Source organism: Fictibacillus sp. NPDC058756 (assembly GCF_042746035.1).
GTDB lineage: Bacteria > Bacillota > Bacilli > Bacillales > Fictibacillaceae > Fictibacillus.
The window spans coordinates 922745-980415 of sequence record NZ_JBHYPU010000001.1 but is presented as its reverse complement, the minus strand read 5'-3'; the positions used below and the strand labels follow the sequence as shown (position 1 = coordinate 980415).

General features: G+C 37.1%; 58 protein-coding genes, 2 pseudogenes and 3 riboswitches (1 of these 63 cut by a window edge). Of the genes and pseudogenes, 11 read left to right on the top strand and 49 right to left on the bottom strand.

All coding sequences use genetic code 11. The features are described from left to right. Positions 1–493: 493 nt before the first annotated feature. The 16 genes and pseudogenes from ACFW35_RS04855 to ACFW35_RS04780 form a co-directional block, all read right to left on the bottom strand. Entirely contained in the window at positions 494–1705 is a 1212-nt protein-coding gene (locus tag ACFW35_RS04855) for an alpha/beta hydrolase-fold protein (protein ID WP_379844169.1), read from the bottom strand. A 144-nt stretch (positions 1706–1849) separates the two neighbouring features. Beyond that, positions 1850–2302 (bottom strand): NUDIX hydrolase, encoded by a 453-nt coding sequence (locus ACFW35_RS04850; RefSeq protein WP_379844168.1) that lies wholly within the window; start codon positions 2300–2302, stop codon positions 1850–1852. Between the two features lie 105 nt (positions 2303–2407). Beyond that, a pseudogene (locus ACFW35_RS04845) lies at positions 2408–2551 on the bottom strand (NUDIX domain-containing protein); the annotation flags it as partial. Positions 2552–2674: 123 nt separating this feature from the next. Continuing rightward, positions 2675–3178: a GNAT family N-acetyltransferase gene (locus tag ACFW35_RS04840; RefSeq protein WP_379844166.1), complete on the bottom strand. Its 504-nt coding sequence runs from the start codon at positions 3176–3178 to the stop codon at positions 2675–2677. Between the two features lie 637 nt (positions 3179–3815). After that, positions 3816–4820: a serine hydrolase domain-containing protein gene (locus tag ACFW35_RS04835; protein WP_379844164.1), complete on the bottom strand. Its 1005-nt coding sequence runs from the start codon at positions 4818–4820 to the stop codon at positions 3816–3818. Between the two features lie 455 nt (positions 4821–5275). After that, positions 5276–5722, bottom strand: coding sequence for a hypothetical protein (locus ACFW35_RS04830; protein WP_379844163.1), 447 nt, complete (start codon positions 5720–5722; stop codon positions 5276–5278). A gap of 74 nt (positions 5723–5796) precedes the next feature. Next, the gene (locus ACFW35_RS04825) at positions 5797–6144 is read right to left on the bottom strand and encodes a hypothetical protein (protein WP_379844161.1); all 348 of its coding nucleotides are present in this window, start codon (positions 6142–6144) and stop codon (positions 5797–5799) included. A 203-nt stretch (positions 6145–6347) separates the two neighbouring features. Beyond that, a complete protein-coding gene (locus ACFW35_RS04820) occupies positions 6348–7190 on the bottom strand; it encodes a tyrosine-type recombinase/integrase (protein ID WP_379844160.1) in 843 nt (280 codons plus the stop codon). Between the two features lie 258 nt (positions 7191–7448). Beyond that, positions 7449–7619 carry a hypothetical protein gene (locus ACFW35_RS04815; protein ID WP_379844158.1) on the bottom strand — a complete coding sequence of 57 codons (171 nt, stop codon included), beginning with the start codon at positions 7617–7619 and terminating at the stop codon, positions 7449–7451. A gap of 19 nt (positions 7620–7638) precedes the next feature. Next, entirely contained in the window at positions 7639–8370 is a 732-nt protein-coding gene (locus ACFW35_RS04810; protein ID WP_379844157.1) for a geobacillin-26 family protein, read from the bottom strand. A 597-nt stretch (positions 8371–8967) separates the two neighbouring features. Beyond that, on the bottom strand, positions 8968–9618 hold the full coding sequence (locus ACFW35_RS04805) for a DUF4937 domain-containing protein (RefSeq protein ID WP_379844155.1): 651 nt from the start codon (positions 9616–9618) through the stop codon (positions 8968–8970). After that, positions 9615–10136, bottom strand: coding sequence for a GNAT family N-acetyltransferase (locus ACFW35_RS04800; protein WP_379844154.1), 522 nt, complete (start codon positions 10134–10136; stop codon positions 9615–9617). The genes ACFW35_RS04805 and ACFW35_RS04800 overlap by 4 nt, the downstream gene beginning before the upstream one ends. Before the next feature lie 111 nt (positions 10137–10247). Next, positions 10248–10853 (bottom strand): histidine phosphatase family protein, encoded by a 606-nt coding sequence (locus tag ACFW35_RS04795; RefSeq protein WP_379844152.1) that lies wholly within the window; start codon positions 10851–10853, stop codon positions 10248–10250. A 228-nt stretch (positions 10854–11081) separates the two neighbouring features. Continuing rightward, positions 11082–11606, bottom strand: coding sequence for a DUF3267 domain-containing protein (locus ACFW35_RS04790; protein WP_379847386.1), 525 nt, complete (start codon positions 11604–11606; stop codon positions 11082–11084). Positions 11607–11911: 305 nt separating this feature from the next. Beyond that, complete coding sequence (locus tag ACFW35_RS04785) at positions 11912–12364, bottom strand: NUDIX hydrolase (RefSeq protein WP_379844151.1); 453 nt, start codon at positions 12362–12364, stop codon at positions 11912–11914. A gap of 91 nt (positions 12365–12455) precedes the next feature. Next, the gene (locus ACFW35_RS04780; protein ID WP_379844149.1) at positions 12456–13073 is read right to left on the bottom strand and encodes a zinc dependent phospholipase C family protein; all 618 of its coding nucleotides are present in this window, start codon (positions 13071–13073) and stop codon (positions 12456–12458) included. A gap of 281 nt (positions 13074–13354) precedes the next feature. On the opposite strand from ACFW35_RS04780, the gene ACFW35_RS04775 reads away from it, so the two are divergent. Next, positions 13355–13588, top strand: coding sequence for a hypothetical protein (locus tag ACFW35_RS04775; protein ID WP_379844148.1), 234 nt, complete (start codon positions 13355–13357; stop codon positions 13586–13588). Positions 13589–14465: 877 nt separating this feature from the next. Here the strand turns inward: ACFW35_RS04775 and ACFW35_RS04770 are convergent. The 18 genes and pseudogenes from ACFW35_RS04770 to ACFW35_RS04685 form a co-directional block, all read right to left on the bottom strand. Beyond that, complete coding sequence (locus tag ACFW35_RS04770) at positions 14466–15827, bottom strand: aspartate aminotransferase family protein (RefSeq protein WP_379844146.1); 1362 nt, start codon at positions 15825–15827, stop codon at positions 14466–14468. Positions 15828–15841: 14 nt separating this feature from the next. Then, a complete protein-coding gene (locus ACFW35_RS04765; protein WP_379844144.1) occupies positions 15842–17308 on the bottom strand; it encodes a CoA-acylating methylmalonate-semialdehyde dehydrogenase in 1467 nt (488 codons plus the stop codon). Between the two features lie 44 nt (positions 17309–17352). Beyond that, complete coding sequence (locus tag ACFW35_RS04760; RefSeq protein ID WP_379844143.1) at positions 17353–18567, bottom strand: M20 family metallopeptidase; 1215 nt, start codon at positions 18565–18567, stop codon at positions 17353–17355. 18 nt (positions 18568–18585) lie between these two features. Continuing rightward, on the bottom strand, positions 18586–19557 hold the full coding sequence (locus ACFW35_RS04755) for a P1 family peptidase (protein ID WP_379847384.1): 972 nt from the start codon (positions 19555–19557) through the stop codon (positions 18586–18588). After that, positions 19554–20111: an ECF transporter S component gene (locus ACFW35_RS04750; protein WP_379844141.1), complete on the bottom strand. Its 558-nt coding sequence runs from the start codon at positions 20109–20111 to the stop codon at positions 19554–19556. The genes ACFW35_RS04755 and ACFW35_RS04750 overlap by 4 nt, the downstream gene beginning before the upstream one ends. A gap of 73 nt (positions 20112–20184) precedes the next feature. Next, entirely contained in the window at positions 20185–21030 is an 846-nt protein-coding gene (locus tag ACFW35_RS04745) for an energy-coupling factor transporter transmembrane component T family protein (RefSeq protein ID WP_379844139.1), read from the bottom strand. Positions 21031–21035: 5 nt separating this feature from the next. Beyond that, entirely contained in the window at positions 21036–21908 is an 873-nt protein-coding gene (locus ACFW35_RS04740; protein WP_379844137.1) for an energy-coupling factor transporter ATPase, read from the bottom strand. After that, the gene (locus ACFW35_RS04735; protein ID WP_379844135.1) at positions 21905–22768 is read right to left on the bottom strand and encodes an energy-coupling factor transporter ATPase; all 864 of its coding nucleotides are present in this window, start codon (positions 22766–22768) and stop codon (positions 21905–21907) included. Before ACFW35_RS04735 ends, ACFW35_RS04740 begins: the two co-directional genes overlap by 4 nt. Before the next feature lie 31 nt (positions 22769–22799). Then, positions 22800–24125, bottom strand: a complete 1326-nt coding sequence (locus ACFW35_RS04730) for an MFS transporter (protein ID WP_379844133.1) — start codon at positions 24123–24125, stop codon at positions 22800–22802. A 45-nt stretch (positions 24126–24170) separates the two neighbouring features. Continuing rightward, the gene (locus ACFW35_RS04725) at positions 24171–24944 is read right to left on the bottom strand and encodes an SDR family oxidoreductase (protein ID WP_379844131.1); all 774 of its coding nucleotides are present in this window, start codon (positions 24942–24944) and stop codon (positions 24171–24173) included. Continuing rightward, the gene (locus ACFW35_RS04720; RefSeq protein ID WP_379844129.1) at positions 24941–26389 is read right to left on the bottom strand and encodes an aldehyde dehydrogenase family protein; all 1449 of its coding nucleotides are present in this window, start codon (positions 26387–26389) and stop codon (positions 24941–24943) included. The genes ACFW35_RS04725 and ACFW35_RS04720 overlap by 4 nt, the downstream gene beginning before the upstream one ends. Before the next feature lie 16 nt (positions 26390–26405). Further along, on the bottom strand, positions 26406–27491 hold the full coding sequence (locus ACFW35_RS04715; RefSeq protein ID WP_379844127.1) for a tartrate dehydrogenase: 1086 nt from the start codon (positions 27489–27491) through the stop codon (positions 26406–26408). Between the two features lie 160 nt (positions 27492–27651). Continuing rightward, positions 27652–29490 (bottom strand): sigma-54 interaction domain-containing protein, encoded by a 1839-nt coding sequence (locus ACFW35_RS04710; protein ID WP_379844125.1) that lies wholly within the window; start codon positions 29488–29490, stop codon positions 27652–27654. Positions 29491–29896: 406 nt separating this feature from the next. Continuing rightward, positions 29897–30070: a hypothetical protein gene (locus tag ACFW35_RS04705; RefSeq protein WP_379844123.1), complete on the bottom strand. Its 174-nt coding sequence runs from the start codon at positions 30068–30070 to the stop codon at positions 29897–29899. Positions 30071–30109: 39 nt separating this feature from the next. Beyond that, positions 30110–30931 (bottom strand): MetQ/NlpA family ABC transporter substrate-binding protein, encoded by an 822-nt coding sequence (locus ACFW35_RS04700; RefSeq protein WP_379844121.1) that lies wholly within the window; start codon positions 30929–30931, stop codon positions 30110–30112. Between the two features lie 126 nt (positions 30932–31057). Then, positions 31058–31174, bottom strand: a riboswitch (SAM riboswitch). Between the two features lie 58 nt (positions 31175–31232). Next, entirely contained in the window at positions 31233–32042 is an 810-nt protein-coding gene (locus ACFW35_RS04695) for an alpha/beta hydrolase (RefSeq protein WP_379844120.1), read from the bottom strand. A gap of 80 nt (positions 32043–32122) precedes the next feature. Then, a riboswitch (SAM riboswitch) is annotated at positions 32123–32237 on the bottom strand. Positions 32238–32428: 191 nt separating this feature from the next. Next, positions 32429–32545, top strand: a riboswitch (SAM riboswitch). A 7-nt stretch (positions 32546–32552) separates the two neighbouring features. Further along, positions 32553–32812: pseudogene (locus ACFW35_RS04690) on the bottom strand (ArdC-like ssDNA-binding domain-containing protein). A 234-nt stretch (positions 32813–33046) separates the two neighbouring features. Beyond that, positions 33047–33634: a LysE family transporter gene (locus tag ACFW35_RS04685; protein WP_379844118.1), complete on the bottom strand. Its 588-nt coding sequence runs from the start codon at positions 33632–33634 to the stop codon at positions 33047–33049. 111 nt (positions 33635–33745) lie between these two features. Here ACFW35_RS04685 and ACFW35_RS04680 point away from each other — a divergent pair, with 111 nt between their 5' ends. Next, positions 33746–34300, top strand: a complete 555-nt coding sequence (locus ACFW35_RS04680; RefSeq protein WP_379844117.1) for a helix-turn-helix domain-containing protein — start codon at positions 33746–33748, stop codon at positions 34298–34300. A 62-nt stretch (positions 34301–34362) separates the two neighbouring features. Here the strand turns inward: ACFW35_RS04680 and ACFW35_RS04675 are convergent, their stop codons facing one another. Both ACFW35_RS04675 and ACFW35_RS04670 read right to left on the bottom strand, forming a co-directional pair. Beyond that, entirely contained in the window at positions 34363–35721 is a 1359-nt protein-coding gene (locus tag ACFW35_RS04675; protein ID WP_379844115.1) for a glycosyltransferase family 2 protein, read from the bottom strand. A 162-nt stretch (positions 35722–35883) separates the two neighbouring features. Beyond that, positions 35884–36327: a YndM family protein gene (locus ACFW35_RS04670; RefSeq protein ID WP_379844114.1), complete on the bottom strand. Its 444-nt coding sequence runs from the start codon at positions 36325–36327 to the stop codon at positions 35884–35886. A 409-nt stretch (positions 36328–36736) separates the two neighbouring features. On the opposite strand from ACFW35_RS04670, the gene ACFW35_RS04665 reads away from it, so the two are divergent. Continuing rightward, complete coding sequence (locus ACFW35_RS04665) at positions 36737–37453, top strand: hypothetical protein (protein ID WP_379844112.1); 717 nt, start codon at positions 36737–36739, stop codon at positions 37451–37453. Between the two features lie 24 nt (positions 37454–37477). Here ACFW35_RS04665 and ACFW35_RS04660 read toward each other — a convergent pair whose 3' ends face one another. After that, positions 37478–37906 carry a hypothetical protein gene (locus ACFW35_RS04660; RefSeq protein ID WP_379844111.1) on the bottom strand — a complete coding sequence of 143 codons (429 nt, stop codon included), beginning with the start codon at positions 37904–37906 and terminating at the stop codon, positions 37478–37480. A gap of 164 nt (positions 37907–38070) precedes the next feature. On the opposite strand from ACFW35_RS04660, the gene ACFW35_RS04655 reads away from it, so the two are divergent. Together ACFW35_RS04655 and ACFW35_RS04650 are read left to right on the top strand one after the other, a co-directional pair. Beyond that, positions 38071–39381, top strand: coding sequence for an ectonucleotide pyrophosphatase/phosphodiesterase (locus ACFW35_RS04655; RefSeq protein ID WP_379844109.1), 1311 nt, complete (start codon positions 38071–38073; stop codon positions 39379–39381). Positions 39382–39685: 304 nt separating this feature from the next. Continuing rightward, on the top strand, positions 39686–40957 hold the full coding sequence (locus ACFW35_RS04650) for an MFS transporter (RefSeq protein ID WP_379844107.1): 1272 nt from the start codon (positions 39686–39688) through the stop codon (positions 40955–40957). 67 nt (positions 40958–41024) lie between these two features. Here the strand turns inward: ACFW35_RS04650 and ACFW35_RS04645 are convergent, their stop codons facing one another. The 5 genes from ACFW35_RS04645 to ACFW35_RS04625 all read right to left on the bottom strand — a co-directional run bounded on the left by ACFW35_RS04645 (position 41025) and on the right by ACFW35_RS04625 (position 46234). Continuing rightward, positions 41025–43145, bottom strand: a complete 2121-nt coding sequence (locus ACFW35_RS04645; RefSeq protein ID WP_379844106.1) for a YhgE/Pip family protein — start codon at positions 43143–43145, stop codon at positions 41025–41027. 224 nt (positions 43146–43369) lie between these two features. Further along, on the bottom strand, positions 43370–43705 hold the full coding sequence (locus tag ACFW35_RS04640; protein ID WP_379844104.1) for a spore coat protein: 336 nt from the start codon (positions 43703–43705) through the stop codon (positions 43370–43372). A gap of 16 nt (positions 43706–43721) precedes the next feature. Continuing rightward, on the bottom strand, positions 43722–44012 hold the full coding sequence (locus tag ACFW35_RS04635; protein WP_379835422.1) for a hypothetical protein: 291 nt from the start codon (positions 44010–44012) through the stop codon (positions 43722–43724). Positions 44013–44435: 423 nt separating this feature from the next. After that, complete coding sequence (locus tag ACFW35_RS04630) at positions 44436–45632, bottom strand: M14 family zinc carboxypeptidase (RefSeq protein ID WP_379844103.1); 1197 nt, start codon at positions 45630–45632, stop codon at positions 44436–44438. A gap of 416 nt (positions 45633–46048) precedes the next feature. Continuing rightward, a complete protein-coding gene (locus ACFW35_RS04625; RefSeq protein ID WP_077359505.1) occupies positions 46049–46234 on the bottom strand; it encodes a hypothetical protein in 186 nt (61 codons plus the stop codon). A gap of 148 nt (positions 46235–46382) precedes the next feature. On the opposite strand from ACFW35_RS04625, the gene ACFW35_RS04620 reads away from it, so the two are divergent. Next, positions 46383–47267 (top strand): formate/nitrite transporter family protein, encoded by an 885-nt coding sequence (locus ACFW35_RS04620; protein ID WP_379844101.1) that lies wholly within the window; start codon positions 46383–46385, stop codon positions 47265–47267. A gap of 99 nt (positions 47268–47366) precedes the next feature. Next, entirely contained in the window at positions 47367–48272 is a 906-nt protein-coding gene (locus ACFW35_RS04615; protein WP_379844100.1) for a DMT family transporter, read from the top strand. 384 nt (positions 48273–48656) lie between these two features. On the opposite strand, the gene ACFW35_RS04610 is transcribed toward ACFW35_RS04615, so the two are convergent. The 4 genes from ACFW35_RS04610 to ACFW35_RS04595 form a co-directional block, all read right to left on the bottom strand. Beyond that, complete coding sequence (locus ACFW35_RS04610; protein WP_379844098.1) at positions 48657–49391, bottom strand: amino acid ABC transporter ATP-binding protein; 735 nt, start codon at positions 49389–49391, stop codon at positions 48657–48659. A gap of 11 nt (positions 49392–49402) precedes the next feature. Next, a complete protein-coding gene (locus tag ACFW35_RS04605; RefSeq protein WP_066292088.1) occupies positions 49403–50062 on the bottom strand; it encodes an amino acid ABC transporter permease in 660 nt (219 codons plus the stop codon). 83 nt (positions 50063–50145) lie between these two features. Further along, positions 50146–50931, bottom strand: coding sequence for a transporter substrate-binding domain-containing protein (locus tag ACFW35_RS04600; RefSeq protein ID WP_379844096.1), 786 nt, complete (start codon positions 50929–50931; stop codon positions 50146–50148). 225 nt (positions 50932–51156) lie between these two features. Next, positions 51157–52989 carry a PAS domain S-box protein gene (locus ACFW35_RS04595; protein ID WP_379844095.1) on the bottom strand — a complete coding sequence of 611 codons (1833 nt, stop codon included), beginning with the start codon at positions 52987–52989 and terminating at the stop codon, positions 51157–51159. Positions 52990–53210: 221 nt separating this feature from the next. Here ACFW35_RS04595 and ACFW35_RS04590 point away from each other — a divergent pair, with 221 nt between their 5' ends. Continuing rightward, positions 53211–53561: a hypothetical protein gene (locus ACFW35_RS04590; protein WP_379844093.1), complete on the top strand. Its 351-nt coding sequence runs from the start codon at positions 53211–53213 to the stop codon at positions 53559–53561. Between the two features lie 123 nt (positions 53562–53684). On the opposite strand, the gene ACFW35_RS04585 is transcribed toward ACFW35_RS04590, so the two are convergent. Continuing rightward, positions 53685–53996, bottom strand: a complete 312-nt coding sequence (locus ACFW35_RS04585; RefSeq protein WP_379844092.1) for a protein mistic — start codon at positions 53994–53996, stop codon at positions 53685–53687. Between the two features lie 139 nt (positions 53997–54135). Between ACFW35_RS04585 and ACFW35_RS04580 the strand changes: the two genes are divergently transcribed. From ACFW35_RS04580 to ACFW35_RS04570, 3 genes are all read left to right on the top strand, one after another. Next, entirely contained in the window at positions 54136–54564 is a 429-nt protein-coding gene (locus tag ACFW35_RS04580) for a hypothetical protein (protein WP_379844090.1), read from the top strand. Beyond that, positions 54564–56096: an anti-sigma factor domain-containing protein gene (locus ACFW35_RS04575; protein WP_379844088.1), complete on the top strand. Its 1533-nt coding sequence runs from the start codon at positions 54564–54566 to the stop codon at positions 56094–56096. Before ACFW35_RS04580 ends, ACFW35_RS04575 begins: the two co-directional genes overlap by 1 nt. Positions 56097–56202: 106 nt before the next feature. Then, positions 56203–56976 (top strand): potassium channel family protein, encoded by a 774-nt coding sequence (locus ACFW35_RS04570; protein WP_379844087.1) that lies wholly within the window; start codon positions 56203–56205, stop codon positions 56974–56976. Between the two features lie 26 nt (positions 56977–57002). Here ACFW35_RS04570 and ACFW35_RS04565 read toward each other — a convergent pair whose 3' ends face one another. Together ACFW35_RS04565 and ACFW35_RS04560 are read right to left on the bottom strand one after the other, a co-directional pair. After that, complete coding sequence (locus ACFW35_RS04565) at positions 57003–57407, bottom strand: YugN-like family protein (protein WP_379844085.1); 405 nt, start codon at positions 57405–57407, stop codon at positions 57003–57005. A gap of 125 nt (positions 57408–57532) precedes the next feature. After that, positions 57533–57671, bottom strand: the final stretch of a protein-coding gene (locus ACFW35_RS04560) for a glucose-6-phosphate isomerase (RefSeq protein WP_379844084.1). The gene runs 1211 nt beyond the window's last position; 139 of the gene's 1350 nt are visible here — the last part of the coding sequence; the start codon falls outside the window, past its right edge — the gene reads right to left on this strand; it ends in the stop codon at positions 57533–57535.

Sequence of the window (57671 nt, the reverse complement as noted above, 5' to 3'; positions counted from 1 at the left end):
TTATCAAAAACCCATTATTTCACAAACTTAGTATTTCTACTTAATGATTGATCTAAGTACTGCTTCGATTTACCAACAATACCTTCACAAACAAAAAAAGGGTGAAATATCACACCAATATCGCACCGGATCGTAATAAAAGATTAAACAGAATTTCTGGTTGACCTTTCTGTTTAATAGTGGTTAAAAATGCTTTTTATTAAGCGGAACATCATTCTTGGAATTAAAGTTAAGATGTTCCATAGTAATTCAAATAATAATTCACTTCTGAATTCCCTGAATATACTTCTTATAGATCTCCTGCATCTCCTTCTTTTGCTCATTTTCATACTTTCTCCTACTCCATATGTTACTTTTCTCACCTTTATCCACTCTTGCTTATTCAACCATCCTGCACGTTTGTTCAATACGTTCAATAAAAAGTGCAGATCTCCTTCTTAGAGAAATGCACCCGATTGCGGAGTAAACGAAGAATTTTAATTATGGAGTTAAATTAATTATTGAGCAAATACTTTAAACCCTGTGGTAATTCATTTTGCCACCATATATCATCATGACCACCAAGAAACTCATTATACTGAACATCATACCCCTTAGATTTAAGTATCTTATGCAGATTTTTGTTACTATCCAAAAGTGGTTTATTCTCGAGAATTCCAGCTTCCATAAATACTTTTATTGGTAAAGTCTTGTTATCCTTAAAACTCTGTAGCATCCAAGGGATTTCTCCTTCATATCCTTCTTTTTTCCAATGTACAGAACCTGATAGTGACAATACATTTCCAAATATTTCAGGGTGATTGAAAGCTGCAAAAAATGAAGCTAATCCACCAAGACTGAACCCGGATATTATATTATCTTTTGGATCTTTAGAAACATTATATTTGTTACGAACCCAGGGTACTAATTCATTAGATAGAAATTTGATGAAGTCATGATTAAAAGTGAGTTCCTGGAATCGATTTACACTATTAATACCTATCATAACAACAGGAGGGATCTCTTTGTTATGAATTAATTTATCCAAAATCGTAGGTGCTTTAAGAGTGGTCATTGTAGGTCGCCCATCATAACTGATGAGTAATTTACATGGAGTTTCTTTATCAAGATAATTGCTAGGGGTATATATCCAAATTCGCCTCTCGTTGTTAAGAATGGCACTAGTGAAATCATGAATCTCAAGATTACCTTTGGAGTAGTCTTGAGTCTGAGTATCATTATTATCTAAAGTCATTCCTAGTTCTAAAATAGATGTTAGAGAGTCTTTGCTTTCAGGGTCTACAGAATTTTTAACGTATAAAAAGGTATTCTTATTAAAAGGATCATTTTGATAGTTCTTACTTCTTTTAACCCAATCTTCTTTAAACTGATCATTTATTGAAAACCGGTAAGTGGAGACAAATGTTTCATTGGTACGATAAGTTTTATACCATATTTCAGTTCCTTTAATGTTAGTTAAGCGAGAATTAGAAATATCCCATCCCGGAAAGCTACCAAATACATGTACATTAGTTGTTGCGCTGTCACCAATCCAAATAAATGTGACTAATTTAAATACTTGATTATTCGGACAAATTTCAATAATTGGTGTACCACGAAGTCTGATATCATTTAAAAAATCTTTCAAAGCTTGTTCTTTATTCTCCATGTTGGCTAAAAAGTTACTCACGAAAGGACTTTGTGTTTTTTCTTGATTAAGCACCATAGTAATTACCTCTTTCTGAATTAGTAATTGTACTACTATTCGTGATTATTTATGATAAGACCTTCTTCAAGAAATCTACCCCTATATCAAAAAAGTGCACTTCTCATTCTTAAAGAAATGCACCCGTTAGTTGAACAAGGACTCTTATATAATTTGTTTATGGAATACACTAATCGGATGGTAATTTTTTTTAACAAGACAATTTACTATTTGTTTCATAACACTTGGATTGCGAAGTTTATCATCGTCTGCATTTATTAATTCACTTACCTTCACCCAGGCACTGTCTATAATTTCATCTTCTTGAAGATTAATTGAACCCCCAATAACCTGTCCTAAAAAATGAAACAAAATAACTTGGTCTTTAGAACTGCTAATAAAGTTGTAAACACCAGTTGTATATGTAAGTTCTACATCTAATCCCGTCTCTTCCTTCACCTCTCTCCTGGCTGCATAAAGAATGTCTTCTCCCATTTCAATGTGTCCACTTGGAAAATTCCATTTATTACATTTGGTTTGGTTTTCTTTAACCATTAAAACTTCCTCATCTTTAATTATTGAAACACTAGCAACTAAAACAATCGGTTTATCTGTCATTTTTTCTCCTTGTACATATATATTTTCTTCTTCAAGAAACCTGCGCCGTTAGTGCAATAAGTCTATATTTTGATAAACCAGTCAATAATTCCTCTAAAAAGAGAAGATAAAATGAAATAAAATAACTTGATTGTTTGTACTACTAACAAAATTATATACACCAGTAGTACCAATTAGTTTTACATCATACCCTGTTTCCTCTTTAACTTCCCTCTGAGCTGAATAGAGAATGTCCTCTCCGTATTCGACTCACCAAAAAAGGACCGTCAAAAAGACAGTCTTTTTTCACTAAAGCACCCGATTGTTAAATAAGAGAAAGAAAAAACCAACCTAAAAAAGCTGGTTTTTTTAAACTTAAATGGTTCTCCGTTATTAATTAACATCAAATTGTTCAAGCTTCAGAATAAATTCTTCAACATCCATTCCTCGAGCGTTGGAAAAACCCTTATCCTCAGAGGTAATTCTAAACCCGCATTTTTCCAAGACCCGAATGGAGGCGATGTTGTCTTTGGCGGCACGAGCAAAAAGTGGGCGTATCTTGATATAATTCAGAAACTCAGATAACGCCTTAGTTGCAATCCCCTGACCCCAATATTCTTTTCCAATCCAATAACTGACTTCAGGTTCTCCGAACTGTTCAAAGTTCGAAATGTGTCCAGTGACATTCCCATTAAAAATTATAGTCTTGATGGTGATGGTCTCGTTGGCTTTAATTTTTGTCCAATGATTCATAAATGCATCCCTATCCGATGGGTCCTTAGCTGTGAAGGCAACAATATAGTTCGCCGTAGAATCTAGTTGTTGCTCGAAGAAGATGGGGAGGTCTTCCTCTGTGACATCTCGTAGTTTAACTTCACTGTTTGTACGATATTCCATATAAGTAACACGCTCCCTAACATATTTCCAATTTCGAGTAATTCCTTGTTCAACTAAACTGCTACGATTGTTTAATAATTGATTGTTCAATAAGTTCCATAAAAAAGGCGTTAATCCTTCTTGGATCAACGCACCCGATTGTAGGATAACTCATTATATGAATTCTATTATTCAAAAAAGAAAAGCTAAGTAAAACAGCTATTAACAAGGTTCCTTAATATGTAGGAGTATAAATTCTATCGGTATCTGTATCAATAACAAAATCAACTTCTATCTCATCGTCATAAGGAAGTTGATCAAAGTTATGCATACGACAGAATAGATCGGGAAGATCTCTAATGTTATTACACAGCTTTTTAGTAGCTAGATACTTTAGTTTCAGTTCAAAAACAGTACATTTTTTACCTGTTATTTGCACTTGGTGGAAGAAACCGTCTATTTCAACAATCAATATTTTCACAACTGGTTGCTAACCAATTAGTATAGCTTAGGATATTTGAGTATTCTGTATAAAAGGGTGGACTCCTTCTTTTCAACCTACTTCCAATAAAAAGAGCAACTCTTCTTCTTGAAGGAATACATCCGATTGTTGAAGAAAAATATGTAGTAAAGAATGAGTCAATTAATCAAGATATTTCTATTTGAATATATCTGCTACTATATTACTGAACTCTCTTAAATAATAAAGGTAGTTGTCTCCCCCGTAGTTATACCTCTTATTATACATTTTTGCCACGACAAGATTATGTTTAGGAATAACTAATAGAGTTGGTCCAGTTATACCTAAGATTTGATAAGAACCTTCAGGCACCCTCTCTCCTATTTCGCTTTTAAGGGATGGTGTATCTTGTACATACCAAAACAATCCGTTTTGTGGTGTATCTTTATCTTTGTAAATTGGGTTTTGTACTTGGATAGCTAATTCTATAACTTCTTTTGGTACAATTTGTTTGCCATTCACAAATCCATTATTCAAATGAAGATTACCCCATAAAGCAAACTCACGAGCTGTGGTATGCAGGTTTGAGTCACTGCCATCATCTGAACTTCCTAATTTAAATGTTGCAGCTTCGTTCGGACTATCAATAACTTGCACCAGTTTTTCATTAGGTTTTGTATACCAAGCAGTTTCTTTAAAACCTAATGGTAAAAATACTCTTTCTTTTAGTAATTCGGGAAAACTCTTTCCATAAAGCTTTTTTATTAATTTTGTCATCATTAATACGTTAATTCCTCTGTAAGCCCACCCTTCGCCTGAGTCGAACTCTCTAAAAATAGTTCCATCACCTTTCTGGTGTAATCCGTGAGAATGAGTGACTAAATGCCTTAGAGTTGTGTTTGCAAGCAATTCCTTATCGTATTCATCGAAATAATCTATTGCATAGTCATCAAGACTTTTAATTTTATTTTCATACAAAGCTAAAGCTACCGCTAATCCTAAATAACTCTTTCTTGCAGATGCTACGTTAAACTCAGAGGTTTCTGTAATCGGTATTGATCTTACCAAATTAGAATGATAGCCACCATAATGCTCTAATATGATTTCGTTCTCCTTTATAACAACAATTGAAGAAGCACTGCTATGATTAAGCTCCATTATTTCTTCTACATATGAAATTAATCTTTGATAGTTTTTAGACAATTTTTCTACATCTCCCGTTAATTACTCCTACTCCTTATTCAACAATCCTGCTCGATTGTTCAATAAGTTCCCAAAAAAAAGGCGTTAATCCTTCTTGGATCAACTCATCCGATTATTGAAGAAATCTTTATGGATAAATTCCAATTATCATCAGTAAAAAAACAATTAACATAGTGACAATGCTACCGTAAAATACTCCACTTAAAAAACTTGGGAATATTTTTGATAACCGAAAATATTTCATCTATATGTTTCCTTTCTTTTTTAAAAATAGACGAAGTATATATTCGGATAGTTACATTCAACATTATAATTATGAGTTCCTTAAGAAACGCACCCTATAGTTAAAGAAGGACGATAACCAATTTTATGGCTATCGTCCGTTTCTATTTCCTTCTGAACATATATTTGTACTGTGCAATTAAGACACAGAAAATAGCTTTCTTTCTTTTGTATTAATAATCATAATCAATACCTCTTAAAGCTTCTCGAGCAATCGACATGTTAATATCGAATTCTGTAACCACTTGAGGCTCCCCTTTTATGTCATTATCAACTATCACACTAACTCCAGTCTTTTCGCTTATTTCCTTAGCTAGTTCTTTTGCTCTACTGATTAGTTGAACCTCCATGTCCTTAACCTTGTTCAAGAGTAACTTTTTTACCTTGTTAGCTTCCTTACTGTTCTTTATATGTTCCAAATCAAATTCCCCTACTACATTTGATTCTTTAATTGAATTGAACTCAACTAAAGAAATGGATTCTAAGGCGCTATCTACGTTTGTATATTCATCATAAAAATTAAAATATATAAAGTGGTCAGTCTCATCCGAGTAAAGACGAATCTCAATAACACCAGATTCTATCCCTATCCTCTTTACTTTTGATAATAATTCTCGCATTTATTAACCTCCAATTTTTAATACTATACAGTTATCGTCAGATACATAGAGACGTTAACTACAAACGTAATCGTCTATTTATTAGCCTTATTAATAGCTTCAAACATTTTAGCTGGGGGCAATTTGCTTAATTCAGTATTCCTTGCTAGTGCAGACTTCGCGCGTCCACGAACAAACACATCGGCATCATTGGCGTTAAAGCCCATTTCCAAAATTAAATATTGATGCAATTTTTTACAAGGAGAAAAAAGCAACTTCTCATTTTGGAAGGCAGTCATTGCTCGTTCTCGGTCGATTTCACATACCTCAATCAAAACGCGCAGAATTTCATCATCCTTTACCTTTGCTTCATACAGCGCGGCTGTCACAAGCTTTATCTCATCATTCCTAATTAGACGTTCTTCTAAAGGTCCTAAATACATGTTATTCCCTCCTACAAATATCTAATGTTAACTCGTCATTCTTTCATAAGCGATATTATTTATTGCACAGTATAAGTCTACTACGCATCTACGACTTGCTTATTAAACATTACTGCTCGATTGCTTAATACCAATTATTTCAAATTATAACAATTAACTCAATCCTTAATTCAATAAAAAAAGTACGTCTACTAAAACGCACTTTAGAAATATCTACTATACAAATCATGTCTTTGCTTCCCACTAAATTGAGCGTAGATTTTTGTTGTTTCGCTTTTCTCATGTCCTAATAGACTTTGTATTACCTCAAGAGGTGCTCCATTATTGATCATATTCGTAGCGTAGCTATGACGTAATTGGTGGGGATGAATACTTTTCCTGATTATAGCACGACTGGATATACGCTTTATGATGTACCTCATAAGATCTATACTCATCCTTCTTCTAGGTTTTCTCTCTGTTATAAACAAGCATGCTTCTATATCTTCCCTTGAATCCAGATACCTTTTTAACCACAATGAGCAACGAGTATTAAAATATACCTCACGTTCTTTATCACCTTTTCCGTGTACAATAACAGAGTTTGTTATAAAGTTAATATCATTACGGTTTAATTTCACTACTTCACCAATACGACAACCTGTGGAGTAAAAGAATTCAAACAAAGCATTCTCCATTGTGTTTTGACAAGATTCCCTTAGATGTTCAATTTCAAGCTCAGTTAGGAATTTTGGAATTCTCTTGCCTAGCTTTGGTTCTTTCAATTTTGCTGCAGGGTTCTGATTAATAAAACCTTCATCATGTGTCCATTTGAAAAAAGAACGAATAAACCTAACTCGATGTCCTAAACTTGATGGCTTAAGATGCTCACCTTTCTCGATTAAATAAGCTTTTAACTGATCGGTTGCTACTTGATTCATATCAATTTCTCCAAAATACCGAAGTAACAAATTATACTGATACGAATACGTTTTTAATGTAATTAATGAATACCCTTCTATCTTTTTATCAAGCTGGTACTTCTCCCACGCGTTCGAAAGTAACATTTTATTTCACACTCCATGAACCAATTAAAATTCTATTCTAGTATTGGCATGGAAAGGAAAAGCCAAACACTGCTTATTCAACAATCTAGTAAAAACAAAATAAAGGATGCTTATGAATAAAAGCACCCATTTTGTTGAATATCTTCTTGAAAACATTCTCCATAAGTTAATAGAAAATCATAAAAAAATAAACAATAATTACTGAGGTGTGTAAACTGATAATTTTGTAATCTCTCAGTATAAGGAATGGGTTTACTATTAATTTAATTGAATAACTATGAATAATAAAGCAAACCCTATGAAAAATAATCCTGCCGCAAAAAAACATAAAGCTTTTAATTTAGGATATTTCAGACCAGCATAGATAGGGATGACGACTAATAGAATTGCAAATCCATATAATAAAGTTAGATGTAAGCCAGATGTCATACCTATCAGCTCCCTATTTTTATGACTTTAGTCGATAATAGTAGTATTCTGCATCTCTATTCGCGTCAAAAGCTTCAAACCCTGCAATGGCAGCCGTCAAACCTCCACCAATCGCTAGTAAGACACCCACAATAACACTTGTCCCCCCTGTAAGCCCAGAGGATAGGACACCAGCATAAAGTGATGCGACTGCCGCACCTGCTGTTGCAATAACTGTATCTTCTTTAGTTTCTGCAGTGTTTACTGCTTCTCTAAAGTTCTCTAAATCGTCTCTGTTGGTTGAAGTTTCTTTATAATAAGGGTAAGCAGCGTCACTTAAAGATATAGTCCAGCCTACTGTATCATTCTCATAGAAAGACACTTTATAATAAAGATCAAACCAATAATCAGTTCCCTTTTCTGTATATGTTCCAGAATCGGTTGGACCTGTGACATATGATGGTGAATCTTTCGTGACTGGCGGATCAGAAGTCGGAGAAGATGGATCTTTAGGAGTAATCACTTCTGATTGTTGAAGTTCACCTTCTTTAAAAACTGATACCTCATTTGTAGTTTTATTAAACTTCGTCATGTAAGTCCCTGAGCTATCCGAAGTTTCTACAATACGGTATAGGGCGTCATCTTGTATGACCTCAGTAGTAATTGTTTCACCATTTACAGTCGTTGTAGTTGCATTCGTTTCTGCAAATCCAGATACTGACATCATAAAAGTTAACATAAGTGTTAAAATCAAACTAATTATTTTTTTCATGTAGCTAATCTCCTCTTATCTAAATTTGTACTCTGAAATTTTTCTCTTCTAAATCCACCACTCTCCTTATTTTTCTTCAGAGCAATAATTAGTTACCCTGTTTTAACCAAAATATTCCTAAATATCTAATTAAAGGTAAAAAATACCTATTTTTGCGGTTTTTCTAGTAAAATTTGATATTAGTATGCCTTATCCCAAAATATAAAAAGAAGCGGGGAAAATAGTTTATCCGCTTCTTCTTATAGGTTTTCTGAAGTTCATAGGTATGTATACGTCTTACTAAAATTCCATTTATATTAATATTAAAGTTCAAATTTGAACCCATTATCGCAGTACCATACCCAATCATACAAAAACAGACAAACTTAACGATCTAACGGGTTCTCTTTTGGTGTATAAAAGTTAAAAAACACGGTAAACGTATATTAATTAACAAGTAAAAAAGTTCTGCAAATGAACTACACTCCAATTGTTAGACACAACTGACAATTGGAGGTGCTGTTTTTTATAACCAAATATTCTTTAGTTTTTTTACTCAATCGCACCCGATTGTGGAGCAAAGTTAAGTAAGTTAATTACTAATCCAAAATATGCATATCATATCTTAAGCTGTGGAATAACACTCCAAGTCTCTTCCAGTTTAAACTGTTCACCTTCTATGATTAAAGCATCCATTTTAGCATTGGATCTTCTTAATAATTCGGGAAGGATATTATCTACATAACTTTGATGGAAGCCCTCATTTTTCCATCCAGATAAAACAAGAAAACTATTGTCTTCTTTTATTGAACTTGCAAACATACCTCCTTGCATCCCTTCAGCGTTACTCATTCCTATGTTCCACACATTCCTTTGCATTTCCTCAAAGTGTTTCACTTTTTCATCTTTCACCTGTACAGTAGCAATTCGCATAAATTCAGTATCACTTAGCAGTTGATTTATAATGTATTTGTTACTAGGAAAAGCGATTTTTTCAATAAATAATTGCACGTTTATCGAATAGTAGGTTTTACCTTGTCCCGAGTTAATGAAAATAGTATCGTGTACTTCTTTCATAAAAAAATTATAGTGCTGCTCACTTACCCAAAAAGAGTAAATACAAGCTTTTAATTTATCAGTTTGGCTCCATCCCCCAAACTGACCTAAAAACCCTTTCACCCCATTTAAAACTTCCCATTTTTGTTGATCTGTATAAAATTTGTCCTTATGTTCTTCTTTGACTTTACAACTAATACTTTTAATAATCATATGTTGTTATCCAGTTCCATTCCCATAATCACATAAGGTTTCCCTGCGGCTCCGTTTGGTAAAAAAGGTTCTGTAATAACCTTCCAATTCAATGTTCTGTACAATGATTTAGCAGGGATATTATCTTGTTGTGTAGTTAGAATTGCTGTCTTGTTAGCGACATCTTCTAATAGTAAGTTAATTAAACGTCTCCCTATGCCTTTCTTTCTCTGAAAAGGATGTATAGCTAATTCCACAAATTCGAAACAGTTTTCGAGCCAATAAGTCACTTGTTCTGAAGTTAATGTATTTTCAAGCAATTCTCTGTAATACTGTCCTTTTAGAGAGTTATAACCATATGCAAAACCAATAATTTGTTCTTTATCATTCATTGCTATAATTGCTTTAAAACCATTATATGTTGAATGCTTCTCTAGTCGTTTAATAATTACATTTTCATCTTCATTCCAAACACTACTATAAAGAGCTGCTATTCTTTTTAATATTTTTTCGGAATTATCAAATTTTATGATTTTCACAATAAATCCCCCTCAATCAGAAGTCCAACTCTAAACTATAATAGATTAACTTATTCTACAATCCTGCACGTTTTTTTAATAAGTCCCATAAGAAAAAGCGTTTAATCCTTTTTAGATCAACGCACCCTTTGATGGAATAAGATTTAAATGTCGCGTACAGTTATATAAAGAACAATCCCATTTGTCTTCTATAAGACTTAAAATAGTAATTGAAGTATTATCAATATAAGTCTGCTGGAATTTCTGAGGAAGTAACTTTTGTAAGGTTAATCCGATTAAAGCACCGTGGCTCACTACCAAAATACGTTTACCTTTATATGTACAAACTATATCTTTTAAAAAGTCTATTCCTCTGTTAGATACGTCTTCAAAGTTTTCCATTCCAAGTTCTAAATTACGCCATTCACTACCCCACTGTCTGACTCTTTGTTCTTCCGTAGTGCCTTCAATCTGTCCGCAATTTATTTCTCTTACCCTTTCATCAGTATGACTAATGGGCAAGCCTATTTTACTTCCAATAATTTTCGCAGTTTCAAAAGCCCTAGATAAGTCACTCGTAATTATCATATCCCACTGTTCTTCAAGAGATAGCCTATCTCCAATGTTTGTGGCTTGTTTTCTGCCAATCTCATTTAAAGGAATATCACTTACTCCTTGAGCTTTACCTAAGGAGTTCCATTCAGTTATTCCGTGACGAATTAGTCCTATGGTAGTCATTCTTCCACCCTTTTCTTAATATCTAGTTCTTTAGCTATCCTTCTCGTTTGTTTAATAAGTTCAATAAAAAATGCACTTCTCCTTCTTGAAGAAATGCACCCGATTGTTGAAAAACATTTATCTACTGAACAGTATCGTTGTACTGTGCAACAAATGGCTTTGTTGATTTTCGTTTTTGTTCTACAACATACACACCTGTTGAATAACAACTAAGTTTTTAAAATATACTCAACCTTTAGATATGTCTCTTATGTTATAACTTTTTACTTTATAATACCCTCTGCAATAAACTGTGTCTTTTGGTTTTATAGCTATTAAAACTGAGTTGTAGATATCTGAGGAGGAAATTATAGAATTTAGCCAACAAGCGAAAAGAAGGATTATTTTGAAATTACCTGATACATAGAGAGACATAACAAATGGCACAACAGATAATACAATAAAGGGCAAACTCATAAAAATCCAGAATCTCGATTTGGAGAGGGTTGCATTTGTGTTTAGCCAAAAAAATATACCACTAAAGGTTAAGCTAATATCACCTTTTTTGTTTACGACAATAATATGTAAACTTTCGTGAATGATGAAGACAAGAATTCCTATTATAATGAGAGAAAAACTATTAATCTTTGTGAAACCCGTTCTAAAGAAATAAGGTATCATAAGAATAATTATCTGAAGTAAATATACAAACTTCATATAATGTTTACGATACCAATTATTCCGTATGAAAGGAATCCATTCTGACAACTCCATATTTTTCTCTGGTAGGTGTCGAAACCAAATTATCATAAATACTCACCTCCCTACTATAACTTACCCATATCTTAGATCCTTGTTCCAATAAACTGACCATTACTTTTGGTGAAGAACCTCACAATATCACAAAATATATCTTGCTAAAATTAACCTGAAGATACCGAATGGTTGTTCATATTTTCATAATTGTGGAAAATTTTGTTGCATAGTATGATTTTACAACGCAGTATAAGAGTTACTCCACAATCATGCCCTTTCATATAAAAAGACGCATTTCTTATTACAGAAATGCACCCGTTAGCTTAATAAGCACTTCTAATATATTCATCTAATATTGGTAAATCAGGTGGACTAATGTTTGGGGGAAGTTCATTAAACTTAAAAAATTTTAAATCCTGAACTTCACTTTCCTCTCTTCTCAATACACCTTCATAATCCCTACATACAAAGGCAGATACAACATTATATACTTCATCGCCGTGAGGATATTTATAGTAAAAATCTTGTCCTGAAAAGACATTGAATAAAATTAAATTATTTGCGTTCAGTCCCGTCTCTTCAAATAATTCCCTTTTAGCTACTTGTTCTAATGTTTCTCCAATCTCCAAAGAACCACCAGCTAATCCCCAACAATTATTGTCTTTACGAAGTTGTAATAATAATTCATTTTTACTATTTACAAGTATTACACACGCACCAGCCATAATTAGAGGGCGACTACCCACTACTTTTCTTAAATCCATAATGTATCCCATTACATCCTCCAATAGTGTTTATCCCACAATCCTGCACTTTTCTTGAGTCGGAGCAAAATATTTATGCAGCAAACCCTTAAACTCTTTTAAGTTAGTATTGTTTTATTTTCAATAATCCCACTTCAACTGATGTCTCTATATAACCAACTATTTGATCAAACGTAAAAACATTAAGTTGTTCATTTAAAACTTCATTATCGTACTCCATATCGCCTAATACATAAGGAACAAAATTTTCAACGTCTTTGGACTTAACTTCTTCTAAGTCTAAAATTGCAGGAAAAAGACTAAACGTTTTTCTCATTTCATTTGTAAAACCATAGTGTTCTAGTAATTTCCCATTTAGTAATCGGAAATCATTATGGTATAACTTGTATAATCCTTCATCAGCATCCATTCTGTTTTTCAGCCAAGAAAGATTAAAACCTCTTAGCCAGATATCATCAGCAATTAAATGTGCACAGTACCCCATAATATAAGAGTTGTAATTTTCTACTTCCGAACAATATTTATGTAAAAATCCTTTACTATCAACACTTCTTGAATAATCTTGTACATCACCTATAAAGAAATGTGATAAGTTTTTTTCTTCGTGTGAAAATACAGCGTCTGGAGCGATGCTTCCAAGCAAAAATGATGTTTTATCTTCTATCGATAAAGTCTCTGCAATTTTATTACCAATAATTGAGTGCATTATTCTTGAACCCATAATTCCCCCCACCCTTCAATAATTTCTGCAACTATCCTACCTGTTTGCTTAATACCAATTATTTCAAAATTTATTCTTTTTCACAATATGTTATTCAACAATCTGGCCCGTTTGTTGAATAAAAACTTTCACATTTTCAATGCTGCTTTCGCTCTATATCCCAAATTCTCCATAATTAACTATATCCATATTCTCTTCCATATTATAAAATGCCCGTTTTTATTCCAATTTTCATCGAACGTACATTCGTATATAATTATTTCAAAAAGGAGTGATTAAAAGTGAGATACGACATAATGTTTACGGTTAAGAGTTCTACTAATTTTAATCGAAAGGTTACTGTAATGGATTTTAAAAAAGCAAGGCAAATTACATTTACTACTGATGAGATAGAAGGAGATGAAATGGAAGACGATCTAAAGGAATACATGAGAGATCAATTGGAAAAAATCGAAACGGGATACTGGGATTATACCTATTCGCATACAAAGGGAAAAAGTTCCTTAAATCAATAAACCCTTTATCAAGCTTTCTTTTAATTATCAATTATTTGTAAGCTTAAGTTAATATAAATAAAATTCAGTGCACAAATTAGTGCACGGACGTATTTTATTCGATTGGTTTAAATTGTTTTATTTTTATTTTGAATTTCTAAAAAACCTTATTAAATAAGAATTATTTAATCCTATTGAAACTGAATTAACTCAGATTTATTTCTAGATTTCCTCTGGCAGCCAAAAGGTCAGCGGTTCGATCCCGCTAGTCTCCACCATACATAAACGATAAAAACCCTTTAGGAATCAAGGGTTTTGTTTTTTTAGATTTTAAGTAAGTAAACCCCTGATACAAATAATATCAGGGGTTTATTTTTGTTTGCCTTCCCAACGATGAACTTGTGTGCGGAACATATATCACGTTTTTTTTAGCAAAAATAAGTGCTAGAACCCTTTAAAATCAAAACTGGAAGCTCTTTTTGTATTAACGGCTGATAAATAATTAATCGACTTCCTCCGGTAAAGGGTAGAAGGATCAAAGCATTATCGATTGAACCTTCCATCTCAAACATAATTAATGATCTCATTTAGAATGTATTCAATAGATATATAAACCTTGATAAATCAGTTTTCAAATCCAATCGGCACGAAATCGGCACATGAACAAACTAAATTCCCCTTTTGAAGGTTTAACAGTTTTAAGAATTTAAGCAAGCTATTATCGCCCTAGATTGGTAGTGGAATCCTGCACTGAATTATAATACATTACAGAATAGTTTTTATCACTCATTTTATTTGTAAGTTTTGGCAAGTACTTGTACTCTTCCCTAATCTAGGGTTAAAACAGACTAAACAAATAAGTTGACCCGAGAAAAAATGGGTCAACCTTTTTAATCATTTACTTTACCAATTCATTCAGGGTATTTGTGAGTACCTGAATGATAAATGACAAATCATTGTCCTCTATACTTAATGGAGGCGCTAATGTTAATACATTGTTATAACCCGCTACAGTAAGCCCGTTTTTTCCGATAATCAAACCATTCTTTTTACAGATTTCGATCACATCATTTACCATGCCTATGGCAAGGGGCTCTTTCGTTTCTTTATCTTTAACCAGTTCTATACCAATGAGAAGTCCTTTACCACGAACGTCACCGACATATGGATGGTTTTGTAAATGAGTTTGCAACTCATTTAACAATCGATATCCTAATTCTCGAGACCGATCGAATAACTTTTCATTTTCCATGATTTCGAGATTTTTCAATGCGAGTGCACAAGCTGCAGGATTACCACCGAATGTATTGATGTGCCTGAAGAAATCATATTCATCATTTCCTTTAAATGCCTCGTATACCTCTTTCTTTACTGCAGTTGCTGAGAGTGGTAAATAAGCTGATGTTATTCCTTTTGCCATCGTAATGATGTCTGGTTGCACTTCATAATTCATAAAGCCAAACGGTTTTCCGGTACGGCCGAACCCGCAGATGACTTCATCCACAATCAACAGTGCATCATGTTTTTCACAAACTTCCTTAACTGCCTTCATGTATCCATAAGGAGGCATCAACACACCCCCACCCGTTATGATTGGTTCCATAATCATCGCTGCGATAGTTTCACTAAGTTCCCATGTCATCGTCCGATCGACTTCTTGTACACAAGCCATATCTTTTGCATGGTCAAGATCAGAATCGAGCATCCGATAGGTGTCTGGAGGTGAGACATGAAGAAATCCAGGTGCAAGAGGTTCATACTTGAATTTTCTCTGGGCTTGGCCGGTTGCAGCAAGCGCTCCCATTGAATTCCCGTGGTAGGAACGATAACGTGAAACGATTTTGAATCGATTATGCTGGCCACGTTGCTGGTGATATTGTCTTGCTATTTTAAAAGCAGCTTCATTCGCTTCAGATCCACTGTTGGAAAAGAAAATAACATAATCCCCACCAAGCATTTCATTTAACTTTTCAGCGAGCTTCACTGCAGGCAAGTGACTATTTGTTAATGGAAAGTATGCCATTTCCTTTAGTTGTTCGTAAGCTGCTTCTGCTAATTCAGTACGGCCATAACCTACATTTACACACCACAAACCTGCCATTGCATCTAAATATTTGTCACCGTTTATATCTGTTATCCAAGCACCCTTCGCACTTGAAACGACCATTGTCGAATGCGGATTATAAGGTTTCATAGAATGCCAAACAAACTGTTCATCTTTGTTAAGTACTTCTTTGGATTGATCCACTTGAAGAACCATTACTCTCCACTCCTTTAGTAATCGTAGCGAGATGTGATCATTTTTTTACGTGTATAGAAATTGATTCCATCTTTTCCGTTCACATGAAGATCACCATAGAATGAATCTTTCCAGCCCGAGAATGGGAAAAACGCCATTGTAGCCGGTACACCTACATTAATTCCAAGCATTCCAGCATCCGCTTCTTCACGGAATTGACGGATAGCATGTGCATTTTTCGTATAGAGTGTAGCACCATTTCCATATCGTGATTTTCTTAAATAATCTAGACCTTCATTTAAATCTTCAGCACGTAAAATACTGAGGACAGGCGCGAAAATTTCATCTTTTGCAATCGTCATATCGGGTGATACATGGTCAAATATCGTAGCTCCCAAGAAGTTACCATCTGTTAACTCAGACATCTCACTGCGGCCATCTCGAATCAAGTCAGCACCTTCTTCGATGCCTTTTTCAATAATCCCGAGTACCTTTTGTCGATGGGAATCTCTAATGATTGGTGTCAATAGAACTTCATCATCCAGTCCGTTACCTATTGTTAACCCATCTGCTTTTTTCCGAAGTTCTTCCACAAATTGATCATTATTACCGACGACAACAACAGCACTGCATGCCATACAGCGTTGTCCTGCACTTCCAAAAGTTGAACTGATGACATTTTGAACGGTTTTTTCTATATCTGCATCTGGCATGACGATATGGTGATTTTTCGCTCCGGAAAGGGCTTGGACTCTTTTACCGTTAAGTGCTGCTTTTTCGTATACATATTTCGCAACTGGCTGTGAACCTACAAATGAAATCGCTTTGATATCTTCATGCTCAAGGAGGCCATTTACGACATCATGAGCACCATGCACAACATTAAAAACGCCTTCAGGCAGACCTGCTTCCGTCAACAATTCTGCTAAACGATTCGCTAAAATAGGTGTTCGTTCAGAAGGCTTCAGAATAAACGTGTTTCCACACACAATCGCGAGTGGGAACATCCATAAGGGCACCATCATCGGAAAGTTAAAAGGTGTGATACCACCGACAACTCCAAGCGGATATCGGAACATTTCTGAATCAATATCTTCTGCAATGTTTGACAGCGTTTCCCCCATCAAATGTGTTGGCGCACCAGAAGCAAATTCCACACATTCAATTCCTCTTTGAATTTCTCCATATGCTTCATTAAAAGCTTTACCGTTCTCATGAACGACTAATTTGGCGAGCGCTTCATGATATTGAGTCAAGAGATAGTGAAATTTGAACATGATACGAGCACGCTTCGGAACAGGCACATGTTTCCACTTCTGAAATGCAGTATCTGCTGCCTTAACTGCTTTGTTGAGATCTTCATTCGTTGAGATCGGAACACGTGCCAGAACTTCACCTGTAGCAGGGTTTGGCACTTCCAGATTCTCAGAACTATTCGATTCAACCCATTGTCCATTGATATAATTCTTCAAAAGTTTCGTACTACTCTTCGTTACTGTCATCTTTATTGTTCCTCCTTTAAAATGAACGCTTTTCCTTTAAGGTTCTATTTCAGAAAGTTAAGGGCGGAAAGTGTATAGATTTTTACTGTTTCTACGAGTTCATCGATATCCACATATTCATCAGCATGATGAGGGATATGGCGATCACCTGCTCCTGTTGTAAGAATCGGCACACCTGCGAGATGGAGGAACGTTCCATCTGTTGCCCCTGGTACCCCATTATAGACGGGGTCTTTTCCCGTAACTTGTGTATATGCCTGCGCCACAGCCTGGACCACGTCATGATCTTTAGGCGTTTCTGTCCAAGGCCTGTTCTCAATGAGATCAAGTGTCGCTTTAAAATCAGGATCTTCCTTGCCGAGCCGTTCAATAATGTCTTCTATTTCCTTCGTCAATTGATCATGATCCTGGCCGGGAACCGTGCGGATATCAAGTGCAGTCATACATTGTGCCGGTACAACATTAATTTGAGGCTCACCTTTAACAGGAGCTTGTACAATAGTTGGTGTAATACTCGGCCAGCCAAGATAAGGATGTTCACCCAGACGTTCTTTTTCTATTTGTTCCAGTTGATCCAATTCAACAATTAATCTGGCCATTCGTGTAGTGGGATTAATTCCTGTAAGCGGCATCGCACCGTGAGCCATTTTTCCATACGTTTTTAAGACGATGCGCATCGCCCCTTTTTGTGTAATACAAAGCTGATTTTCCTCTGGTTCACAGATGATGGCTCCATCCACGCGATCAGCCCAGCCTCTTCTGATAAAATCTTTAATTCCGATCATCATCCCCTCTTCGTCACATGGGATGCAAAGGATAATTTTCCCTGTAAAAGCTGCGCCTGATTTTTTCAGTGAATGAACGGCAGAAATAGCAGCAGCCAGGTTTCCTTTTGTATCACAGGAACCTCTTCCATAAATTCTCCCGTTACTGATTTCTCCGCCAAAGGGATTATACGTCCAAGAATCAAGGTCTCCTTCAGTCACTACATCTGTATGTCCTTCAAATAAAAGTGTTTTCCCTGGAAGACCAGAGTCATAAATGGCAATAACATTTGGCCTGCCTGGTGCTACTTCTTCGTAATAAACCTCTAAACCGATATTCTTGAGATAATCAACTATGAAACGAGCTACCTTTTCTTCGTTACCACCCTCGAATTTTGGACGATAGACACTTTGAATACGAATAAGACTTCTTGTAAGTTCAACCACTTCTTTTTGATCAACATAATGAAGAATAGATTCTATCGTTGTATTCATTGCTCAAGTCCTTTCTTATTAAGATTCATAGACATCTTTACTTGATGGAAATCCCTCAATCCCTTCAGCATTCTTAACCGCTAAGATGACAGCTTCAGCTAAAACATCTACAGCAATCGTCCCAATCAGATCAACAGATGCATCAATTTCCCCAGTAGCCAATGAAAAGATGGTGTCCCCATCGAACATCGTATGAACAGGATAGATGGTTCTCGCTAAGCCATTATGTGCCATCGAGGCTACCTTAGAGACCTGCGATTTAGTTAACTTTGCATTGCATGCAACAACACCAATGGTTGTATTGGTGCCTGCCGTTAGGGGAATGGAGGGCTGTTCAAGCATCCACTCTATACTGCTCCTTATTCTCCCTTGATCATTTCTCGCACCGGCAATTACTTCTCTTGTTTCAGGAATTCGAATCTCCCCCATCGCATTAACAGCAACAAGGGCTCCGACAATTAAACCATTTGGGAAAACTTTAGACGCCGAACCAAGTCCACCTTTCATGGCTCTATGGTGACCTGCAACTTTTCCAACTGTCGCTCCGCATCCTGCTCCTGAATTACCGAAAGGAAAGCGTCCACGTTTCGCTTTTAATGCGGCCTGATATCCCATTTTTTGATCAGGCCGAGCAGCAGGATCTCCTACCGGCAAATCAAACAGAACAGCCGATGGAACAATCGGAACGACTCCAACACCAACATCAAGCCCAATGCCTTGTTTTTCCAGAAACTGCATAACACCGCTTGCAGCATCAAGACCATAGGCACTTCCTCCCGCTAGACATATACCGTGTACACGGTCTACGAGATTCATAGGATTAAGTAAATCTGTTTCTCTTGTTCCAGGAGCAGAACCTCTGACTTCTACACCGCAAACAGCACCCTTCTCTATCAATAAAACGGTACAGCCTGTATAACCTACTTTGTCTTCTTCATTACCAATTTTAATGCCCGGAACGTCTGTAATATTATGAAACCGTTCCACTATATTTCTCTTGAGATCTTTGATTTCTTGTTTCCACGATGATCCAGCTTTTTCCACGCGACAACCACAGCCAGCGTGATGATAACAGAAACGATCGCTTCCGGAATTCCGTTGGTTAAGGCGATTGTAACCGCAACACCCGGAGCAATATAGTCTCTAATTACCGCCATTGTCAAAACGAGTAGCGTATTCGTAAAAGCTCCGACAAATCCAGCTATACCAATAGCAGCATATTCATTTATTCTCCTTAATGAAACGTAAGCTAAATAGGCGGCCACTCCGATAAACAGCCGAGGAATAATGGCCACTAACGGGTCTTTAAATAGTGGTATGGTTGCATCAAGAAACGACGACACACCGAATATTAGTCCGATGACCAGTCCAACAAACGGTCCTTGCATGATCCCTCCAATAATAGCTGGGATATGCATGATGGTAGCGTTACCTGCAGCAGTTGGAACAGGAATAAAACCTAACCGGGTGACACCTAGTAAAATAGCTACAGCTCCTAAGACTCCTGCAATGACAATCTTTCTAGTAGTTAATCCTCTTTCCATTCTATTGCCCTCCTAAAATTTGTATTGAATGCTATAATGGTGTCTCCTTATTACAGAAATTCAGATTTATAATCTAATAGGGAAAAGGAAATGCCAGTAAGAGAAAAGCAAACAAAACACAGAGAAGAAGCGCCATATAATCACTGCTCTTAGCTTTATACTTTGTATATATGGACCGCTCACTCCCTGGTGTATAGCATCTGGCTTCCATTGCCAGCACTAAATCTTCCGCTCGTGCCATGGCAACATTGAATAAAGGAATGATAATAGGAAATACATCTTTTGTTCGTTGGATAATTCTCCACCAGGCACCCGTTCCAAATTCTGCCCCTCTTGAAGCTTGAGCTTTCATCATTTTTTCCATTTCCATCGCGAACGTAGGAACAAACCGGATCGCAATTGTAATAATCAGCGCAAATTCATGGACCGGAAACTTCACATGTTTTAATGGGTCCAACAAACTCTCTATCCCATGTGTAATTTGTGTGGTCGAAGTGCTTAACGTTAACACACTGCTTAAGAAAATGATTTCAATAAATCGAAGTGCAGAAACCATTACCAAGCGGATGCTATCACTCGTAATCAGGATAAAGCTATAGTCAACAATAACCGTTCCGCCCGAAGCGATTTCACTGTAGAACAGTAGCTGTAAGACGGCTAATATCAAAATGAAAGGTATGGCTGGCTTAACTCCGGATAAACCATAGCTGATAGGAATGCGTGAGATGTAAAACAAATAACAGGCAAAAGCAAGTGCGATCATGTTTCCAACATAGGTCTGACATATAGCCATTGCAATGACAAGAATGGTGAAGGCTAAAAGCTTAAAACGGGGATCAAGACGATGAATGAGTGAACCTGTCGGCAAATATTGGCCGATTGTAATATTGCGGGTTAATTCGAATTCAAAACTAGCCATCTCCCTCACCTCCTATAGGATTGAAGAACAGAAACAATTTCTTTTGTGGCAGCTTCTATTTCATACGATTTAAGATTGACAGCATAACCTCGTTCTTTTAACTGGGTAAGAATCTCCACAGTTTGAGGTGATCCAATATGATGCTTAGCAAGTGTTTCATTATTACCAAAAATTTCCCGAGGCGTTCCTTCAATTAGGTTTCTACCATCTGCTAATACATAAATTCTTTCGGCTAAATACGCCACTTCCTCCATATTGTGAGAGACAAAGATGACGGTCATGTTTTCTTTTTTGTTCAACTGAACAATATTGTCCAAAAGCTCCTGTCTTGAACAAGGATCAAGTCCGGCTGTCGGCTCGTCCAATACTAAAATTTTAGGCTTTAGAGCCAACACCCCTGCCAAGGCGACTTTTCTTTTTTGCCCGCCGCTTAAGGCATAGGTCACCCGGTCTTTCAGTTCTTCAAAGGGAAGACCAACTAATTCCATTGCCCATTTCACACGGCTTCTTACCTCTTTTAATGGAAGCCCCATCTTTAATGGTCCATAAGCAATATCATCACCGATCAATTTTTCGAAAATCTGATCCTCAGGGTTCTGAAACACTAGGCCTACTTTTCTTCGCAATCCTTTTACATCTAGCTTTGGATCAGATAAATGCTGGCCATCTACGATTACTGCACCTATCTGGGGCCGCATCAGCCCATTGAAATGCTGGATTAAAGTAGATTTTCCAGATCCCGTATGTCCAATAATTGCTATGCATTCCCCCTCGTACACTCGCAGACTGACTCCAGAGAGCGCCTGGTGCTCAAGAGGGGTCTTTTCCATATAGATGTGCTGTAAATGATTTACTTCTAAAATGGGGTTATCATTCATCCTACATACACCCCTCTCTTGGCTGATAATCGCATAACCTCTTGAATAATCTCGTCATTATGGATCAAATCTGACTGAAATTCATTGTCATATTCATGAATCGCTCTGGCTAATTGATTGGCTACAGGAACATCGAGTTGCAACTGATGCAGCAGTTCATAGTGCTGAAAAATTTCTCTGGGTGTGCCAACCATTACAATTTGGCCTTTTTCGATGACAATGACCCTGCTTGCTTCAGCTACTTCTGACATATGGTGGGTTACTGAAATGATCGTCATTCCCTCGTTATTAAGCTTACGGACAACGTTCAGAATATCTCTTCTTCCATAGGTGTCCAGCATGCTGGTTGCCTCATCCAGCACTAAACAATCAGGCTTCATCGCAAGAATTCCTGCAATGGCGACACGCTGTTTTTGTCCTCCTGAGAGATGATGAGGTGGTCTTTTCCGGAAATCACTCATTCCAACCGCTTCCAATGCAAAATCAATTCTTTCTTTCATTTCTGAAGCAGGGACTTCGATATTCTCTAACCCAAAAGCGACATCGTCTTCAACAAGGGTAGCGATAATCTGGTTATCGGGATGCTGAAATACCATCCCTACCTTCTTACGAATTTCACGTTGCAGCTTTTGTTCTTTTGTATTGTAATCGCTAACAAAAACATCTCCGCTACTAGGTTTTAAGATACCGTTCAGGTGTTTTGAAAGTGTAGATTTGCCAGAGCCATTGTGACCTATAATAGCTACATATTCACCTGGAAAAATATCAAATGAAACCTCATTCAGTACTTGTATGGAACGATTATTGTTTAAGCTATATTCAAATGAAACCTTGTTAACCTGAATAAGAGGCTTTGTCATTAAAATCCCCCCTTGTAGATCCACCGGTTACTTATGACGATTTCGTTTTCACCAACGGTGCATCTGTTTTTACAGCCGAAATTTGTTTTTTAATACTAAACACTAGCAAACTTGTAATAATCAAACTAAATCCTAGAAAATATAACCCTGCCTCCATGTTCCCAGTAAGATCATTTAAATAACCAATCATATAAGGACCAACAAATCCCCCGAGGTTACCAATTGAATTAATTAACGCTATTCCAACTGCTGCAGAAGCTCCTGTCAAAAAGAAAGCAGGAAGTGACCAGAAAGGACCAAAAAAGCTGTAAATTCCAATGGTTGCAATGGACATCATTACAACAGACAAATACGGATTAGTAGTTATTCCAGCACCGATTAAACCTACCGCCCCTAATAAAGGTGGCAATGCAGTGTGCATTTTTCGTTCCCCTGACCTGTCTGACCGTCGAGCCCACAATATCATACAAATACCGCCGGCGATGTAAGGAATCATTGTAATGAGTCCGACCTGCGTGTTCGTAAGAATCGATGAAAATGATTTTATGATGGTAGGCATCCAAAATCCAATTCCATACAACCCAATAACTAGTGTTAAGTAGATGAAAGATAGTCTCCAAACGTGAGGATTAGACAATACTTGACGTGCAGAATAATGCTTGCTGCCCTCTTTTTGCTCGTTTTCATAGCGAATTTCTTGAATTAGCCACTCTTTTTCTTCTTTTGTTAACCATTTTGCCTCTTGTGGACGATCTGTTAGGTAATAATACGTAACAATCCCTATGATAACTGCGGGTATTCCTTCCAAAATAAACATCCAGCGCCATCCTTGCATCCCAGCCCAACTAATGTTATCCATGATCCAAGTAGATAATGGAGCTCCAATAATATTGGAGGCTGCAAGCGCAGTCATGAATAAAGCAAAGGCTCTAGCCTGTTCTTTCGCCCGAAACCAATAAGTAATATATAAAATAACTCCTGGAAAAAAGCCAGCTTCTGCTACGCCAAGAAGAAAACGTAAAATATAGAGGTGTGTAGCGCTTTGAGCCCATGCTGTCAAAATAACGACTATGCCCCAGCTGACCATGATGCGTGCAATCCACTTTCTCGCACCAACCTTGTGGAGCAGTATATTACTTGGAATCTCAAACAGGAAGTAGCCGAAGAAAAAAATTCCAGAGATTAATCCGAAAGTAGAGCTGGCAATTGCTAAGTCTTTATTCATATCTAATGCAGCATAACCAAGATTTACCCGATCAAGAAAGGCGACAATATATAACAAGAAAATAAAGGGAATGATTCTCCTAAAGACTTTTTTAGTAGTGCGCTCTTCAATCGTGACAATCGACTGATTCATAACATTCTCCCCTTTTAATTAAAATGGCTGGATTTATTAAGCAATCTAGATTCCTCTTCCTCCGTCAACATTCATGATTTCCCCAGTAATAGCCTTGGAGAGATCAGAAGCAAGATATAAAGCCGCTTGGGCAATATCCTCAGGCTGGATTAGCGTGCCTAAAGGAACACTGTCAAGAAAGATCTTCTTTTTATCTTCCTCTACTTGTTGGGCATCGCCAGGCAAAAATTTTCCTAGCATTGGGGTTTCAGCAGGACCTGGATTAATGGCATTAACCCGGATTTTAAATGGGGCTAATTCAAGCGCCAATGCTTTCGTTAGCATAATGGCAGCTCCTTTGGATGCACAGTAGGCATTTAGTCCTGGCCTAGCCCGGATCCCTGCAATCGATGCGATATTTATTATCGAACCTTTTCCCTTCTTTTTCATATAAGGGACAAGATGACGTGTGGTTAGAAAAATGGATTTTGTATTAACTGACATAATCTTATCCCATTCACTAATGCTCATTTCTTCAATCGGGGTAAAGAATTGTGGAACCCCTGCACAATTAATTAGGACATCCATATCTTCAAATGCATTGAATGTTTCATTTACAAGATTTTGAACACTTTCATCGTCTCCCACATCCGTTTGAATTACGAGAACTTGTCCGGTCTGATCTATTTCTTTTGCCGTTTGGTCTGCAGCGTCTTTATTTAAATCCGCTAATACAACGTTTGCTCCTTGTGCAGCAAATAATTTGGCTGCAGCTTTTCCCATACCTGATCCTGCTCCAGTAATAATGGCTGTTTTTCTTTCTAACAATCCAGTATTCACAGATTCATCACCACCATTCGTTCATCTGTCATTTCTTGAATCGCATAATGCGGACCTTCTTTTCCAATCCCACTATTTTTGACTCCCCCATAAGGCATAACGTCATTACGGTAAGTGGATACATCATTAATAATGACTCCCCCGTATTGCAGTACCTTCGCTGCCTTCATCGCCAGCTGCAAATCACGAGTGAAAATCCCAGCTTGTAAACCATACTCTGATTGATTGGCGGAGTGAAAAGCTTCTTCAATATCTTGATAAGGGATGATACAGACGATAGGTGCAAAGACTTCTTTACAAACCACCTTCATTGAAGGGTTCGTGTCCACAAGTACTGTTGGATATAGGATCGCTCCTTCCCTCTTTACCGGAAGCAATGCTTTAGCTCCTTGTTCGATCGCTTCATTCACCCATTTCTCAGATCGAATCGCCTCTTTCTCACTAATCATCGGACCTACATCTGTTTCTGGTTTTTCCGGATCGCCGACTTTCAGCTGTTGTACGTACGCTAAATAGCTTTCTGTAAACTCATTCAATACAGATTGATGTACATACAGGCGTTGAACGGCTATACAGGCTTGTCCTGCATTATGAAAACTGCGGCTTGCGGTCAGTTTGGCAGCAAGGTCCAGATCTGCGTCTTCATGAACAATATTCGGGGAGTTGTTTCCCAGTTCAAGTGCTACCGGCCGTAAACCGCTTCGTTCTTTAATGTGCTTACCTACTTCACCTGAGCCAGTAAACGTATACATCGCGATTCGTTCATCTTCCAACAGCCATTCACCCACCTCACTTCCTGATCCGGTAATGATGTTCACATATCCTTTTGGCAGACCTGCTTCTTCTAAAAGTTCTACCAGCCCAAAGGTAGCCAGCGGAGTTGCAGTAGCAGGCTTGATCACGATGGTATTGCCCGCAGCAAGAGCAGGTGCAATTTTATGGACGCCTAATAACAAAGGGTAATTGAATGGGGTAATCACACCAATAACCCCTTTAGGAACGCGAATGGTAAACCCTAACCGGTTATCTGCCCCTTCTGTCGCCTGCAGTGGAATCATTTCTCCAGCAATCCGTTTCGCCTCTTCTGCTGACAAACGGATCGTGTTAATCGTTCGATCCAGCTCCCCTGCTGCATCTTTACGGGTTTTTCCAACTTCTCTGACTAAAGAAAGCTCAAATTCCTCGCGTCGTTGTTCCATTAAATTTGCTGCTTTTAATAGAATAGTAGAACGTTGAAAAGCCGTTAACTGGTCGGATTGAAAGGTTCTTTCAGCTGCAGACACAGCTTCGTGCACATGATGTTTATCAGCTTTTGAGATGGATGCGATCAATTCTCCTGTGTACTTATGGTAAACAGGAATATTATGGTCGGAATAAATGGGTTTCCCGTTAATGTATAAAGGGTATTTTTTTTCATGTAAGAGAGAAGTTTTTGTCTCAGTCATCTTTTATTTCATCTCCTTAAATAAAATTTATACTTTTCTTGGTCATTTGCTGATGAATAGCTTCTCCAAATTCACGGGTCGAATTTTTCCCTCCGAGGTCAGGGGTAGACACTTTTCGATCAATGAGCACCTCTTCAATCGATGATACGATCAAATCCGCTATATCAGAAAAACCAAGATGCTCCATCATTAAGCTAATACTCCAAATCTGCGCAATCGGATTGGCCATTTTCTTTCCGGCGATGTCAGGTGCAGAACCATGAATGGGTTCGAACATCGAAGGATAATTTTTTTCCGGATTTATGTTACCTGAAGGTGCCAGTCCTAAACCACCCACAATTGCTGCGCCAAGGTCTGTTAAAATATCGCCAAACAGATTGCTTGCCACGACAACATCCAATTCTTCCGGTCTGGTAATAAAATAAGCTGCCAGTGCATCAATATGATAGATGTCCGTCTGGATGTTAGGATGATGCTTGCTCACTTCCTTGACGATTTCATCCCAGAAAGGCATCGAGTGATTGATTCCATTTGATTTTGTAGCTGCAGTCATCCTTTTCCTCGATCTTTTTTCAGCAAGGGAATAGGCATAATTGATAACTCGTTCTGTTCCGTATCTCGTAAAGACATTATTTTGTACCGCAAGTTCAAAGGGAGTGTTTTCATGTAACCTCCCTCCCATATTGGAGTATTCTCCTTCTGTGTTTTCACGCACTACGACAAAATCCAGATCTTTATGGGCTTTATACCGTAGAGGACTCTCTAAACCTCTTAATAGTTTAATAGGCCTCAAATTGATATATTGCTGAAAGGCCCTGCGAATGGGCAGGATCAATTCCCATACTGAAATGTGGTCAGGAACAGTTGGTGCACCGATGGCACCAAGCAAAATCACATCGTAATCCCGCAGAATGTCCAGGCCATTTTCTGGCATCATCTTTCCGTGTTTTAAATAGTAATCACAATTCCAATCAAATGTGTCAATGGAGAAATGAATGCCCCCGTGCAGTTCCTCAATTTTCTTTAATGTTATTAACCCTTCTGCCATGACTTCAGGCCCAATTCCATCTCCAGGTATGGCCGCTATTGAGAAATGTTGCAAGCTATCACCTCATTTTTTTGTTTGCCAATTACTAATGCAAGTTTCATGCCAATTCAGTTAATTTTAAATATTCTGAATTATTTGGGTATAATAGGGCAAACAAAAACAGTGATTCTACTTCATTCGTTTTATTTCGCATCATCTGTTTCAAAATAAAACATCAAAGCTTGTATTCTTTGATTTTACGCCAAAGGGTCGATCGGTCAATTCCAAGAGATTTTGCCGCTTCTGCCCTGCTTTTATATTGTTGAAGCGCACCTTGAATTAAATCTTTTTCATTCTCTTTAATAGTCGCAATACTGGAACTGGCAGTTGTTTGAGTTCTCTTCTTTCTAAGTTTAGGATAATAAAATGAGGCATCTTTAGCCGTTATGACTGAACCTTGTTGAAGCAAAACGATTCGTTCTAAAACATTTCGCAACTCACGAATATTTCCTGGCCAGTGATAGTCTTGTAAAACGGAATAAAAATCTTCATCGATCACTTTAATTTGCTTTTGATGCTGTTCATTAAATTGCTCTATAAAATGACAGGTAAGCAAGGGAACATCCTCTAGTCTGTTTCGCAAAGCCGGCAATTCAAGTGAAAGTACATTTAAACGATAGTATAAATCTTTTCTAAACTGCTTCTTTTCAATTTCGTCTTCGATGTTTGTATTGGTTGCTGCAATAATCCGTACGTTAACAGGAATGGTTCGTTGTCCTCCGACTCTCCGGATCGATCTTTCCTGCAGAACTCGTAATAAGTGAGCCTGAATTTGCAATGGCATTTCTCCGATTTCATCCAAAAACAAAGTTCCTCCATGCGCCAATTCAAACAGCCCTTGCTTACCACCTTTCTTTGCTCCTGTAAAACTGCCTTCTTCATAACCGAACAATTCAGTCTCTAGTAAATTTTCAGGAAAAGCGGCACAATTAACGGCAACAAAGGGACCAATTGCCCGACTGCTTTGCAGATGGATTCCTTGTGCAACCAATTCTTTTCCTGTTCCAGATTCTCCTGTAATGAGTACCGTTGCATCTGTTTGCGCAAAGATCTTGGCCTGTTCTTTAGCTTCACGAATCCCTTGGACTTCCCCAATAATGTCCTCTAGTCTGTATTTCGCTTCTAATCCGTTTTCATGCAATTTTTTCCTTAGTTTCATTTCCATTCTTTGCAAGTCGGTAATTTCTTTAAAATTAGATACCGCGCCAACGACAGTGTTGTTAAGAATAACGGGGTAACGGTTAATAATGATTTGGCGATCAAGGATCTTGGCTACATCACCTATTTCTTTCTTACCGGTTTGCAGTACCCTCAGCATATCGGAATGTGGGATATATTCTGTAATGTTCCGTCCCACCACATCTCCTTCTAGTCCCAGATATTTTTTCGCATTATTATTGGTTAGTGTTATTTTTCCTTGCTTGTCTACCGCTATTAAACCATCATGAGCAGAATCGGCAATGGCTTGTACCTGGTATTTTTCTTTAAACATCTCTTTCGTCACATCAGTTAAATTCATTGCCTGGCGTATTGCGGAAACCACAGTATCCATTGAAGGATGAACATAAAAGAAATTTTCATTTGTTCGTTTAGACATAGGGAGATTACTTTCCCAAGAAGGAACAAGAAATGTTGTGTTTTTATTGGCATTACTGAGTTTAATAAATTCTTTGCTGCAAATATCAAAATGGTTATGATACATCAGAAGATTTTCAGTGTCTAACCACTTTTTTTCTTCATCTGACACCATAATTAAGAGATTTTGTTCATAAAGATTTTGTTCATTAATCGTTTTTTCGAAATCACTTAAATGAAGGGAAAGAGGTACAATTGGGATAGAAAATGATTGAACCTCATTTACATAAGGTGAAGGAGTAATCAGAACAAAAGGGTTCATCATATGATCGATAATCGATTTTTTAGAATGAAGGCAGGTTGGTTGAATACCTTGTTTGATTAATAGTTGAATGAAGATAGCTTCTAGTGTTTTATTTAATTTATACAAAGCGATCATTTTCTCTACACTCCCTTCTTTGTTTTATAATTTAACATATAAATGCAAAAATAGAGGCTAGGTAAAGTAATATATACTTCAATAAAATACTTTTATAACAATAACTTCAAGTCCTGCCTTTGAAGCTTATTTTGTATGTCATTTTTATTGTAACATGTCTTTTTCAGCTTTTTAGTCTTATCTATTGACCTTCTATTAGCTGGTATTGCGGAATAATATGATGAAGAGCTTTGTTCAATTAGTAACCAATTACTTAGAGTTCTTTATCCAACTTAAAGAAGAAGTAATTTACTTGGTCAGTTTTATTGTGATAAGTCGGAAGTCTATTTATCTGGGGAAAGAAATCGCAACTGCTCCGTGCAAAAAACAAAAAGCAACCGATAACCAGCTGCTTTTTGTACACTTGCTATAACTTTTTCTGCAGTTCCTGAAATTCCTTATATTCTTGTTCCAATTTGGCTAAAGGAAGTTTGTGATAATAATCCTTATCGCTTTGCTGATACTCTAATTTAGCTACAGAAAGAATATAAGTAATGATTCTTCGCCTGCGCTCGTTTACACGATCAGATAAGATTCCCAATGTCATTCACCTCGAAAATAAGACGTAAATAACCTCACTTTACTCCGTCACAGCAAGCACAGAACCTTTGTATTCTTTGTCAATAAAGTCTGTGATCTCTTTTGAATGAAGCACTTCAAGCAATGTTTTGATCGCTTTTTTATCTTTGTCGCCTTCACGAACCGTGATGATGTTCGCAAATGGTGATTCAGATCCTTCAAGAGCTATAGAATCTTCTTTCGGATTCAAATTCGCATCAATCGCGAAGTTTGTGTTGATGACAATCGCGTCTCCTTCATCATGCTCATACGTTTTTGTTAATAGACCTGGATCGATGTCTGCCACAAATTCTAAGTTCATCGGATTTTCTACAATATCGCTAAGTTGCGCTTCATATCCCTTTCCTTCTTTAAGCTTGATTAGTCCTTCTGCTTCAAAGATTGAGAGGATGCGACCATGCTCGGCAACAGAGTTACTCAAGATAACTTTCGCACCATTCGGAAGATCCTTCAATGACTTATGTCTCTTTGAATAAACGCCCATCGGCTCAAGGTGAACGGCGCCAGCATTTTCAAACTTATACTTCGGGTTGTCTTTCAATTGTTGTGTTAAATATGGAATATGCTGAAAGTAGTTCGCATCGATTTCTTTTTCATATAGTGATTTGTTCGGTAAGATATAGTCTTGGAATTTAACAATCTCTAATTCTATGCCTTTTTCCTTCAAAAGTGGTTTTGCTTCTTCCAGGATCTCAGCATGCGGTACGTTGGATGCCCCAACTACTAGTTTTTCCGTTTTCTCTCCGCCACTTGCTGATGATCCACAAGCAGCTAATACAAACACTGCCACACTTGCGAATAAAACTTGAATCATTCTTTTCATTTTTCTTTCTCCCCTATCCCCAATTTTTCTATAGTTCTTTGATAAAACTCTTCAAGAGGCAGAATGCAAAAAAACCTTCTGAGCTCATAAAAGAGACAAAAGGCTTTCTCGAAAAAATCCGATTTCCTCTCATCTCTCAGCTTAACTGCTGTTAGATTTAGCACCGTTTCCATACTGACCGTTCAGCATGAATGGTTGCCGGGCTTCATAGGGCTAGTTCCCTCCACCTGCTCTTAATAAGAGTATTCCTATCAAATTACTTTGTATTATTACAGAATTTACTATTAATGTCAATCACTTTTTAAACACTTTTTTTCAAAGTAGGGTTTACATCTGCAGGAACATATTTTGAAAGCCATAACGATGTTGCAGATATAAGCTGTTTAAAATGCGGAATAGTTGAAAACGTATGGCTGGCAGCTTCAATTAAAACCATTTCTGCACTTCCCTTTATCCTTTTTTTGGCATGGTAATAATATTCTGAGCAATATACAGCATCAATGACGATGTCTCCTGTTCCATGAATGAAAAGTACGTTGCCATTATATTTGTACAGATCGTCAATCGGTGAAAATGGCTTGAGAGATGAAATGAAGTCATCAGTAATTGCATATCCTAAATGATCAATAACGTTATCTAACTGATTGTTGTATCCTACAATTGTCGTAATATCTTCATATGGTCGTCCAACAGCTGACCATAGGATAATATTTCCGATTCGATTATCTATCGCACCTGTACAAACAGCTACAGCACCACCTAAACTATGGCCGATCAGCGTAACACTTTCGGAATTAATGCACGGAAGAGACCGGCCAAACGAAATGGCTGCTTGCGTTTGATCGATTAAACAATAAAACCCATTCTCTCCATACTCACCTTCACTTTCACCGCATCCAGCATAATCGAAACGCAGAACCGCATACCCTTGTTTAACAAGTGCCTTTGCGGTTTTTACGAATAATCGATCCACACCAATTCTTGTACTTGTAAACCCGTGGCAGATAATGATGAGTGGATATGCTCCTTCTTCAACAGCTTGTAGTGAGGGATAATGAATCGTATGTGCCAGCACTTTACCTCTCCACGTAAAACACTCAGGTTTTGTCATAATTGTTCTCCTTTCCGTCTTTATTCAACAAAAAAACCGTGTTCATGAGAGAACACGGCTGATACTTAGGTCCGTTCGTCCTCTCATCTTTCAGCGTAAGCTGTTAGATTTAGCACCGTTCCGGTATAAAATAATGTACACCGATGGTTGCCGGGCTTCATTGGGCTAATTCCCTCCACCTGCTCTTAATAAGAGTTTTTATTAAATTTAGGATAATGATAGAGGAAATGTAATTTGGTGTCAACAAGAATATTGTATTAGACTTGCCATGAAAAGCTTTTTATTCACAAAATACGCAATATCAATTAATAATTTTGATGAAAAAATATTGCTAAAGTTCTGAAAATAGATATAATTAAGTTTATTAAATGAATAGGTACTTGATTTCCTTATCAAGAGTGGCGGAGGGACTGGCCCTGCGATGCCCGGCAACCGCTGTTTTCTTCTGAAAACAGTATGGTGCCAATTCCATCAGAACATGAAAGTGTTCTGAGAGATGAGGAAGAGTTTTTACAAGCTCTTCCTTTTGGGTTGAGCTTTTTTTATTAGAAATAAACGTTGAAAGGAATTAAAGTTTGCGCCTTTTTTCACCCTCCCTCCCGCTTCTTCGATCTGCTTGAACGTCGCGTACTCTCCAGCTCCGAGCAAGAACGTATTGATTCCTCGATACGGCTTTTGTGTCTTCCAGTTCACCGCTCCCCGTTCACCCAATGCCTTTGCCAAGGAACAACACCGCTCTCAAGCTCCTCTATGATTCTCTCGGTCACCATCTCGTAAACACTCTTTCTCATTTTTATTCTCCTCCTCATATTTTTTTGTCTTCCGAAGCGAATTGTGTTCCCTAAAGGAATGGAGCAACTCCACCTTAATTAATAAATTCATATTCTTATTCAATAATCCTACCCTTTAGCTGAATAAGAAAAGCTGCCTGATAAGACAGCTCAATCTTCAAGAAATGCACCCTTTTGTTTAAGTACAATATTTCACAAACTTTTTCGGCTTACTTATTTCTCTAAAAATATGGATACGGCACTATATAAAAGTAATAAAGCCATAACCACATTAAAATGACTTTTATATCTTGTTAAGAATTTTTGAAACAAGGAACCGAACAAACTCCAGCAAACAGTGCCTACAAAACCGACAAAAGCAAGAAACAGTGAATATAAAATTAAGCTTATATTAGTAGTGTAAAATGGTATGACAAATGTAGACATAGCTGTGATTCCATACAAAATAACTTTGGGATTTATGAATTGTAAAAGCATTCCTGTATAAAAGCCATTATGGTTTATATGGTCATTTTCCTTATTATCCTTCTTACTAAAAATTATCTTTATAGCTAAGTACAACATATAGATAGAACCAAAGATAGTCATTCCGAATTCTATTTTAGGAATGGTATTTTTTAATAACAAATTAAAATAGCTGCACAATATCATAATGACAAAAAAACCAGTACCAACCCCTAAGCAAAACTTTATGGTCTTTTTGAATCCATACTTATTAGCAGATAACATTGCCATTATATTGTTAGGACCTGGAGTAAAAGTAGTAACAAATACGTATAACAAAAATGATAATGTAGGCAAAATAAATCCTCCTCCGAATGTGTGTTATAATGTCTAAAAAGTCATTATAACGTCTTACGTTATATTGTAAGATATTGACGTTATATTGTATATAGTCTAAGGAGTGTTTTTATGGAAGAGATTAATCGCATCGTTGCAAATAATTTAAAGGCTTTGAGAGAAAGTAAGAAATTAAGTCTTGAAAAAGTTGCTGAGCTTACTGGAGTTAGTAAAACGATGATTGGACAAATTGAAAGAGGTGAATCTAGTCCTACCATTACAACAATCTGGAAAATAGCAAATGGGTTAAAAATTTCGTTTACTTCACTAATAAATTCACCGCAGCCTGACACAAAGGTAGTCCTGAAAAGTGAGGTGCAAATACTAACAGAGGATAATGGAAAATACCGATTATATCCTTATTTCCCATTCCAAGATAATCGACGATTTGAGGTTTATTCCATTGAAATAGAAAAAGGCGGGTATCTTAGTTCTGAATCCCACGGAGAAGGAACTGAAGAGTTTTTAACTGTTTTTGATGGTGAATTAACAGTAATAGTAAATGACACTGAATACACCATATCAACTGGAGATTCTATAAGGTTTAAAGCAGATAGATCTCATTCTTATCATAATTCTGGAGAACTATTAACGCGATTAAGTATGGTTATACATTATACAATATAAAATCCCCGTTTTTGGGAACGGGGGATTTATATTGTTATTCTTGAGGAATCAAGGGGTTTTCTTTATGCCGCAGATTTCACTTCCGTATCATAATTTCTTCCGGTTCTTGCTACCTTATTCCAGCTTTTCTTGTTAAAGAAGTAACCAATGGTACCGTAGATAACGGAAAAGATTGTGATAAACCGATAGATGAATATATCAAAAAAGATAGTTTTTAATAATTTGTATCGGTCCGAATCTTGAAAGGAGTAACCATGCCGGTCAGACATCTCAATTGCCAATACGTCATACACGTATCCAAGGATAAAAATAAAAAGGGTATAAATTAAAAGAAATGAGAGTGAGAAAAATTCACCGCTAATCAGATCAAATAATAATACTCCTGTCATAAAATATACGGCAAGAGTCCCCGATAAGAAACCTTCGAATAGATAAAAGAAGGATACTGGTTTTTTAAAGAGTGATTTTAATAAGAAAGGAGCAAAATAAAACAAACAATCTACAAAAGCTTTTTGCCAACAAACCCTTTGTTTAAATAAGTCTTTAACTGTTTCGGGCAATTCAGTGTAACAAACAGCATCTGGTATAAGCATTACTTTTCTTTTTTTGTTTTTAGAGATGTATTTTTGCATTTTTAATGTTATGTCTATATCTTCTCCAATTGTTGCTCGATATCCACCAACATCCAGAAGAGCTTTTTTTGTAAAAATTCCAAATGCACCTGATATAACTGCTAGAGCATGGAAACGGGACAGAGAAACTTTATTCACGTAAAAAGCTTTTAAGAAATCCAGCGTCTGGGCCCGGACTAACATATTAGCTTTACTTAATGATAATCCATAAAGAGGTTGAACTACTTTTGTCTGCAAGACATGCACCATCCCGCCAGCAGCTACAACATTCTCATCCTGAAATGCCATATTGACTGCATTTAGAGCATCATCATTCAAAATAGTATCAGCATCAAGAGTTACTATTACGGATTTATCTGCATATTCAATCCCAGCATTTAATGCATCTGCTTTACCACCGTTTTTTTTGTCAGCAACATAAATATTCGGATGAATTTGTGATTGGTAAAACATTTTTACATTTTCATATTCCAATTCTCTTGGTACTTCCTTGTAACAAGGAGATAGTTTTAACAGTTTGTTTAATAAGATTAACGTTCGATCTGAAGAACCATCATTAATATAAACGACTTCAGCATCCATATAAGTTAAGTTCTTCATACTGGTCACAGAAGTTTCAATAATATCTTTCTCATTGTAGCAAGGTACTAGTATACTTATTCCGTTTTGTCTCGTCACTAAGTTCTTTAGACTGTTACGTTTCTTTTGAAAAAGTGGTAAACAATAAATGGAATGAACTACAGGAAATAGAATTGACAAGGTAAAGAAAAATAACAGTAAATATTCCAAATTACTCCTCCTATCTAAACTATTATTTTAGAATAGTTGGAATAGGAAAACGTTTTTCTGACAATCAGAAATTATACTGTAACAATGTAAGGGTTTACTTCACAAAAACTTAACAATCAAAAAAAGAAACCCTGTAAAGGATTTCTTTTTTTGATATATAATTTACTTTTTGTCTCTCGGATCTTTCTCTTCAGCAAACTCAGTCGCATACCTTAGAGTAGGCTGTCTAAATCTTCTATGCTGGCGCTTTACCTTTTTTCTTGCCGGCATATGTTTTAATAAGTATTGATGCACGAAAACTTCCCCTGCGGTTATAATACCCGCTGAAATAATACTTCCCCACGCAATTTGAAGGTACCCATTTAAAAGGATAGAACCAAAAACCCATACAATCATATAGATTAAAATAAATTCCGCCATTAGAGTGTTCTTTTTACCAAGTCGCGGTAAAAGGATTCGATCAGCAAGAATATAAGATACCACTGTAGCCGTTACAGCGAAAGAAACGATATCACTGATTGATGCATCAAAAAATAAATCCAATGCAATCCAAAACGCGATCAAAGAAACGATAAATTTGATTAAAATACCTTTAGCTTGTTCCAATGAAAGACCTCCTTATTCTGTTATTAGTTTGCAACAAAATAAGAAGGTTCATACTTATACATAACGAATTCCTCACATGTTCTGTGAGGGATTTTTATTATTCAGAAACTGCCGTATGATTTCTGTTTTTTCTCTTTGTTTATTTATGTTTGCAGTTTTTTTCATTAAAGTTACGGCAATGAATACAACTGTTGAAAGAGGCAGAGCATAAAATAAAGGATCAACATGTGTCCATGGGTATGGCAATAACGGGGCTTTACCAAAAATAGCCTGTAAAAACCACTGGCATTTGCTCTTTAAAAAAACATTCATTTTATGTAACATTAGTGAAATATTTTCGTAATAATTGAAACCGAATTAGAGGTATTATCGTCTAATAAGTGAACTAGCTTTTAAGGGGGATTTTAAATTGAAGAAAAGAAATCGTGTGGTTATTTTTACAGTTTCAGCACTGCTTACAGTCGGTGTGTTTACTTATAAAGATCTTGAAAGCAAAGCCAAGGCAACTTCTGATCTATATATAAAAGATAATAATGAAATACATACATCTGATCGTTCAGCTGAATTAATTTCGAATGAGCTTGTTCAAAATCCCTATAAACAAAAAACAATGGGCGAAGAAAAAGTTCCCGTAATTAACGGTGTTAACAAAAAAGCATCACCTAATGTTGAACAGTCAATTGTTGAACGAAGCCAAGCTGAAGATAAGAAGCCCGTTAAATGCGGTACCGGGACAACAACTAATGAAAAAGAAACGAAAACTGTTAACCCTGAAACAAGAGTGATAAATGGTTATACGTTTGTAAATATCACGGATTCAGCAGAAGAAAATTTGGTTGATTTGATTGAAGTAGCAAAAAAGCATAATGCTGCGCTATACGCGATTGAATATAGTGACTCATTTGCGATGTATTCCAATGATTCAGGTAACCCTCTTATCATGTTCAGTACAGGTTCAAGATCTGTTCCTGTTGAGCACGCAGACATCCTTTACGATATGCATCCCTCAATTAAAGAGCAGATAAAAACTGTAGTAAATACTGGCAAGGAAACAATCGTTGAACTTGGTGAATTTGAAAGCTACCATATTTCTAAAACAGACGGAAGAATTTATCTTTCATTTTAATCAATGCAAAAAAAAGTCCTCCATTTAGAGGGCTTTTTTATTTTTTTTATTTATTTCCTTTAGAGCCACAACTTTTAAAGCAAGCAATTCTTTTTCAGTGAATTTTTCTAATAGCTTTTCATAAACTGCTACCTTTTCTTCTTCACTTAAACCGTCGCTAACCTGTTCTCTCGTTCTAGCTAATTCTGTTACAGTATACTTCTCAGAAATCAGCTTTACTGCATCTTTTCTCGTGGTAAAGGGGAGATTTTTCGAGTTCGTTTCCCCTGTTTCTATGTATTTTCTGATCTCAGGGTCCTCGAGGAGTTTGTTTATCTCTTCTTCATTCGAAGATAATTCTCTAGAAATCTCGCTCATCGCTTTTTCAGAGGCATAGTCCATAACAAATAAATAGCTGATTACACCCGTCGCTATAAAAAACATGAATACAACACCAAGCCACCACTTAAACATTTAATCACCATCTCATTTTAGATAATTTATTCATAGCACATTTGCCAAAGTTTGGAAAGTGCGAAATGATTTTTTAGAGAGTTTATTACAGTCTCCCATCTCGTTCTTTCTAATATGCTATTATTTACCATAAGAGCAGATCAATATATAAGCTGGAGGTCATTATGTCGCGCCTTACTGATCATTTAATCATAATCTCTTTTGATTGCTTATCTTCGCTGGATTTCCCTATGCTCCAGGAACTTCCGTATTTCAAAGAACTTTTACAAAGAGGATCTTACTGCAATCAAGTTCAAACGATATATCCTTCTGTTACCTATCCGTGTCATACAACCATTGTAACAGGAAATTATCCAAAACGGCATGGAGTCATTAATAATACGTTCCTTCAGCCAGGGAGATTATCTCCAGACTGGTATTGGCATCGCAAACATGTGAAGGGCACAACTTTATATGATGAAGCAAAAAAAGCAGGTATGACGACAGCAGCATTGTTGTGGCCAGTTACAGCTAGAGCAAACATCGATTACAACATGCCTGAAATCTTTGCAAACCGTTCGTGGCATCATCAGGTACCTGTTTCTCTTTCAAATGGAAGTATGCGCTATCAATTGGATTTGAACAGACGGTTTGGACATCTTCGCAACGGACTTAATCAGCCTGAACTGGATGATTTCGTATTAGAGTCAACAGTGCATACAATTAAAACGAAAAAACCAGAACTGCTGCTCGTTCATTTTGTAGATTTGGATTCACAGCGTCATTACCATGGCTTTTCTTCTAATGAGGCGATGGCTGCTGTCAAGAGACATGATGTTCGACTTGGACGTATCATTCAAGCGCTCAAAGAAAGTGATATATATGAAAAATCTACGATCATCGCTCTTGGAGATCATAGTGCTCTTGATGAATCGAAAGCGATTAAGCTCAACGTATTATTCAAAGAACAAGGTTTAATAGATGTAAATGAACGCGGAAAAGTGAAAAGCTGGAAAGCATATTGCAAGAGTTGTGATGGATCCGCATATATTTACTTAAATGAACCATCAGATCATAAAACCAAGGAGGTTGTAGAAGAGCTTTTGAAGAATCTAGTATTAACTCAAACAAGCGGCATTGAAAAAGTCATCAGTCAGCATGAGGCAGCAGCAATGGGAGCAGATGAAAACTGTGCTTTTATGGTAGAAGCAAGAAGAGGCTTTTACTTGAAAGAAGAAATAGATGGAGAATTTATCGATTCTATTACCGAAAGAGATGTAAGAGCAAAGCGCTATACACTCGCTTCTCACGGCTATTCACCTGAAAAAGAAGATTATACTACGGTATTCATAGCAGCAGGAAAAGGAATTCGTCCAAATGTTGTGGTCCCTTCGATGCATCTTGTCGATGAAGGACCAACTTTTGCTAGACTTCTTGGTCTTGATCTAGGCAGCACAGACGGTTCTGTTATAGAAGATTTAATCTATTATTCTTAAAGAAAGGATTCTCTAAAAGATTGTTGCTTCGGTTCATTCTTTTCAATCTCTTCATTGAAAAGTTGATTGAAGTGCAAGGTGCGAGACTCCTCGAAAATAAAAATCAATTTTCTTCGTGCGATGTAACGCTGCCGAAGCCTTCCTTGTCCTGCGGGATCAGCGGGACAGGTGAGACCCCGGCAGGCTTGATTAGCCTAGGGGGCTCACCGCACGCCCCGCGGAAAGCGAGCATCCTGTAACGGAAATCAACCACTCACAAGAGCTACAAAGTTTGCGAAAAATCGTTAAAGAGAGGATAAACCAAATGAAACGGTTCACGAAAGAAGAGAATAGCTGGATGTTCTATGATTGGGCTAATTCCGCATACTCCATCATTATTACAACAGCAGTGTTTCCTCTATTTTATAAGGCTTCGGCCATGAAAGCCGGTGTGAGTGCTTCAGATTCAACAGCCTATCTTGGCTATACGATTGCCGTTGCCACTTTTATTCTGGCGATGCTTAGCCCGATATTAGGCACGATTGCAGATTATAAAGGACTTAAGAAACGTTTTTTTACCTTCTTTTTTATACTTGGATTGATCTCTACCGCAACGCTCGCTTTTATACCAAGTGATCAATGGCTCTTATTATTAATTTTTTATACACTGACAGCAATTGGCTCCAGCGGATCAAACGTCTTCTACGACGCTTTTATAACAGATGTAACAACTGAAGATAGAATGAACAGAGTATCTTCTAGAGGTTTTGGTTTAGGCTATATCGGAAGTACAATTCCCTTTATTATCAGTATCGCCATAATCATTTTAGCTCAAAATGAAGCACTTCCGTTTTCAACAACGATTGCAAGTAAGATTGCATTTCTTATAACAGCTGTATGGTGGGGCGTATTCACCATTCCAATGCTGAAAAATGTGTATCAGCGGTACGGAATTGAGCGAGAGCCAAAACCGATTGTTAACAGCTTTAGGCGGTTAGGAAACACGTTAAAAGAAATCCGAAAATATCGTGCATTGTTTTTGTTCTTGCTTGCTTATTTCTTTTACATTGACGGTGTAGGGACAATTATTACGATGTCCACTGCTTATGGTTCAGATTTAGGCATTACGTCTACTAACCTGTTAATTATCCTGTTTGCCACTCAGGTTGTAGCAGCGCCCTTTGCCATTCTATATGGAAGATTATCAGAGAGATTCACAGGAAAAACGATGCTGTACGTAGGTATTTGCGTTTATATTATTGTCTGTATTTATGCTTACTTTTTAAAAACGACGCTCGATTTTTGGATATTAGCGATGCTAGTCGCAACTTCACAGGGAGGCATTCAGGCTTTGAGTCGTGCTTACTTTGCTAAGCTGGTACCGAAGAAAAATGCAAATGAGTTTTTCGGCTTCTATAATATTTTCGGAAAGTTCGCGTCCATCATGGGCCCTTTGCTAGTTGCTATTACAGCTCAAGTTACCGGGAACTCAGCAAGCGCTGTATTCAGCCTGGTCATCCTTTTCATTATTGGGATTACTTTACTATTTTTTGTCCCTGAACCTAAAGTTGATTCTTCTCATACGATAAGTGCTTGATATTAAAATAAACACAAAGACAGACCTGCTGGTTCTCCCTTAGGTCTGTCTTTTATTTTTCCTTATTTTAAGCAGTTACTTCTCTGTTTTGCTCATGTACTCTGTCCTTCTTAAAGTTGAACACGACTAAAGCTAAGAGGGCAAACACCATGAGGAATGTCAGCAGTATAGCCATGTTGGACAATGCTGCACCAAAGTCATTTAACGTGATAACTGATTTAAATCCTGCGATCGAATAAGTGAAAGGCATAAATTCACTCAGGTTTCTCAAGTTCTCTGGCAGCATTTCAATTGGAAGGTTTGCACCTGTTATAGAAAGCTGCATGATGACAAATCCTAACGCGATAAAACGTCCTAAGTTTCCAGCAAAAGCTGCTAAAAATAGAACAATAGCAGAAAACGTTATACTAGCAATCAAAGCAAAAAGAATTAATCCGCCAAAATTGCTTACATTAACTTTTAAAATTAACACAACAATTAAAAGCAAGATTGCCTGAACAACAGCAAGAGCCGCAAGATTAAGGAACTTTACTGCAAACCAGTTAAAGCTCGAAATAAACGGCGGTCTTTTAAAATCAATAAACAGAGACATTATCAAGATTCCTACGAACAGCGCAAGTGTAATTACATATGGAGCAGTTGAATCACGATAGTGCTCATATTCATTTACTGTTTTGCTTTTCAACTGAACAGGAGAGGCGAACATATTGATATTATCCTTATCATTCATACCACCTGTTTTATCAGCTCCTGATTTAAGACCGGATGATAGTTTTTCGCTTCCATCATTAATTTTACCTGCTCCGTCATTTAGTTTAGTTGCTCCTTGGGACAGCTTCTTCCATCCTTCATCAACTTTTGCGTTTCCATCTGAGATTTTTCCAGCTCCAGAATCTAATTTTGAGACTCCTGATATTAATTCGTTCCAGCCTTTATCTACCTTTGCATTACCGTCTGCGATTTGCGCAGCACCAGATTCAAGTTTTCCCGCTCCTTGATCAAGTTTTGCCTGTCCGGCAACCAGCTGATTTAGTCCATCATTAAGGGCTACTGTTCCTGGCGCAACTTTGTAAGCGATTCCATCCGCAACCGAAACTGCCCCTTCATTCAATGCAACAGATTTTGTGGAAAGGTTGTTTAGTCCGCTTGATATCTTTTTTGCACCATCAATAATTTGCTGATAATATGGTCCAACATTGACAGTTGGATTTGCCTTCTTATATTCTTCAAGCCCCGCAACTAATTTTTGTGCACCCGCTGCAAGTTCAGCAGAACCATCCTTAAGCCTGCCCGTACCATCTGCTACCTTTCTGCTTCCTGGCACAAGCCGTTCTGCTACACCATTCTTCAGCTCCTCACTGCCATTTTCAGCTTTTTGGAGCCCTGCAAGGATTTGCGAAGATCCATCCTTTAAGCTGACTGTCCCTTCGTGCAGCTGTTTTGAGCCATTTGCCAATTTGTTAATATCTCCAGATTTTTCATTAAGCTTATTTAGTAAAAGCCCTGTTCCGCTTTTCAGTTCCTTTGTTCCATTTGCGAGTTTCGTAATATCCGACTGCTTGGAAGTAACAGAGGTTAAGAGTTCATTCGTTCCCTTATGAAGCTGATTTGTTCCAGCAGCAAGCTTTGATGACCCATCTGCGGCCAGTCCAAATCCACCAGAGACTTCGCCTAAAATATTTGCTGCATAGTTTTCAGTAATTGTATCTGCAAGTTTTTCACGCATTTTTTGTGCAGCTGTTTCTGTTACTTTTGAAGCCAGGAAATTAAGCCCTTCATTCTGGATGTACTCTAATTCAAGCTTTTGGGGATTTGAATCTGTTACGGTTGTTACCCTTTCCGAAAAATCTTCAGGTATAATAATCGCCATATAGTAATCATTCCTCTGAATTCCTTTCATCGCTTCTGCCGAATCAACAAATTTCCACCCTAAATCCTTGCCCTCTTTCATATTGGCTACTAAATCGCTGCCTACATTGATAGGCTGATCCCCTGAGAGAGCTCCTCTATCATTATTGACTACTGCGACTGGCAAGTTAGAAAGATTGTCATACGGTCCCCAAGTAGCTGATAAAAGTATTCCGCCATAAACAACAGGCACGAGCAAAGCTGCAATAACAGAAAAAAGAATGGCCTTATTTGCAGCGAGTTTGCCGAACTCTGCGGAAAGCAACTTAAAAGTATTCATTTAGAATCCCTCCAAATATATGTAAGACTTCAAAATGAATGAGTCGCCATTCATTTAATTATCATAATATTCAAATAATAAATAGAAATCTAGTCTATTCATAAAAACACATATTCTTTACTAGTTATCCCTACACAAAAAGTAGTATTTTAAAAAATCAATAATGTAGGCAATAGTATACAAAAAAGGATGATCTTTTTAGATCATCCTACTGGTTAACTATTTTATTGTGCTGGCCCCTGATGTGGAAACTGATTCATATAGTTCGAAAATTGCTGATAGGTTTGCTGCATTTTTTGAGCATCCGCTGCTTCAAGTGCATACCAGCCCTTTTTAAACATCATGTTGTAAAGTTCTCTCTGCATATTTTGTGTTTCATTAAAAACGGCAAGCAAGTCTTGATAGAGAGCTTCATGACTTGCTTCATTTAAAGCTATAGAATAAGAATCTGTCATATACTTTTCATATGACAAAATATCATTAATGAAATCCCGGTCATTCATCTCCGGCGTTTTAGGTACCGCCGACTCTGGATTTTGAATTTTATTAGGCTCATTCATTGAATTTTACCCCTTTCTAGTTTTGTAAATTAGCTTGTGTCTGATTCATAGCTGACTGTTGAGATGAGATATGCCCTATAATTCGTTTATAGTGGCTTTCATGCATTTGACATGCTTTTTCAAGTGTTGCTTTAACTTCTGGATCCTGACATTGAGTTGCCATAAAATGTGCTTTCTTCATTCCAAGCAGATTCCATGAAAGCATGTCTCTGACATAATTAAGATCTTTTCCTGTTATTACTTGTGGCGGGTTTTGATATACAGGCTGCTGCTGATTTTGCATCTGATTTTGATTCTGTTGCTGCATAAATAATAACCTCCTTCATATTTTTACCATATTATCTTTCCTAACTCTTAAGGGATTATTCATTTCCTTTTATATAAAGGCTGTTTTCCCATACATTGTTGCTTTTGAAAGTAGTTGATTTCCGCTCCAGGCTGCTCGCTTTCCACGGGGCGTGCGGTGAGCCTCCTGCCGCTTTGCGCCATTAGGAGTCTCCCATACAAAGAAGTTGTTGTGCTCCTGCGTCTAAAAGTAAATTCTGATGAAGTGTGTTCCTCGTCGCATGCTTTGCGAGAAGAATACTCAGGTAGCTGGCACGCTCGTCCCGTAGGAGTCGGCAACCTTGCGCTCCAATCAACTTGCAATGATGAAAATAAAAAATTCCTAAAGCAACAATCCTTTAGAAAAGAGCGTATAAAAAAAACAAGCAGCAATCCACTGCTTGTTTTAGCTTTTGTTTAGGATCCATTTAGGTCCAAGTATGGTTTGTATACGATAAAAGTTTCCATAAGACGCATTCACTTTATATGTTCCAGGATACAGACTCGCTGCCGCCATCTTGTGTTTAGTATTTGGACGATCATGCAGCGGTACTTTTTGTGTCAGGGTAATCGTTTTCGTCAGTGGTGTTATTCGCTTTTCCCACCTCTTATCTCCGTCAATCGCCATGTAAAGACCAGCTTTTTTATTGCGGTTCCATTCTTCTGAGAAAATGGAGATTGGCGGATTTGTTTCTCCTGCATACGGTGCAAGTTCAAAAGTAAAACCAGGACGTTTGAATGTTTGAATGAACCAGTCTTTATATCCGCCTCCACTTGATAAATTCGTATCAGGAGGAATTAGCCTGTACCCTGTCATTGCCGACAGTGTACTTCCTAGCGTCTTATCTCCCTCATATGTATTGGAGCCATAGTTAAAATGATAATATAAAATTCTTCCTGCAGTATGATAAGAGTTTGTCAGTTCGGGATCGACTAAGTATGTAAGAGCGGTAACTGCTTTTGCTTCAGTCGTCTGAAGTGGTGCTTTCCCCTTATAGTCTTTGTAATAAGGTGCTTTTGCATTATTATCAATTTCGTCCCAACGGGCAGGATACTGCCTATTTAGGTCTATTCCTTGTGCATTGGATTTCCATCTTTTAAAGTCTTTGCTTCCCCCGTTCATTTTTATAAGGTTCGCATGTGCTGAAGCTGGAAAAGCAGACAATCCTTTTTGCTGGAGAGTCACTCCATCTGGATTTGTCATGGGGATAAACCATATAGATGTGTTGTTCAGTACGTGTGCAACATTGTAACCATCCATCGTTCCATTTAATACATACTTCTCACTGTACTGATCGATCATCTCCATAACGATATTCGTCGTGATCCATTCTCTGGCATGATGTGAAGCGTTATATAGCACTGTCGCATCACCTCTGCCAAGCTTTACTGCCCATATGTCTCTTCCATATGGTGTTTTCCCTAGAGAACGGTATTGAACTAACCCCGGATATTTTTGTGCAAGAGTTTTAATATTACTAGTCATCGTTTCATATGTATACGTTTGATTCGGGTTCACATAGCTTGCTGCTTGAGTTTTATCGCTCATAGCTGATATCCCAACTAACATTAATGCAATAAATAGTATAAGTCCTTTTTTCAACGCTGCATCTCCTTCCAAAAACTTTAATTATTTGAATATATTAAAATTATATAGAGGAGAAGAAATTTCTGCGCATGAGTATAGTAGTCTTTAATATTTCATTTTGTTTACTTAATCCAAGACAAATCTCATGTATATTTGGTAATCATCAACAAAAAAAAGAGAAACTCTGAAGTCTCTCATTATACATAAATATTTTATTTAAGCTCCTTCTGCAGCGTTACATCGCACGAAGAAAATTGATTTTTATTTTCGAGGAGTCTTGTACCTTGCACTCCAATCAACTAGTCGAAGAAGCTTACTCAACAAAAAAATGTTTGAAAGTAACAATCTTTTAGTATTAACCTTATAAAAAAAGAGCACTCCGCTTTTTTTGCGGAATGCTCTTCTTTGTCTTTATATGTCAAATAGCAAATTTAGCGTTTCTTTTTGCCATTTTCAAATTCCTCTTCAAAGAAAAAAGTACTAGGATGTTCACTAACTTTATAGCAATATTTCTTCATATGTTTAACATACTGAAATTTTGAGATGGTTACGCATTCACCCGTTTTTAAAACCGTTACTGTATCACCTTGATTAAAAATGTTCCCTGATCCTTTCAAGTGAGCACTTCCCTTCCTCTCTATTTTACCACAAATCATGGATGAGCATTAAATTACATTTTAAATACTTTCTTCTTTATTTAGTTTTTATGCTTGTTGTTTTGGGAAGAGTATTAAAACAAGAATGAAGAGACTTGAGGGAAAATGAATGAAAATAAACCAAAAAAAGACACCAGATGTACCTGATCGGCAGTATTTTTTTCCAGCACAAATTATAGAATACTTTATTGAAGAAGGAAAAGAATCCTTAAAAATTACAAACTTAGCACAATTTATTCTATCTTTTATGGCCGGTGCATTTATTGCATTTGGAGCACTTGGTTCTGTCCTTTTATCAATGGAAGTCCATACACCAGGACCATTTAATTTGCTGGCAGGTGTAGGATTTGCTATTGGATATGCTATGATATTCTTATCTGGTTCCATACTATTTACAGAGATTAATGTACTGCTCCCTACTTATATTTTGCAGAGCAAGTTTTGGATCAGCAAAAATGTTTTGCGTTTCTGGGGAATTTGTTATATCGGAAATTTCTTAGGTGCCCTTTTTGTTGGATTATTACTGAATTTATCAGGTTCTCTTGATAAAGAGTTTTATGAAGGACTGCTTAAATTCATGGAAAAGAAGATGGAATTTACAGAGCGCGGGACATGGGGATGGTTTCAAGTCCTATTTTCAGGAATTCTTGCAAACTGGCTGATTGGTATAGCTGCAGTTCTTGCTACAGCAGCCCGTGATGTAATGGGTAAAATCTTTGGTATTTTATTGCCGGTAATTATATTTGAAGCCGGAAACTTTCAGCACGCTGTTGCAAATATGGGATATTTCAGTATTACAGTATTAGAAGGCTTTGAATACAGCTGGTATGAATTCATACTTCTTAATCTGATTCCCGCTTCTATAGGAAATTTAATCGGCGGCGGAATCCTTGTATCACTTCTGCTATCATTTGCTTTTAAAGATGATATTGATGAAGATATTGTAAAAGATGATGATGAAACTGATAAAATTTCTGATAAAGTTCATAAGTAGAATACAAGATCAACACCTTCATTGTCATATACAGTGAAGGTGTTTTTTGTTAGAGTTCAAATAGGAACAGATTTTCATCAATACAAAGGATGTATTACTATGTCATATCAAACTAAAATCGCATTCCTATTTGTAGCGATCGGTGCGTCTTTTTGGGGAGTTATCGGTTATTTTGTTAAAGAGCTGGCTGCGATCGGATACACACCTTTACAAATTGTTTTCTTAAGAGCCATTAGCGCGTTTATCTTCTTTTTCATATGGATCATTATTTACCGTCCCGGGCTCTTAAAAATAAAATTAAAAGACAGCTGGTATTTTTTCGGTACGGGCGTGCTGAGTGTTTCCTTCTTTAACTGGTGTTACTTTACAACTATTCAGCACTCCTCACTGGCTATCGCAGCTATCCTGTTATATACAGCACCTGTTTTTGTTTTGTTGATTTCTATCTTTGTTTTCAAGGAAAAATTAACATGGCAGAAGCTTGCGGCATTATTCATCACTTTTTTAGGCTGTATGTTTGTTTCGGGTATTTTTTCCGGAAATTTCTCCGAGCTGTCTTGGACAGGTTTAATTACTGGACTCGGAGCTGGATTCGGATACTCCCTTTATAGCATTTTTGGCAAACTGGCATCAAAAAAGTACGAAACACTGACCATCAGCTTTTACACATTTTTGTTTGCTACGATCGTGTTATTTCCCTTAAGCGGCATCAATTCTTCTGAAACGGCTGACTTCGATGCGGATGCAATCGTGTATACAGCAGGACTGGGACTATTTCCAACTGTTCTTGCTTATTGGTTCTATACACAGGGATTAAAACAGGTAGAAGCGAGTAAAGCGTCTATCGTTTCGACCGTGGAACCGGTTGTTGCAACCATTATGGGGCTATTATTATATAAAGAATCCGTATCTTTCATTCAGACTACAGGCATTCTGCTTGTGCTTGGTGCGGTACTGCTTATTCAAGAGCGAAAAACAAAGACAGTGATGGATACTTCATTATAATCTTCGTTGACAAGTTGATTGGAGCGCAAGGTGCGAGACTCCTCGAAAATAAAAATCAATTTTCTTCGTGCATGTAACGCTGCCGAAGCCTTCTTTGTCCTGCGGGACTAGCGGGACAGCCGAAATGCGAAAGCGGGTTGTTCAGCCCCGACACATAAGGTGAATGGGCTAGGAAGGCGCTTTTTGCCTTCATGACCATTTAACTTATGACCTCGAAGGGCTAGCCGCTGTAGCTGGACAGGTGAGACCCCGCAGGCGCTATAGGCCGAGGAGGCTCACCGCACGCCCCGCGGAAAGCGAGCATCCTGGAGCGGAAATCAACCACTTTCAAAAGCTTTAAAAGCACAATAAAAGGGTGCAGCGTATGGCTGAACCCTTTATTGTTTAAAGAATGGAACTTAAAAAATCTTTTGTTCGATCTTCTTTTGGGTTATTAAACAAGTCAGATGGTGTTCCTCTTTCCCAAATCTGTCCGTCATGCATATATACAACCTCATCTGCTACTTCTTTTGCAAAGCCCATCTCATGTGTAACAACGACCATCGTCATTCCTTCCTGGGCGAGCTCTTTCATTGTGGCTAATACTTCACCAACCAGTTCAGGATCTAGAGCTGAAGTGGGTTCATCGAATAGCATGATATCGGGTTTCATAGCAAGGGCTCTTGCGATGGCAACACGCTGCTTCTGTCCCCCGGACAGTTTAGCGGGATATACATCTGCTTTATCCGACAAACCTACCTTATCAAGCAAAGTCCTCGCATCTTTTTCAGCTTCTTTTTTATCTTCATTTTTCACCATTACAGGTGCTTCCATTACGTTTTCAAGAACGGTTTTATGAGGAAAAAGATTAAAGTGCTGAAATACCATTCCTACTTTTTGACGTACTTCATTTAAATTATGGGACTTAGGATCAACTTCTTCTCCCTCAATTACAATTTTCCCGCCATTCTTTATCTCCAGAAAATTAATACAGCGCAGCAACGTACTTTTTCCTGATCCGCTTGCACCAATTAATACTACAACATCACTTTCATAAACATTGAGATTAACTTCTTTTAATACCTCTAAATCACCGAAGCTCTTTTTCAGGTTTTCGATTCGAATCATTTCTCTTTTCATATAAACTCCTCCTATTCCCCAGCTGAAAGTTTCTTTTCCAACATATTAACGAGAAGAGTGAAAAGAAGGACTAGGATCAGATAGTATAAGCCAACAATAATTAGATAGGTCATCTCATCAAACGTTCTCGATCCTTGAGTGGTCGCAATACTGAAAAGCTCTGATAAAGCGATAAAAGATGCCAAAGAAGAATCTTTAAGCCCGATGATGAATTGGTTTCCTAGTGGAGGAAGTGCACGTTTAAACGCTTGCGGTAAAATAATTCTGCGCATCGTTAAGCCGTAGGGCATTCCTAAAGAACGGCCTGCTTCCATCTGTCCTTTATCTACAGATTGGATGGATCCTCTGAAGATCTCAGCTATATAAGCACCATTATGCATAGCAAGACCAAAAGCTGCAGACCAGAATGCTGAAATACCTAATTCAGCCAGACCAAAGTAAAAAATAAAGATCTGAACAATTAGTGGTGTACCACGAATTAGTGCGATATAAATATTAGCGATCCAATTAAGGATTTTAATTCCTGATATTTTAAATAAAGCAAAAATAAGTCCGATTCCAGTTCCGATTAGAATGGAAACAACGGTTAGTTTTAAAGTAATCCATAGACCCTTCATGAAGAGCGGATAACTTTCTATTAATACATCTAGAATATGTGCTATATCAAACATGCAGTTTTTCTCCCCTTTTCATCTCTATTCTCTCGAAAAAGAAAGCCGCCCTGCACTTTTGTCATGCGGACGGCTCACATAGGTTATTCAGGCTTTTTTGTGATATCAGCACCGACGTATTTTTCACTAAGCTTTTTAAGCTCTCCGCTGTCTTTGAGCTTCTTTAAAGCTTTATTAATAGCTTTTAACAGTTCTTTATCTTCTTTTTTAACGGCAATCGCTTGTTCACTCGTACCTAATTGCTCTTTCTCTACAATTTTGAATCCTTTTTCAATCGCTTGTTTACCAGTGATCGCATCTGTAATAACAGCATCATGCTTTCCTTCACTTAATGCACGCAATGCAGTTGCATCACTGTCATAGTTTTTAATCTGATCTGTAAAATCCTGAGCAGATTTTTCATAGGTAGAACCTTTTGAAACAGCAACTTCTTTTCCTTTTAAATCTTCCTTCGTCTTAATATCACTGTCCGGTCTAGTAAAAATGACTGGACCTGAATAATAGTATGGCTCGCTGAAATTCACTGCTTGCTTACGGTCTTCAGTGATTGTATGGCTCGCCACTGCTGCGTCAAAACGATCTGCCTTTATTGCAGAAACTGCACCATGAAACTTGAACTTTTCTGGAACCGCCTTTAAGCCGAGTTCGTCTGCAATTGCTTTACCTACTGCTACATCATATCCTGTTAATTCACCATTCTTATCAACAGAACTGAATGGAGGAAACTCCCCAGAAACAATAAAATTAAATTCCCCTTCTTTTTTCAACTCTGGTCCACCGTCACCTGATTCACTGCTGCCGCATGCAGCCAGTACCATCATTGAAAAAATGACTGCTAAAATACTAATCTTCTTCTTGAAATCCTTCATTCTTATCCTCCTTGAAATCCCATTTAGCAGGTAACACCCACATGTCAATGGTAGCATGAAATGTAATCTTTCTCAATTTTCCGCAAATTTAAACCGGTAAAAAAGGTGATTCCTCCAAGCTCCTATGCGTTATTTACCCGTTTAAAAAAAGATTTAAACACCTAGTAAGCAAGCAAAAAAACGCTCTTCAGCCATGAGGCTAAAAAGCGTTTGATATTTTTATATCTATGGTAAAAGTTTAGTTGGGAGCAAAACCGTGACTGTTGTTCCAACGTCTAAAATACTTTCAAATGTAATATTTCCATGGTGGTTTTCAATAATTTTCAAGCTCACCATCAGTCCTAAGCCGATCCCTTTTTCTTTGTTTGAATAAAACGGTTCTCCTAATCTTGCAAGACGTTCTTCACTGATTCCAGATCCTTGGTCTGTCACTTTTATAAACACGTAGCTCTCATCAAAAGTACCGGTTTCAACAGTGATTGTTCCTCCGCACAGCATGGATTCTATCGCATTTTTAATGACATTTATAATGACCTGTTTAATTTGATTTCCTTCACAAAGTATTTGAGGTACATCCATAAGTATTGTTTCAAATTGTACATTGTTAAGATTAGCTTCCGAATCTAAAAGGGTGATTGTCTGTTTAATAAAATCATTTACGTTTCGATGCTGAAATACCGTATCTTGATGAGGTTTAGCTAAAACTAAAAATTCAGTTATGATTGACTCGATTCTATCCATTTCTGACAGTATTATTTCGCTGTGCAATTCATCCATATCCTGTTTCATCAATTGCACAAACCCTTTTATACTTGTAAGCGGATTCCTGATTTCATGAGCAATACCAGCTGCCAATTCACCAACGACAGTAAGTTTGTCAGATTTTCTTAGCAGCTCTTCTTTTTCTTTTAGATCAGTAATATCCTCAGAAATACCGGCAATCCTATATATTTCGCCTTCATCATTTGTTATTGGGAATGCTCTCGTTCTTATCCAGCGGACTTTTCTATTTTTACTTTGAATACGGTACTCAATTTGTGACTCCCCGCCTGCAATTTTATTAATAAACCCTTGCACTTCTAGCTGATCATCGGGATAAATCTTAGTAAAAACCGATGAAAATAGTTCTGTATTTTCTATATCCCATATTTTTTGATACGCTTTTGATACATATAAAAGTGTTCGTGTGTTGTAATCTTCCATCCAAAAAACATCTTTGGCATTTTCAGCAAATTGACGGAATCTCTCTTCACTTTCAAGAAGACCAATCTCCATCCTCTTTTTCTCCGATATATCCCTTGAAACACCAACAATACCTTCTACTTGCCCTTGCTCATTTTTAATAGGTGAGAGTATGGCTTGATAATATAATCGCTCTCCGTCTCGGACATTGCTCCATTCGTAGATCTGAGACTTCCCTTTTAAAACAAGCTGGCATACTTTCTCCTGGCCTTCAGCGATTGTTTCTCCGAAAACTTCTTTTAGCGATTTACCTAAAAAATATTCAGGTGTAATGTTATGTTTTTCCATCCATTTTCCGTAGATTCCTGTATGTACTAAATTCTTATCTAATGTAAAAACGGTATCTTCCATAGAATCAACAAGCGAAAGAAATCTTTCTTGACTATGACTTAATGCTTGTTCGGTTTGTTTCCTAGCCGTAATATCTACTAGCGTAATAACTACCTGATCCACTTTGCTCTCTGTTAGGAAAATAGGCTTTGTACTTACTAGAATCCAGCGAATACCCTTAAATCCCTTGCCCGTTATGCCTAGTTCACATTCATTAATTTCTGTGCCAGTTTGAATGGTAGTCTGTGATGGCAGTTCTTCAAAAGAAACCTTATTCTTTAGCTGATCCATTACTTCAAATGGCATGTTATATAAAAAAGAACCTTCCATTTCTGATTGGGAAATCCCAAGTATTTCACAAGCTTTCTTGTTTGCAAGCAGAATGTGATTTGTTCGCTCCAACACGATAATTCCACTGGAAACTGCCTCGTATAACGTATACATTATTTGATTATTGTCCAGTAATTGGGCTGGAGTTTTTTTCATTAGGCTACATCCCTGTTGATTTATTTTGAAGTTATTTTACAAGAATTGTCTTTTCTCTATTTTTCTATTAAATACAAAAAATTACAAGTCTTATTTTTTCGAATGGGATTTGTTTTATCGAATTAGAGGTAAAAGAAAGTATATTGATTTTCATAAGATAGAGCATGAAATACATAAGGAGTTAATAGTTTAATAAAAACAACATAACGGAGGTTTTATGAATGTTCCTTTTTACAATTGTATGTTTAGCAGCTTTTTATCTATTAACAAAAGAAGATTCATTGCGGTTTAAACAAATCGCATGGCCAGTTTATGGGGTCATTGCTATAACGTTTATAATAGGCTTTCTTTCGTTAAAACCAGACACAACAACTTACGTTTTCTGGGTGCAGTTATTCTTTCTTCTTCTCGCACTGCCGGTCTTTACTCTTGTAATCCGGAAGCTTTGGCAGCTTAGTAAAAACATGCCTGCATGGGTACAATATACTGTTTCCATTCCCGTATCCTTACTATTTGTTTTAACCCTTTGGATTTGCTGGAACATGTTTCCGATTGTGATGCACATTTTTTAATACTTCCCTGTTTGTTTACAGACCTACAAAAAAACGCCTTATGGGTAAACATAAAGCGTTTTTTTGTCGTTTCTGCTACCAAGTTGTCATTGTAAGTGTGTGCGCTCCATAAGAACAAAACTGCTATTTGTCTTTGTCTGGGGACAGACCCGGGGTCTGTCCCCCCTGCATCAGTGAGAGAACTTCTTTGACGATGGTATTGATCTTTTGATCGATGAAGTCGCTTCCGAAGGTTTCTTTTGCTCGCTTAATAGCAGAGATAACATCTTCCTCATATTGAATAAGATCTTTATCATCTTCTGCTTCGTTATATAAATCAATCATGCTGTCCAGACCTTCTTGCATACGATCGATGGCATCACTGTATTTTTCACGGTCTTCTTTACTATATTTCACGTTTATCACCCACTCATCAGTTTCTCCATCTCTTTTCACTATCAAACTTCCTAACATTCGAGAGGCGTGACTTTTTTCACTATTTTTTCAGGCAAAAGTATACTATAATAATTTGGTTATTATTATCTCGAAATATATTATTTTACATATGTGAAATGTGAAGGAAGGAGGGGTAAAGTTGATTCGCCGGTGGTTTAACAGAAAACACAAATCCCTGCAGCCTGTACTTGAAGCTCAGTCCGCAGAAACAGCGGCAGGTCTGTGTAAGAAAGCTGCAGATCCAGACCCTGTTATAGAGATCTCTCATTTTAAAAGCCGACTAAAGGATTTCGGAATTGAATTTAGCCAATTGGCAGCAAGTACACCTAAAGAACTTGAAAATAGACTTCAAGCGATTCAAGTTGCAGAAGAAATTGCGGCAGATCCTGAGATGAGAAACTACTTTTTAACATGGAAACGTTTGCCCCTTCTTCATGATGAAAAATCACAGCGTCAAAAACTCACCATGAAAAGGCAGCGTGAATACATAACCGCACTAACATTGATTTTCATAGAAAACTATCAAGTGTTGATGCAATATGTGCCGGGCACGGGAGGAAAACACTAATGAACAAAGCGATTATTGTAGAAGTGAACAGCCGTCACCTCATCGTTCTGGCTGAAGGCGGAGAATTTAAGAAGATAAAAAATACGAATCCTGCTTATACGGTTGGACAAGAAATCTCGATTCCTGTTCTTAAAGAAAAGAAAGATTCTATCTTCTCTGTATTTATTAACTGGAAAACAGGAACCGCTGCAGCATTGGCCATTTTTCTTTTGTTCTTTCAAGTATTATCTCCAATGTCAGGAGAGGGAGCTTATGCATATGTCGGGATGAATATGGATCCGAGTCTGGAATTAAAGATAAACGAAGACATGCAGGTTCTCGAGATCTTCTCTTTCAATGAGCAAGGCGACACTGTTCTTGAACATATGGGTGAATGGAAGGAAAAAGAGATTGGATATGTGACCAATCTTATATTTGAAGCTTGTGAAGATCTCGGATATTTAAAAACCAAAGAGGAAGTGCTCATTACCACAACTCTTTCTGAAGATATCCCAGAGAATAAGGAAAAAGAAATGAAGGAACGAGTCAATGAAGTCATGACAAAGACTGCAAAAAAGAAATCAGTTGAAATGACAACAATTGTTATGAGTTCTAAAGAGCGTGAAAAAGCTAAAAAAATGAATATATCACCAGGCCATTATGCAATTTATACAGCAGCCAAGAAATCCGGCATTAAAATTAGCGCAAAAGAGGTTGCAGGTCAAACCATTGAAGAGATATCTGAGAAAGTTGGACCGATTAAAGAACTTTTAGAAGAAAATGATGAAATTTCAGCTTCGACTAAAAAAGAAGAAAAAAATCAAGTATACGAGCCTCCGCTTCCAATCCTAGATGATAAGGAAGAAGAGGAAAAAGCAGAAAAAGAAAAACCAGCTGTTCCAGTGCAAGAAAAAGTAAAGAATACTCGTAAAGAAAGGTCAGCGAAACCTCAGAATACTCATTCTGTCATTGCCGCAGAACCTAAAAAAGAAGAGAAAAACCAAGAACATGCAGCGGAAAAAGAGGAGGACAAGCATAAAAATCCGCCTTTAACAGCAGCGGTACCTGAAAAGGATAACGCAGCACAGATTCCGCCTAAAGAAATGCCAGCAGTTACACATCCAAAAGAGGAAAAACCAAAGGAAGAAAAACCAAAAGAGGAAAAGCCTAAAGAAGAGAAACCGAAAGAAGAAAAGCCTAAAGCCGATCCACCTCCCTCTGATTCAGAGGAACCAGTTATTTCAGAACCTGATCCTTCTGAAGAACCCGAATCAAAAGAATGGATTTACATTGAAATCATCATAGATAATTTGATTATTACAGTGAAAATCGAAAGTGATTCTAATCTATTAAAAGAAGATTTAAAGAAACAGGCATCAGCTATTATAAATCAAAATCATTCATTACTACAAAACCAGCCTTTGATTGCTTCCACTGAAGAATTGAAAGGTGCAGCGGTAAAAGACCAAATAATTACTAAGAACACCTATTGTGAAAAAGAAGTTGATTCAGCTGAAAACCATGCTGATATCGGCACACAAAAAGCTTCATAATGCTTAAAACTCCGGAGATTATCCGGAGTTTTCTTTGTTTTCCTCCGTATAATCCGTATAATTCCCCATCTGTTTTGGCAATAGTGATAATAGGAGGAGAGTGCATATGCTCAGAATTTATCATACTTATTTAAGACTGCCTATGCTGGTTAGACTGGGCATCATTCTCATGCTTATCTTGTATTCGAGCGCTGTTTTAGCACACTTCTTAGAAAAAAAGACTTTCCCGACTATATTTGAGGCTTTTTACTGGGCAGTCATCACTGCTGGAACTGTAGGTTATGGTGATTATGCACCGTACACATTTAAGGTTAGATTGCTCGCAATCCTCCTTGTATTTTTAGGCGGGTCTTTTTTGGCTTTTTCAACGGTTCATTTTGCGAGTGCTGTAGTAAAGAAAGAAAATCGCTTTTTTGAGGGGAAAAATATGTACAATAATAAAGATCATTTTATCGTTGTTGGATGGAACGAACGTGCACGCAACACGATCTATGCCATTATGGAAAGTAAAGAAGCCTCTGAAATTGTTCTCATTGATGATTCGCTAAAATCGAATCCATTATATCAAGAAAGGGTCCATTTTGTTCAAGGAAAAGCGAGTGAAGATCAAATATGGATGAAAGCGAATATTCAAAAAGCACAAATTGTACTTATAACAGCTGATGACAACCTGAAAGAATCTAATGCTGACATGAATACTATTATTTCAATACTAACTGCCAGAGGGCTTAATGAACGAGTTCTGATACATGCTGAAATACTCACTTCTGAACAATCAGCTAATGCAAAACGGGCTGGAGCCGATTATATTATCCAAACTTCAAACCTGGCTGCTAATGAAATGGTCAATAGCTTAAATAATAAACTCACACAAAAATAGATAGGCAAATAATGCCCATCTATTTTTTATTTTAATAACTGTGCTTCAGCTTTTTGAACGAGTTCTTTTGCGATGCCGATCCACTTTTTATCAATAGTAGAATCCGGGTCCTGCGGCTCTGAAAATTGATTTACACTCCCGGATAAGTTCCCCGCTCCTGCATGATCATCAAGACCAATCTGATATTTATGTGCTAATAAAAATGGCTCACCCATTTGAACAGTAGTATCTCTTTTATCAAGTTCCCCTTCAACAGCCTTAAATGGGATTCTTAAAAATGTGTACCCTTCTTCATCATCGAGTTTGTAATCAAAATAGCCATGGTCATAATCCCAGTTGCCTCCGTAAGAAAAACCCATGCTTTTGAGAACGTCTTCCGCTTCATTCAATTCAATCATTTGGTTTTCAAGTTTGCTTTTTATCGGTTTCATGTTCACCCTCCTTCTTATTCTATTGTTTAGCCTTTCCAAATCATAGATAGATTATAAGATCCTTCGTTAATTCTGCTTGCTTGCCCAAACAAAAAAGCCTGGCCGTTTGACCAGACTTCTGTTTCTTAAAGACGCTTCTCAAGCTCTTCTTTTTCTTTTTCAAATCCAGGTTTGCCTAAAAGGGCAAACATATTTTTCTTGTATGCTTCTACACCTGGCTGATCAAATGGATTCACTCCTAAAAGATATCCGCTGACCGCACAT

What these genes read in the sequence shown, in the direction of transcription:
- ACFW35_RS04695 (WP_379844120.1), bottom strand. Translation starts at nt 32,042, where the DNA reads ATGACAAAACCTGAGTGTTTTACGTGGAGAGGTAAAGTGCTGGCACAT.
- ACFW35_RS04570 (WP_379844087.1), top strand. Translation starts at nt 56,203, where the DNA reads ATGCTCAGAATTTATCATACTTATTTAAGACTGCCTATGCTGGTTAGA.
- ACFW35_RS04730 (WP_379844133.1), bottom strand. Translation starts at nt 24,125, where the DNA reads ATGAATCAGTCGATTGTCACGATTGAAGAGCGCACTACTAAAAAAGTC.
- ACFW35_RS04770 (WP_379844146.1), bottom strand. Translation starts at nt 15,827, where the DNA reads ATGGTTCTTCAAGTGGATCAATCCAAAGAAGTACTTAACAAAGATGAA.
- ACFW35_RS04635 (WP_379835422.1), bottom strand. Translation starts at nt 44,012, where the DNA reads ATGCAGCAACAGAATCAAAATCAGATGCAAAATCAGCAGCAGCCTGTA.
- ACFW35_RS04820 (WP_379844160.1), bottom strand. Translation starts at nt 7,190, where the DNA reads ATGTTACTTTCGAACGCGTGGGAGAAGTACCAGCTTGATAAAAAGATA.
- ACFW35_RS04760 (WP_379844143.1), bottom strand. Translation starts at nt 18,567, where the DNA reads ATGAATACAACGATAGAATCTATTCTTCATTATGTTGATCAAAAAGAA.
- ACFW35_RS04610 (WP_379844098.1), bottom strand. Translation starts at nt 49,391, where the DNA reads ATGAAAAGAGAAATGATTCGAATCGAAAACCTGAAAAAGAGCTTCGGT.
- ACFW35_RS04680 (WP_379844117.1), top strand. Translation starts at nt 33,746, where the DNA reads ATGGAAGAGATTAATCGCATCGTTGCAAATAATTTAAAGGCTTTGAGA.
- ACFW35_RS04700 (WP_379844121.1), bottom strand. Translation starts at nt 30,931, where the DNA reads ATGAAAAGAATGATTCAAGTTTTATTCGCAAGTGTGGCAGTGTTTGTA.
- ACFW35_RS04780 (WP_379844149.1), bottom strand. Translation starts at nt 13,073, where the DNA reads ATGGGTTCAAGAATAATGCACTCAATTATTGGTAATAAAATTGCAGAG.
- ACFW35_RS04605 (WP_066292088.1), bottom strand. Translation starts at nt 50,062, where the DNA reads ATGTTTGATATAGCACATATTCTAGATGTATTAATAGAAAGTTATCCG.
- ACFW35_RS04720 (WP_379844129.1), bottom strand. Translation starts at nt 26,389, where the DNA reads ATGACTGAGACAAAAACTTCTCTCTTACATGAAAAAAAATACCCTTTA.
- ACFW35_RS04710 (WP_379844125.1), bottom strand. Translation starts at nt 29,490, where the DNA reads ATGATCGCTTTGTATAAATTAAATAAAACACTAGAAGCTATCTTCATT.
- ACFW35_RS04735 (WP_379844135.1), bottom strand. Translation starts at nt 22,768, where the DNA reads ATGACAAAGCCTCTTATTCAGGTTAACAAGGTTTCATTTGAATATAGC.
- ACFW35_RS04565 (WP_379844085.1), bottom strand. Translation starts at nt 57,407, where the DNA reads ATGAAACCGATAAAAAGCAAACTTGAAAACCAAATGATTGAATTGAAT.
- ACFW35_RS04595 (WP_379844095.1), bottom strand. Translation starts at nt 52,989, where the DNA reads ATGAAAAAAACTCCAGCCCAATTACTGGACAATAATCAAATAATGTAT.
- ACFW35_RS04830 (WP_379844163.1), bottom strand. Translation starts at nt 5,722, where the DNA reads ATGCGAGAATTATTATCAAAAGTAAAGAGGATAGGGATAGAATCTGGT.
- ACFW35_RS04645 (WP_379844106.1), bottom strand. Translation starts at nt 43,145, where the DNA reads ATGAATACTTTTAAGTTGCTTTCCGCAGAGTTCGGCAAACTCGCTGCA.
- ACFW35_RS04825 (WP_379844161.1), bottom strand. Translation starts at nt 6,144, where the DNA reads ATGTATTTAGGACCTTTAGAAGAACGTCTAATTAGGAATGATGAGATA.
- ACFW35_RS04660 (WP_379844111.1), bottom strand. Translation starts at nt 37,906, where the DNA reads ATGTTTAAGTGGTGGCTTGGTGTTGTATTCATGTTTTTTATAGCGACG.
- ACFW35_RS04785 (WP_379844151.1), bottom strand. Translation starts at nt 12,364, where the DNA reads ATGGGATACATTATGGATTTAAGAAAAGTAGTGGGTAGTCGCCCTCTA.
- ACFW35_RS04640 (WP_379844104.1), bottom strand. Translation starts at nt 43,705, where the DNA reads ATGAATGAGCCTAATAAAATTCAAAATCCAGAGTCGGCGGTACCTAAA.
- ACFW35_RS04655 (WP_379844109.1), top strand. Translation starts at nt 38,071, where the DNA reads ATGTCGCGCCTTACTGATCATTTAATCATAATCTCTTTTGATTGCTTA.
- ACFW35_RS04575 (WP_379844088.1), top strand. Translation starts at nt 54,564, where the DNA reads ATGAACAAAGCGATTATTGTAGAAGTGAACAGCCGTCACCTCATCGTT.
- ACFW35_RS04650 (WP_379844107.1), top strand. Translation starts at nt 39,686, where the DNA reads ATGAAACGGTTCACGAAAGAAGAGAATAGCTGGATGTTCTATGATTGG.
- ACFW35_RS04600 (WP_379844096.1), bottom strand. Translation starts at nt 50,931, where the DNA reads ATGAAGGATTTCAAGAAGAAGATTAGTATTTTAGCAGTCATTTTTTCA.
- ACFW35_RS04840 (WP_379844166.1), bottom strand. Translation starts at nt 3,178, where the DNA reads ATGGAATATCGTACAAACAGTGAAGTTAAACTACGAGATGTCACAGAG.
- ACFW35_RS04745 (WP_379844139.1), bottom strand. Translation starts at nt 21,030, where the DNA reads ATGGCTAGTTTTGAATTCGAATTAACCCGCAATATTACAATCGGCCAA.
- ACFW35_RS04740 (WP_379844137.1), bottom strand. Translation starts at nt 21,908, where the DNA reads ATGAATGATAACCCCATTTTAGAAGTAAATCATTTACAGCACATCTAT.
- ACFW35_RS04590 (WP_379844093.1), top strand. Translation starts at nt 53,211, where the DNA reads ATGTTCCTTTTTACAATTGTATGTTTAGCAGCTTTTTATCTATTAACA.
- ACFW35_RS04750 (WP_379844141.1), bottom strand. Translation starts at nt 20,111, where the DNA reads ATGGAAAGAGGATTAACTACTAGAAAGATTGTCATTGCAGGAGTCTTA.
- ACFW35_RS04810 (WP_379844157.1), bottom strand. Translation starts at nt 8,370, where the DNA reads ATGAAAAAAATAATTAGTTTGATTTTAACACTTATGTTAACTTTTATG.
- ACFW35_RS04620 (WP_379844101.1), top strand. Translation starts at nt 46,383, where the DNA reads ATGAAAATAAACCAAAAAAAGACACCAGATGTACCTGATCGGCAGTAT.
- ACFW35_RS04855 (WP_379844169.1), bottom strand. Translation starts at nt 1,705, where the DNA reads ATGGTGCTTAATCAAGAAAAAACACAAAGTCCTTTCGTGAGTAACTTT.
- ACFW35_RS04615 (WP_379844100.1), top strand. Translation starts at nt 47,367, where the DNA reads ATGTCATATCAAACTAAAATCGCATTCCTATTTGTAGCGATCGGTGCG.
- ACFW35_RS04805 (WP_379844155.1), bottom strand. Translation starts at nt 9,618, where the DNA reads ATGATTATTAAAAGTATTAGTTGTAAAGTCAAAGAAGAACATAAGGAC.
- ACFW35_RS04850 (WP_379844168.1), bottom strand. Translation starts at nt 2,302, where the DNA reads ATGACAGATAAACCGATTGTTTTAGTTGCTAGTGTTTCAATAATTAAA.
- ACFW35_RS04795 (WP_379844152.1), bottom strand. Translation starts at nt 10,853, where the DNA reads ATGACTACCATAGGACTAATTCGTCACGGAATAACTGAATGGAACTCC.
- ACFW35_RS04765 (WP_379844144.1), bottom strand. Translation starts at nt 17,308, where the DNA reads ATGACAGTAACGAAGAGTAGTACGAAACTTTTGAAGAATTATATCAAT.
- ACFW35_RS04815 (WP_379844158.1), bottom strand. Translation starts at nt 7,619, where the DNA reads ATGACATCTGGCTTACATCTAACTTTATTATATGGATTTGCAATTCTA.
- ACFW35_RS04790 (WP_379847386.1), bottom strand. Translation starts at nt 11,606, where the DNA reads ATGGAGTTGTCAGAATGGATTCCTTTCATACGGAATAATTGGTATCGT.